The organism is Velocimicrobium porci, assembly GCF_009696045.1.
Taxonomy (GTDB): Bacteria; Bacillota; Clostridia; order Lachnospirales; family Lachnospiraceae; genus Velocimicrobium; species Velocimicrobium porci.
Map to the genome: position 1 here is coordinate 173,014 of NZ_VUMT01000002.1, position 55,296 is coordinate 228,309.

Consider the following 55,296-nt stretch of genomic DNA (forward strand, 5'->3'; position numbering starts at 1 on the left):
TATTGGTGCAGATGATTATCTGACCAAGCCGTTTCGTATCGGTGAACTGCGTGCCCGTATTCAGGCCCATTTACGCCGTGAGCACAGAGAGCATCATAATGTCCTTTGTTTTGATCATATTAAATTTGATTTATCTGCCAAAATCCTTTTTGTTGATGATACCCCGGTTGCATTAACGAAAAGCGAATATGCAATCTGTGAATACCTTGCCCATCACCATGGGCAGGTACTTTCAAAGGAACAAATCTGTGAAGCAGTGTTTGGATTTGACAGTGAAAGTGACAATTCTACAATAGCCACTCACATAAAAAATATACGAATGAAATTTTCCGACTTATCGTTTCAACCAATTACAACAGTATGGGGGTGTGGTTATAGATGGACAGCATAAACCGTAATAAAACAACTTCTTTAAGAAATTCTTTTTTATATTTTTTAACTTCCGTTATCATAGGAATTTTCTTTGCAATAACGATTCCCTATATGCTGTTATCTCTTCTTACGAACATGGGTGTCGTTACTTTGGCAAATTATAGCGAAACCCAGGCAAAAGCGATTGCTCCTATCCTTTCTAATGTACCTGATATTACAACCGTTGAACTTCCTATGAATACAACTTATCTTCTAACCGACAAAAATTTTAAAATTATAGATTCGAATATGACGAAAGAAAGCCAAAAAAATGCGCTTCTCTTTGCAAAAGGCAGACAATACCAGTCAGAAAATAAAACTGCCTTTCTTCTTGTTACCCGTAAAAACGAATTTTGTATCTTAGAATATCATATTGAATCACTCTATACAAACTCATGGATGGAAAAACATGTACCACCTCCTGAAACATGTTGTATCATTCTTTTACTCTTTAATGTTTTATCTGTATGTATTCTGCTAGTAACAAGTTTTTCAAAAAAACTGAGAAAACAGTTAACTCCAATACTTGATGCAATTGAACAAATCAAACAGCAAAATTTAGACTTTACAATTGGAACTTCTAAAATAAAAGAATTTGAAGAAATTTTAGTATCCTTTAATAAAATGAAAGTAAGTTTAAAAGAATCTCTTTTAAAAGAGTGGAAAGCAAACCAAATACAAAGGGAACAAATTGCTTCTTTAGCACATGATATTAAGACACCTTTAACTGTGATACAGGGTAATACAGAGCTGCTGAAAGAGACACCTCTTACTGAAGAACAAACCATATATAGTAATTATATATTAAACAGTTCGATACAAATCGAAACATATATTAAAATTTTAATTGACATTTCTAAGGCTGCTTCCGGATATCAATTACAGCTTGAAGATTTTGTTATCACTGATTTTATAAATCAGCTAAAGCCTCAGATTTCTGCCCTGACTGCTCCAAAGCAGATAAATCTTAAATTGATTCAACAAGCGGAGCAATCCATATTAAAAATTGATTTCTTCCTTTTTCAACGTGCCATTCTGAATGTAATTTCAAATGCCGTTGATTTTACTCCGGAAAATGGAACTATTTTAATTGAAACTCAGACATTACAAAGTGCAGAAGAACATTTCTTAAAAATAAGCATCAGTGATAACGGACCGGGATTTTCCAAAGAAGCATTAGCACATGGTATAGAACAATTTTTCATGGGAGATACAAGCCGCAATTCCAAAACTCATTTTGGAATGGGGCTTTATATTACTGATTGCATTGTGAAACAACATAATGGTCAGATTAAACTAAAAAATTCAGAAACTTTAGGAGGGGGAAAAGTAGAAATTTTTCTTAAGGTATAAAAATGAATGACTATTTTTTTAAGAATTTTTCTTTTCTTAAAAAATCACCGACATTTTCACTTGTGACTTTAGAATAAGGAAGATAAACATATTTATTCTTTTTTAATTTTATGTCTTCCATTCCCTTTCCAGTAACAATTGCCAAAGCTAACTTTGCCATTGCTTCTGCCTGTCCTTCTTTATCGTTATAGACCGTTCCAGACAGTTTGGAATATACGACTGCTTTTAATCCCACATCAGTCCCATCAATTCCAAAAAAGACAGGGTAGGCAGACTCAGTAAAGTTTAACTTTTCATAAGCATCAATTGCCCCAAGCGCCATATCATCATTGTTAGCTAAAACAAGTTCAATTTTATTTTGGTATTGACCAATCATTTGCATCATTCGATTCTGTGCCTGCGCACGATTCCAATTTGCAATCCCATAACACAATTTTTCGAGCTTAATCCCCTTCTTTTTTAAAGTATCAATTGCAGTTTCCGTTCGAATAATTGCGTCTTGATGACCTAGTTCTCCTTCCAATACTACATATTGAATCTTCCCATCTTGATTGCGGTCTATTTTACTATTCTTCTGTATCGCATCAAAAGCTAATTCTCCCTGCATCATACCTGATTGCTTCGCATCTGCACCGACATAATAAAGTTTATCCCACTGCATCATATCTTCTGCTACTGGCTCCCTATTAAAGAAAATAATTGGCACATCATTTTCTCTTGCAAGGTCAATAATTTCAGATGTATCTGCCCTATCTACCAAATTCACACAAAGAACATCGTAATTTGCATGAATCAATTCTTTCACCTGATCATTCTGAGTTCTCTGGGAACCGGACGCATCTTTAACTGTTACCGTTACCTCAGGATTATCACTTTCACCCCCATTAAATTGCTCTTTAAAGCAGGTAAGCAGTTCATTTAGAAATGTATCACTTTGATTATAGTATGCTACTCCAATATGAATTTTATCTGGAGTATTCGCCCGTTTCGCTCCACATGCACACAGAAGCTGCATACTCAGACAAAAAATAATTCCTGCTGCCAAGATTTTTTTTATTTTCATTTATATACCTCTAATCTTCTTCCTATTTTTTAAAATCAATTCTACTGACTCATTGTGAAAAGAATTTCCTGATTTTCTTTTGAAAACAGCTCCTCTCTGCGAATAATATCGTAAGAAACCATTTTGCTCTGCATCTTATAAAAGTAGCATTTCAATCTTTTAGAAATCTCTGTAAGACTCTGATATCCTACGCTAAATTCATCTGGCACTAACAAACATTCCAAAATTCCTATATCCAAATAATGGATTGCTTCCGTAGAATTACCAATTCCATACACGAATGCTCCATGAAAATTATTCGAAGCAGCATATTCTCCAGCGGTTGTTAAACTGTCATCGTCCAAAGCAATCACAATATTCACCTTGGATTGATTTGCCAAAAAATTTTCTTTCTCTTTCCCTGAAAAGTCTGAAACAGACCAACCAACTCTGGCACCTGTCCTTTTTATGCCGTCTTTGAATCCCAGCTCCCGATTACGAGCCGCCTCAGAATGCTCCGATTTTGAAATAATTCCAAGCGTCTTTCCTTCTATATTTCCACTGTAATCTTTTAGCAGTTCTTCTGCCAAAGCAATTCCCATGGCATAATTATCTGCCTGTGTCACAGAAAAAACACAACTATCTTTATTTTCCTCTACATTATTTTCTACAAGCATAATCGGAATCTTCTTTTCCATTTTCTTTAGGAGCTTCTCTATACCAGGGGCAGAAACAGGCTGTACTATGATTGCATCAGCTCCATTATTAAGTTCGTTTTCTATTGTATTTTTTAGTTTTCCTGCCGTAAAATCACCTGCAGTACTAGAAAAAAACACTTCCACTCCCTGATCCTTTGCGGCCATTTTGATTCCATACTTGAGTGCAGACCATTGATTATCGTCAGAATTTTCAATAATTACAGAAATCTTATCAAAATCTTTTCCACTTCTTCCCCGAACCATAACAAAAGACAAGACAATAACCAGTGCCGCCAGAATTACTTCTATTAAAATAAATGATTTTTTACCGTTCTTCATCCTTACTTCCTCTGTATTTTCTTATCGTTCCTTTCTTTCCTGCCAAAAAATATATCCTTTTTCAAGGCTTTTTCGATTATCTTCTGTATATGGCACGGCAGGAATACGAATCGAAACCGTCGTTCCCTCATCCGGCTCACTTTTCACACTAATACCATATTCTTTGCCAAAAAGAATCTGAATGCGGTTGTTTACATTCACAAGTCCGATACCCGATCCATGTTTCGGAACTCTATTACTATCTGTTAAAAGGAAACTAACTTCTTCCTCAGACATTCCGATTCCATTGTCTTCTACTGAAAGAGTAACGATTCCATCCTCTTCTCTTCCGATTACCTTGATTTCTCCGCAATCATCCATGCTACTCACTCCATAATTAATAGCATTTTCCAGTATAGGCTGTAAAATTAATTTTACTGTACAGTACGAATATATAGACGACTCCACATCAAATATTATGGAGAAGGCATTTTTATATCGAACTTTTTGTATATTCATATAGCTTTCTGCATGCTGCAGCTCGTCTTTTATAGTGATAACCGTACGTCCCTTAGATAGACTGATTCGAAAAAGCTTCGCTAATTGCGAAATCATAAATACGGCATCATCGTTTCTCTCTCCCTCAACCATCCATGTAATAGAATCCAATGCATTGTATAAAAAGTGAGGATTAATTTGACTTTGTAATGCGTCCAGTTCACTTTTTCTACGCTCATTTTGCTCTAAAACAATTTTTTTCATAAGAGTATCTATTTGCTCGTAGGAACGTTGTATAGAATATCCAAGATGCCTAATCTCTAGAAAACCTCCAATGTAAATTTCCGGTTTTTCTCCTGCTTCATATTCCATGACAGAATCATTCAATTTTAAAATAGGTCTGGAAATTCGAACCGAAACAACACGATTAATAAATACAAGCATCATAGCCATCAGGAGCATGATCATAGCAATAAAATATCGCATATTAATCATTCCATCTGTAAATGTCGAGTAAGGAATCACCCCAACTAACTTCCAGCCAGTATAGCTAATCGTATTAACAATTACCTTTCGTCGTTCTCCATCAAAAGTTTCATCATAAACACCATCCTTATATTTTGCAGCTACTTCACTATTTTCACTAAAAATTCCATCACTAATCTGCATCTGCCTAAGATGATAAATAATTTTTCCGTTGCTATCACAAAGATAGTAATACTGTCCGTTATTTAAGGTATTGATTTGATTTAGCATTCGTGAAATACCGGAATAGTCCATATCTACAAGCAAAACACCTGTCTTTGATTCTCTATTATCCGTAATCTCAACAACACGGCTTAGCGAAATCACCCAATAATAACGATACGTCCCATCATAAAATAAATTTTGAATATGGGGTGTGGAAAAATACATATTTTCCATTTTATTCATGGCACCTTTATACCATTCCTGCCTAGTTACATCGGGATCTTCTTTCTGTAATGCGACCGGTTCTGCCGCTATTAAGCTTCCATAACTATTGTATATGGCAATACTCCGCAAATTATCTCTATTGGCTTCATATAAAAGGTTCATTCCTTTTTGAATATCCTTGTTTTGACTAGAAAAGTCATTCTCTTTGACCACATTATAATAGACCGCATCGGATATCCGACGCATACTGAGCAAATAATCCTCTAAGTTATCTCCAGTCTGCTCCATTAGTTTTTGTGTACTTTGTATTATTTCCTGCCGTGACAGGGCAGAAAATCTAATGTACATCACAGTTCCAAGAATCAGCATGATAGAAAAAGATATCACGGAAAATGCAAGCATAATCGTAGATTGTATCCCTCTTGGCTTTAATCTCTTCAAACGTCTGAAATATTTATTTTTCACTTTCTGTATGCTCCGTTCTATATTTTGAAGGTGATACTCCAAATCGTCTTTTAAATACATAACTAAAGTAATTTGGATCCGCGTAACCGACATTCTTCGCAATAATGTAACTTTTTTCATTTGTTTCAATCAGCAAACGGGCCGCTCTCTCCATTCGATAGTCTGTTAGGTAACCAATAAACGAATTACCTGTCTCTTTTTTAAAAATAGTAGAAAAATAGGAGTTTGATACATTCAAAGCCTCACAAACACTACTAAGAGAAAGCTCTTCATCAAAATAGTGATTATGAACATAGTCCTCTGCCTTAAATACAAAAGATTTTGCTGAACTACTTCGAACACTAATCAATCGTTCACTAAAAGAAAGACTAATATCAATGAGCCATTTTCGCAGTGCGTCCGAGTCCAAGTCAAGGAGACGAGCATATAAATTCTTAATATTTCCAGAAAATTCTTCATTGTCAATATCATTATTTATAGTAAACCTATATAATGAACTTATTAATTCCATAACATCAATCTGATACTGCTGCAAAGATTTCGTTGGAAAAGATATGTAATCGAAATACCGATTAGCTGCTTCAATGATATCTTCATCAGAATTTAAACGAATGGTTTTAAATAGATTCGATAATTTTATTTCATTCACAGAACTAGATTCACGCATCTCCCGTGGAGCAATTTCTTTCATATTAATTGCCCTGGAAGATCCATAAATGACACGATAGGAAACCGCCTCCCTTGCACTGTTGTAAGATTGTGCTAATTCAATAATATTTTGGCAGACCCGCCCGATTCCTACAGTAACAACAGCTCCGATAATGCGGTGCACATATTTACAAAAACGATCACACTCGTCGGTCAATTTTGACAATCTATTTTCACTTTTAAGTTGTACAATCATAACGGTGTTTTCAAGATAAGAAAAACATTTCGCCTTCCATTTTTCTCCCAAATATTCCTTCGCCTGTTTCTGAACAGAGGTGGATAAAAGCAAAGGATTCATATTTTGCGGTATCTGGCTGGATGATGTGTGGATAACAAGACAGCAGAAAAATGGTCCCAAAAAAGAAATTTGATAATCCGAGAGATACTTTGCCATTTCATCTTCCATAATTTTTCCTTCGATTAGTGTAGAATAAAAATTAGCCTGCAAAAGTGGCAGAGATTCCATATAATATTTTTGCAATATCTCTTTGCTTCGTTTCTCACTTATTTCCTGATCTAGTTTTATTTTCATCTGCGTGAACACATTAGTAAGCTCTAACGCATTAACTGGTTTTAGAATATACTCTTCTGCTTCCAAATGAACAGCCTCTTTCGCATATTCAAATTCATCAAATCCTGTAAAAAAAAGAATCTTAGTGGCAGGAAATTCTGTCTTAATATGATTCGACAGCTCCATACCATCCATATACGGCATTTTGATATCTGTCATAACAACATCCGGCTGAAATTCCTCCACCATCTCAAGGGCCTTTGCACCATTGTTAGCATATCCAATCACCGTAAACCCGATTCCTTCCCAATCAATTTTTCTCATGATAACCCGTATTACATCTTCCTCATCGTCCACCAAAAGTACTGTATATGTATCCATGTCCTTGTCTCCATATATGTGAAATTTGATTCATTTTTACAACTTTGATACCTCCATATTATACCAAATTCACAAATGAATGTAAATATAGTTAGACTGGGCAAACGAAAAAGAGCCAGAATTTCTTCTGACCCTTTTGATAGTAATCCATCCTTATTTTTTCTGAACATACTTTAGGCAGTCAAGTGTTACTGCTACTAAAATGATAATACCTGAAAATACAAACTGAAGATTTGTATCAATACCAAGAATTGTAAGGGAATACGTAAGTGCAGTAAAGATACATACACCAACTACAACACCTGAAATCTTTCCAATACCACCAGTAAAAGATACACCTCCTACTACACAGGCTGCAATTGCGTCCATCTCCCAGCCCTGTCCATAGGCTGCAGAGCCAGATCCAACCATTCTTGCACATTCCAGCCATGAACCAAATCCATAAAGAATACCTGCCAGAACAAATGCTCCTACTGTAACTGTAAAGACAGAAATACCTGAAACGGTTGCTGCTTCCGGATTACCTCCTACTGCATACAAATTTTTACCAAATGTTGTTTTATTCCAAATGAACCATACAATTATAATCGCTGCTAAAGCCCAAAGAATAATTGTAGGGAACCCATTTACTTTTGGAATTACCATATTTGGTATTGCAGGTTCAATTGCACCAAATGACACACCTTTTGTCGCATATGTAACAAGACCAAAGATTACTAACATATTAGCCATTGTGGAAATAAACGGATGCATTTTAAATTTGGCAGTGAAGAAGCCTGCAATTGCTGTAAAGAAGGTGCAAAAAAGTACACACATTACTAATGCCAAAATTACTCTTAGACCAAGTGGCATAGCTGTAAAATCAAATATATGCCCGAAAACACCACCTGTATTAACTCCCTGATGCATAATAATCGTTGCCGTTGTCATACCCATGCCGACCATACGTCCAATCGAAAGGTCCGTACCTGTAAGAAGAATCAATCCCGCAACACCAAGTGCAAAGAACATTCGTGGTGAAGCCTGCTGAAGAATATTTAAAACATTATTATAAGTAAGCAGAGGCGAACCCTTTAATATTGGTGTAATGATGCATAGCATAATAAATATCATAATAATCGCAATATACAAACCATTTTGCAAGAAAAATGCTCTACGATTAAATGTATACTTGTAATTTTCCAGCTTCTGTGCTCTTGTCTCCAAAAAGGTGAATTTTGACATACGAAGCATATCAATGAGATGATATTTATAAGTATACGCAGCATGTCTTCTGTCTTTTATCTGTTGAAGTTCTTTTTCCAACTCCATTTTAGCATCAAAAAGACGATTTTTATAAACATACTTTTCATCCTTTACTTCCTGATGGTCAGAAAGCTTGGAAATAATCTGCTGATGCTCTTTTTCTAACTCTTCCACTCTTTTGCGATAATTTTCTTTTGCAACTACTTTTTCCGCAGCACAACTTTCTTTCACCTTCTGGTAATATTCTTTATCAAAATGTGCTTTTAGATAAGCTTCCGCATCTGAAATTAATTTTTTAATTTCATCCTTATTTTTTGCTTCTACCTCTTTCGCTTTTTCAAGCTCTGCACGTTCTTTCTCTATTCTCTTTTCCTTTTCTTCTTTTGTAATCGTACGATTTTTCTTCACTCCATCAATATGATTTTGTAGAGCGACAACCTTGTCTGTACCATCCACTCTTAGACTGTCAATCTTTTTCTGAATGTTACCGATATAATCCTCAATCGGCTGACGAATCTTTATCTCCTGTTCAGCCGTAAGAATCTTACTGTTTCCATTAGCCATATCCATCAATCTCCCTTATTATAGATATTTTGCACTAAGTCTTAAAAGCTCCTCCTGATTTGTTTCTTTCGTATTAACAATTCCAGAAAGATGTCCATTCGACATAACACCAATGCGATTCGTAATTCCTAGAATCTCCGGCATTTCAGAAGAAACAACAATAATTGTCTTTCCCTGTTTCGCCATTTTAATAATCAACTCATATATTTCGTATTTCGCACCAACATCAATTCCTCTTGTAGGCTCATCCATCATAAATACCTGTGGAGCACGTTCTAACCATTTTCCAAAAATAACTTTTTGTTGGTTACCGCCAGAAAGACTTGAAATTAAATCATCCGGTCCCATACACTTTGTATACATGACTTTAATTTCATTCGCAGTTGCTTTTACCATCTTGGTATCAGAAAGTGCAGGTCCCGATTTATACTGTTTCAGATTAGCAATTGTTGTATTAAATGTCAGGTCGCCCTTCAAGAAAAGTCCATTTGCTTTTCTTTCTTCTGTAATCATAGCAAACCCATGCTCCATAGCTTCCTTCACGCTACTAAAATTCATGAGCTGACCATTAAAATAAACACGTCCTGCTGCTCTCGTACGAACACCAAAAATAGTTTCCAAAAGCTCCGTACGTCCTGCACCAACCAAGCCATATAGTCCAAAAATTTCTCCTTCTCTTACATCAAATGTAATATCCTGTAAATGAGGTTCAAACTTTGTAGACAGATGCTGAATTGACAAAATCACATCCTTTGGCTCATTATCAACTGGTGGAAAACGTTTTTCAAGAGAACGGCCAACCATAGCTGCAATCAGTTCATTCATGTCTGTATCTTTCGAACTTTTTGTCATAACAAGGTTACCGTCACGCAGTACAGATACCTCATCACATATCTCAAAAATTTCATCCATTTTATGAGAAATATAAATTATAGCTATTCCTTGTTTTTTTAACATTCTCATCATTTCAAAGAGTTTATCAACCTCCTGAACAGTCAAAGAAGACGTTGGCTCGTCGAGAACAATTACCTTTGAATTATATGAAATTGCTTTCGCAATTTCACACATTTGTCTTTGTGATACAGACATTTTTCTCATTGGCTGTGTAAGGTCGACAGTCATACCTAACTTTCTAAAAAGCTCAGAAGCTTCCTTTTTCATTCTGCCTTCATCTACTACGCCCATGGCATTGACGGGATAACGTCCAAGAAACAGATTATCAATTACATTTCGTTCCAAACATTGATTCAGCTCTTGGTGGACCATTGCAATACCGTTTTCCAAAGCATCTTTTGGTCCAAGAAAGCTTACTTCTTTTCCTTCAAGGAAAATATTGCCCTCATCTTTTTGATAGGTACCAAAAAGACACTTCATCATTGTTGACTTACCAGCTCCATTTTCCCCCATAAGTCCCATAACAGTTCCACGCTTTACATCTAGATTGATGTGATCAAGAACTCTGTTTCGACCAAAGGATTTGCTCATACCGCGTATTGATAAGACAATATCATCTTTCTTATCTGCCATTGTTTTCACCCCTGTATGTGAATATTAATTCTGTGTTAAATAAACTATTAGGGAGAATTTCTTCTCCCTAATAATCTGCCATCTCTATTTCAATTGATATTATTGACTAAGTATAGATGTGTAGGAAGTTGCATTATCTGTCTTAACCATATTAATTGCAAATGCGTCATACTGACTTGGATTTCCAAGACGATTTGTAATATTGGATTCTGTCTGTCCATCACCACCGATGTACTCAACATCAAGGTTAAGAAGATCGTCGTAGTTCTGAAGAAGTGGCTGATATGTGGAGCTCAAGAAGTTATCAGCAGCGTTGTAAATATCTAACCATACCTTCTTTGTAGCATGTGAACTTTCATCTAACTGTTTTGATACAGGTTCATAAACCTTTGTAGAATCTGTAAAATCTTTATAATTATCAGCTGTTACTGCAACATTCAGTGCATAATAAGAACGTTCATCTTCTCTGTATACATATACATCATCACTTAAAACATTACCTGCTTCGTCTGCTGTACCAATACCTGTATCAATATCAACATCATCAAGAGCGTTACGAAGAACACGAAGTGTCAGATAAGCCTGAACATCTGCATGTTGGCTGATTGTTCCGCCATAGCCTTCTGCAATTGCAGCAACTGCATCACTATTTGCATCGTATCCGAATGTAGGAACCTTGTTATCTTTTGACCATGCATTGAACATAGACATTCCCATTCCATCGTTGTTGGAAGCAACGATATCAATCTGATTACCAAAAGATGAAGACCATGTACCGATTGCATTACCAGCAGTAGCAGCATCCCATGTAGCACCTGCGGAGTTTTTCATTTCCTGAGAAGCAAGTTCTCTTACTACATATTTCTTTCCGCCAACCTCAATTGAGCCATCCTGTACTGTTTTTGATGCTCCATCTGTATTCGTTCCAATTGGATCACTATTGATATCTCCGTCCTTCTCTACACCTGTACCAAGAGCCTTACGAACACCTCTTGTACGGGCAATGGAGTCATTATGTCCGATATCACCAATTGCTAAAACGTAACCAATTATGCCATCCCCATTGCGGTCAATTTTATCAATATTTTTCTCAATATAGTCTTTTACCATTGTACCTTGAAGCTCAGCACCTTGATTTGCATCAAATCCTACATAATAAGTAGCATCATTGAAAGTTAAAGCTGCCTTATCAAGTTCCCCTGTAGAGCTGTTCGATGGCTGACGGTTGAACCATACTAAAGGCTTATCCTTATTTGCAACCTCTTTGCTTTCCGTATCCTTTCCAGTTTCTGCCTCACCTTCCGCTTTTGGTGCATTCCCATCCCCTGACGAAGAAGAACTACCACTAGAACCACATCCGATCATTGAAAATGCAAGCATTGCTGTCATTGCTACTAAAACAATTTTTTTTCTCATATCCGCTTTTCCTCCTTTAGTTTAACACTACTTAGTTACTTTCTTTGTTCATATTGACAGTATATACGATATTACAAGAAGAAAACATGGAATATTTTTTTATTTTGATTAAAATTTTTAAGATTTTATTAGTTAATTTTAATAATATATTTTGTTTTTCTCTTTATCTTTTGAGTAATCTTAAATCAGCATGTCGATTTTCAAACCATTAAATTATATTAAAACAAATTTTTTCAGGATAAAACTGTTCCACAATGAAAAATTTTCCCGTTCTACTTTTTTCCATTCTTGTCCCTAATCATACATACCATATTATTCAAAGCTAATTCTCTGTTACATTCTGACTCACATTTTACAGTAATATTTATTTTTAAAAAAAGAAATGACTAATTTTTTATTTTTCATAAAATTTCTCTTTATATTTTATATACAAAGCCTCCATTAATTATTTTACGTGCATGCCAAGTTGACGAACTACTTCCTGACATATCAAAACCTAACCCTTCAAACATAGAAAAGCTTGCTCCCATAGAAACCTCCGAAGTACTCTCAACTGTGACGATTGCATTTCCATATACTTCAAATCTATTTGGTGCCATCTTAGTCCAACCACTTTGCTTTTCTTTCAGTTTCCATCCACCGCTACTAGCCTCTTTCCAATAAATATTTGTCGCTTTCACTATTTCATGAAAAGAACCACTAAAATACATCAAAATGTCTCCATATAAGCGTGGTTTAATTCCCCTACCACAATCATACTCTTCGTATATTGTTTTATTATAATTAGTGCGCAGTAAATTCGTAATTTCACCAACTGTTCGAAGGATTTCTCCCGTTTTTTTATCCTTGATTGTTACTCTTGTTTCACTTAAGTTTTCTTGTCTTTCAATATCAATTTCATCAGACAAATAAGTTACTTCAACCGAAATATCATTCCAGTTCTTTTCCGTCAATCATTTGGCATAGTTGGTCGTATTTTGGCACACTTTGCATAATAATTCATTTAATTTATATTTTACGCAAAAATAAGAAGCTTGTGCACAGCAATCTTTATTACTGCATACAAGCTTCTTAGTCATAAATTCTTTATGAAGCCTACTTCTTATTTATTTTCTTCTACTTCAATTTTACGAATTTCTTTTGTACGGATTTCCTTGCAAATTGCATTTATAAATTCATCCAGCGTTTTTTGTCCTTCATCGCCTGCAAATCTGCTTCGAACCGATACAAGTCCCTCTTCTTCCTCTTTTTGTCCCACAACTAACATATAAGGAACTTTTGCAAGCCTTGCCTCTCGAATCTTATAACCAATCTTCTCAGAGCGGTTATCCACTGTACAAAGGATATCATTCACCTTCAATTCTGCTTCAATTTTATGAGCATAATCTGCATACTTTTCAGAAATAGGAAGTACACGAACCTGCTCCGGACATAACCATGTTGGGAATTTTCCTGCATATTTTTCGATTAACCAGGCTAATGTTCTTTCATAACATCCCATAGATGTTCTATGAATAATAAATGGACGCTTCTTATCACCATTTTCGTCAATATAATACATATCAAACTGCTCAGCAAGTGCAAAATCCAACTGAATTGTAATCATTGTATCTTCTTTTCCATATACATTTTTTGCCTGAATATCAAGCTTAGGTCCATAGAATGCTGCTTCTCCTTCTGCTTCCACAAATGGAAGATTAAGTTCTGTCAGTAATTCTCTCATTTTTCCCTGTGTTGTTTCCCAATACTTGGCATCACCAATATATTTTTCCTTATTGTTTGGATCCCATTTTGATAAACGATATGTTACATCTTCTTCAAGACCTAATGTTTGCAAACAATAGCGGGCTAACTCTACACACCCTTTAAATTCATCATTTACCTGATCCGGACGCATAATTAAATGTCCTTCGGAAATTGTAAACTGACGAACACGAGTTAAACCATGCATTTCTCCTGAATCTTCATTTCTAAACAATGTTGAAGTTTCACCATAACGAAGTGGTAAATCTCTATAAGAATGTTGAGTTGCTTTATATACATAATATTGGAATGGACATGTCATAGGACGAAGTGCAAATACTTCTTTGTCGTTTTCTTCATCGCCAAGCACAAACATACCATCTTTATAATGATCCCAATGACCGGAAATTTTATATAAATCACTTTTAGCCATAAGAGGAGTTTTTGTTCTCACATAGCCACGACGTTCTTCTTCGTCTTCAATCCATCTTTGCATTGTCTGAATCATTTTTGTACCCTTAGGCATCAATAGAGGAAGTCCCTGACCAATTACATCAACTGTTGTAAATAATTCCATTTCACGACCTAATTTATTATGATCTCTTTTCTTAATTTCTTCTAAATGTTCAAGATACTCATCTAAATCTGCTTTCTTTGTAAATGCAGTACCATAAACACGAGTAAGCATTTTATTCTTTTCACTGCCTCTCCAATAAGCACCTGAAGAAGAAATTAATTTAAAAGCTTTGATACCTTTTGTGCTCATTAAATGAGGACCTGCACACAAGTCTACAAATTCACCCTGACGATAGAACGAAATCTCTTCCCCTTCCGGAAGATCTTCAATTAGTTCTACTTTATAAGGTTCCTCCCTATCCTTCATAAACTGAATTGCTTCTGCACGAGGAAGTGTAAAACGTTCAATGGAAGCACCTTCTTTAATAATTTTTTTCATCTCTGCTTCTATTTTATCTAATGCTTCCCGATCAAAAGAAGGACAATCAAAATCATAATAGAAACCTGTATCAATAGAAGGTCCAATTGCTAATTTTGCTTTTGGGTACAACCTTTTTACAGCTTCTGCTAATACATGGGAAGTTGTATGACGGAAAGCTGCTTTACCAGCTTCATCATTGAATGTTAATATATTTAATTCACAATCTTTATCAACTACATATCTTAAATCTACAACTTCACCATCAATTTCACCGGCAGTAGCCATACGTGCCAAACCTTCACTAATATCTTTTGCAATCTCAAATACTGACATAGCCTTGTCGTATTCTTTACAAGAGCCGTCTTTTAACATAATCTTCATTTTCATTCTCTCCTTTTCTTAAAGAAACAAAGTGGACAAGTCCACCTCAACTCCCTGTATCCCTCACTCATGAGGGACTTGCTCCACTTTGCGTGCCAGATGCGTGTTGCATGCTTTTTGCAACAATCCTCCTTTCGCATCTGTGCACATCCTAGCGGAGCATTTTTGCTTTATAGGAAACGAACTTTCCTATAAAGTAAAAAAAGCCCCTTGCATTACAACTGTAATGCAAGGGACGAATATTCTCGCGGTTCCACCCTTCTTGTTCTGTGCGCCTGCGAATCTTTACTCATCCGATTTCTAAAAAACTTAATAAAAAGTTTCCATACATAAAATACTTTAGAGTAAGTTTCAATGCATACGTCTTACCAAAACCACTTATTGAGATGATAACGGAATCACCGGACCGGATTGGGGTCACTCAGAGGTAGTCTTCAGATTGATTCCCAATAAAGCACTCCCAGCAAATGTGCTTCTCTCTGGATTGTTCCTCAACTTACTCGTCTCGTCAACGTGTTATCTTATTGCTATTCAACATTATAGCACTTCATTTTAAAAAGTCAACAGTCAATTAATCGATTAAATATTTTTTAATTGTAATGCAAGGAGTGATTCAAAACACATATTTCATCGGAACAATTGAATAATAAATTCATAAAGAACTGGCACAAACAATGCCGGAAGCATATTTCCAACTCGAAATTTCTTTCCAAAAGATAAATTAACTCCAACTGCAAAAATTAATATCGCTCCAACAAAGGATAGGCTAGTAATCATTTCTTCTGTTAATAATGGTTTAATTATCCTGGCAAAAATGCTAATTGACCCCTGATAAAGTCCTAATGGAATTGCCGAAAATAAAACTCCAATTCCCAGTGTAGATGCAAAAACCATAACAATTACAAAATCCAACATAGCCTTCGCAAATAAAATGGCAGAATTACCGGCAATTCCATCCTCAATTGCTCCAACAACTGCCATTGCCCCAATACAGACTACAAGAGAAGCGTTAACAAAACCTTCGACAAAACAACTGTCGTCCCGAATCTTGGCAAGCCTCTTAAACCATTCTCCAAGCTGTTCCATCCTCTGTTCCAATCTAAATCCTTCTCCGATTAAAGCCCCTAAGACCAATGATACAATCATGAGCATCACATTTGAGGTATCTAATTTTCCATTCTCAATTACTAACATTCCTTTTAATGCACCCGAAACTCCAATAAACATAGTTGCAATTCCTAAAACCTGCATTAATATATCCTGAAATCTCTGGCTTAGCTTTCCCCGTAAACTAAGTCCTAATATACTTCCCACAACAATCGCTAACACATTTACCACAGTTCCCAATCCACACATATTTCATTATCCTATCCTTTGTATTTTCTCAGTTTACTTTATATGAATTAACTTGTCCAATTTCATTCCGTCTTCTGTAACAACACAATCATATGCAAAGATATGAACTCCCTGTTTATTCGCCCTTTCTAATGCCTTTCCAAACTCCGGCTGTGTCTTATAATTTGCCGAAAAAGAGTCAACTCCCTTCATTTGAATCACAAATATAAGATATGCTTCAAACCCTTCTTTTTTACATTTTATAAGTTCTTCAACATGTTTTATTCCCCGCAAAGTAGGAGCATCCGGAAACAGGGCAAGACCATTTTCCTCTAGTGTCACTCCCTTTACTTCAACAAATATCTTTTTTCCATCGCCTTCAACGTATAAATCAAACCTGGAATTTCCATATGTCTTCTCTGTCCTTATAAACTCTAAATTTTTTACAAATTTACCCCCTTGTATCCATTCATAAACAACTTTGTTCGGAGCCTGCGAATCCATATTAATCCATCTCCCATCTTTTTTTGCCATAACAAGAGAATATCTTGTCTTTCGAGTTGTATTTACCCCATGATCTTCTAGCCGCACTAAAGTTTTTTCCGGAATCAATAATTCCTTACATCTCCCTGTATTCTTCACATGACAGTTTTCTTCCACTCCATCAATTAAAACTTTGGCTATGAAACGATTCGTACGTTCCATAAAAATACCATCTTTTATATTTTGATATAGTTTCATGTCAAATCCTTCCAGTTTTTTTATCCGTGTTCTTTCTCATACAAAAGCAAAAAAAGAAGATACAATTAAAAACTGCACCCTCTTTTTCCTCACTGTTATGAAACCGATGCTACTACCGCCTCTGACTCTGTCGCAAAGACTGTCTTTCCAAATTCTAAAATCAAGTCAGGTGTAAATAAGCATGGCATTACTTTCTTTTTACATTTTGAAAAAATCTTATTTCCACATTCTTCAGGTGTATTTCCCTTGTTGCACTTCGAACAATCCGGCACAACACGAAATACTAATGTCTCAAATGAACAAGGTAACTCTACTAGTCGCCCTTGTTGTTCTAATAATTCATACCTTTCCGCTTTTTTTAATAATTTTGTAATTTCATCAATTGAATATTTTTGTATCATGAGATCACCTTATGCCTTCTAAGCTTTCCCTCATAAGCCAATTTAATCACTCTTTATACGCAATTCATCCTCTTAATTTATATTACTATTATATCATAAAAAGTTAAGAACAGAAAGTTTTATTTTATTAAAAAAATATTGTGAACAGAAAATTTTATATTTGTTCACATTTTGTTAAGAGTCTACACAAACTTTAGTCATAACTTTATTATATACTATCTTTAAAGCAAGTAACTAATGCTAATATAATTTTTTTCATAAACACCCGGTAGGCAGATACGCTTCCGGGTTTTCTCCTATTTCCCCCAATTTTCCCTATTTTTTTCAAAACGCACTTTACATTTGACAGGTTTTTCTATATACTATAAATAAATTCCAAAGGAATTATTTTATTGTATCTCATTAATCAAACAAAGCTAATATAATAGGAGGTTTTATAATGAAATTAAAAAAAGGAAAATTTATATTAACAACAGGTTTACTAGTAAGTAGTTTATCATTAACATCCCCTTTGCATATTCTTGCATTTACACAACCTAGAAATTCTATCTTGCTTAAATTATGATTTTATTTCTGAATTACAAGAAACTGTAAATCATATGCTCTCTCAAAATATAGATGAAAATACTACCGATCTATTTATAATGAATTCTATTCAAGAAAAATATGAGCAACCCCCACCCATATTCATCTTATTTACCAACAGATAAAGGTCTATTAAATGCTGAAGAAAAATCATTATTTGCTAAGCACCCAACAAAAGGATTGTATGCATTGAGCAGTGCAAAAACTTCAATGAATTATACTTCCATGTATTTCAAAACAAATGGATATCAGGACAATAGCGATGCCTTCAGACATTCTTTTTGGCAAGCTCTTGTAGCACATACATATGAAAATTCTTTTGCAAAACAATGGGGAGACGCTCACGAATCAACAAGTATTGGTATTGACAAAAAAATGGATTTATTAAATAATGAAATCGGACGTACCGTTGGTTCTACTACAAATGGTAACCAAGCAATTGAGGGACGTATTGCTCAAAAATTATTATCTATGATTGCAAATGGAAAATTATATCAAATTCAAAACAATAAATTAGTCGCAACTGATTCAACAGGTAGAAAATAGGTGTTTCATTATGAAATTGCAATTCAAAAAAAGATATTTATTAATTTCAATCATATTACTGTGTTTAATCGCTGTATTTTATTTTTACACAAAATTGGATACCGTTACAATCCATATTAAAAATAATACAAGTCAAAGTCTAACGGGATTGACTGTCAATTACACTGGAAGCTCATCAGAATATTCCATTCCTACAATACCTGCTAATAGCAGTTGTACAAAACAGTTAACACTTCCTGCTGATTTTGATGAAGGTCAGATTGAGATGATTGCATATGGTAGAAATTATACCATTCTGGGCTATCTCGAACGTGGGACATTTCATCGCCTGACAGTAAATATAAATACAATTGACAAAAACAAGAAATTAACATTGAAGGTAAAAACTTCTTTCCTTTCCTCCTGTTTTCATATATAATATTGAGATAGGATATATATAGAAAGGAGTTTATCATGAAAAAATTAGGGAAATTTATTTTTGCTTCTCTTTCTGTAGCAGCATTTGCAGGTGGGGCATATTACTTAGTGAAAAATATTATAAATAAAGATTCGAATGATGAGTTTGACGATTTTGAGGATGATTTCGATGATTTTGATTTAGATGAAGAAAATGACTCTGATTCTTCTAAAGAAGAACGGGGTTATGTCACACTTTCTTTTCAGGACGAAGAGGCAAATGATGATTCTGAAGAAATCTGCAATGAAGAAGAAGATCAATCGGACGAAAATTCAAGCACAGAAGAAAATTCCTCTATGGATTCTGATAATTAATAAATTTCGTTATTTTTTATTTAAAGCCAAAAGAGATGTCTGGAACAACCAAACATCTCTTTTTTTATTATTTTTTTAATTCTTATTTTTTAATTTCTTCTGTTTCCATAATGAATTTAACAGTTCCTGTCATATCTTTATCAATACCGGCAAAGGATTTATATTTATTTCCTGCTGCACTGATTGCATCAAGACGGTTTAACATCTTATCTAAGTCATCATTTACAATGTTATATAACTTAGAAATACCATCGCGATCAAATTCAGCCATTCCGTCTTTTAATTCATTGGAACCATCTGCTAATTTATCGATACCATCGATTAATTTATTTTTTCCATCGCTTAGTTTGTTACCACCTGCTGCCAGTTTTGAAGTTGCAGATGTAATTGCACCGGCACCATTTACAAGTGTACTGCTATTCTTGCTTAGTTTTTTACCGCCTGCATCTAACTGTTCTACTGCTGAAGTAAGTTCATTCATTTTACTGTTACTTCCTGTCAAGGAATCTACCCCTGATTTAATCTGACCAAGTCCGCTTTGTAAGGATTTCTGACCTTCCTGTACTTGCCCAATACCATTTTCTACAGCAGTTGCACCTTCTTTTAATTCTCCACCTTTTCCAGTTGTTTTTACTAACTGATCAATTGCAAAATTAGCTAATTTTAGCTGTTTACTTGTTTCAGAACCAGATAACTGTTTTAAAATTTCTGTCTGTGTTGCGATGTTAGTCTGCAATGCCTTCATCTGTTCCTGTACAACAGCCTTCTGTTCTTCTGGTAATTGCTCCAATGTTGATTCTAATGTTTTTAAAAGTACTGTATCTGCTTCAATTGATTTCTGCATTGCTGTTGCAGATTGAGTTAATGCACTAGATATATTTCCCATTCCAGCCTGTATCTGGCTTAATGCTCCATGAACAGTATCAATACCTGAATTTACAGAACCCATACCGTCCTTTAATTTACCTGTATTACTTACTAATTTATCAGCACCGGATTTTGCACTGGTGATACCGCCTGCTAATGTAGAAAATTTAGATGGAAGTTGTTTTACAGCTCCAGCCAGTTTAGAAATTCCACCAGACAATGTATTCGCACCATTTGTATAATCCTTTACTCCATTTTCCAATGTACCTGCACCTGTATTTAACTGACCGATACCATTATTTAAAGTATCAATACCATCAGAAAATTCACCTGTTTTCGATTTTAATGTGCCTACTCCATCTGCTAAATCTTCTGTCCCATCAACTAATTTCTTGGATGCATCTTTTAAATCATCCATAGAGTCTTTTAATTTATTAACAGCGTCGATATCATTTGAGTCAAAATCGTTGAACAATTCTGATGTTGCAATTGTAAATGTTGGTCCCATTTCAAAATCTGTTACATCTGCTGTAATTGTAAAAGAAGATGGAATATCAATATCGTCTTTCATCTTATCAGATAAATCAAGGCTCTCTTCTAAACCAGGAAGAGCAAGGCCTACTACCATTGTACGGTCTGCATCTGACATAATCTTACCATTATCAATATCTACATTAGCAAAATTCTCAACTGGTAAAATCGCACCTGTAATCATCGCAAATGGCACATTTACCTTTTCTTTCTTTCCGTCTACTTTAACTGTTTTTTGCACATTATTTGTATAATTAAATGTCATCTCAAGCTTTCCGCTTTTTCCAAGAAGTTCATCCGGTTCAATTTCTTTTCCATCTAATTTATAAGTAATCTCCATTGTTACAGGAAGCTCTTTATTAATTTTACCTTGATAGTAAATATCTTTGTTATCAGCATCCCATACTAAACTGTCGCCATTCTGTTTGAATGTTTCATCTCCTTTAATATTAGAAATATCTTCCAATTCAGAAACATCTTTTAAAGAACTCATAACACCAACATTTTTAATCCAGTCTGTAACTGTAATATCAGAAGCTTTTCCTGTAGCATCTAAATTTACATATACACTTTCCTGTTTCGATATTTTTGTATCTTCATTTGTAGTTTTCTTAGAATCTTTTTTTGCTTCCTTAGCTGTCGCAAGCATAGCTACCTCTGGTAATGTCTGTCCTGCAACCAATGCCATACTTAATCCAACTACTGCTGCTTTTTTTGCTACTCTATTCTTATTCATGTGCGATTCCTCCGTTAACTATATTTTTTTCTTTCTTAGGTCCAAATCCAATACTTGTTTTACAAATGATTGGGTCAAATATCATAAACATTGCAGGTAGTACACAAAGTACTACTACTGTACTAATTATAGCACCTCTAGACAACAACGTACAGAGTGAACTAATCATATCAATTTTAGAATATAAACCTACACCAAAAGTTGCTGCGAAGAAACTTGCTCCACTAATCAAAATGGAACGCATGGAACTCTCATGTGCAAGCATAATTGCTTCTTTTTTCGAAGCTCCTTTTCCTCTTTCCTTTTGATATTTACTTGTCATCAAAATAGCATAATCTACTGTTGCACCTAACTGAATTGTACCAATTACAATACTTGCCACGAATGGAAGTGTGATTCCTGAATAATATGGAATTGCCATATTAACGCAAATTGCAAATTCAATAACACTTACTAAAATAACAGGTAATGAAATCGACTTAAATACAATTAAAATAATGACAAAAATTGCTGCTATAGAAGCTATGTTAACATTCTTCAAATCCACATCTGTTACATCTGCCAAGTCTTTCGTAAGTGGTGCTTCACCGATTACCATACTATCCTTGCTATATTTTTTTACAATTTTATTAATAGAAGCAATCTGCTCATTTACTTCATCCGTTGCTGTTTTATAATCCGAGCAGACAAACTCAACTTCATAGTTATCACTCTTTAGCATTTCGCTTAAGTCACTTGGTATCATAGAATCAGGAATTCCAGGTCCAATTACAGAACTCATTCCTAATGCCCATTTCACACCTTTTACTTCTTCGATTTCGCTTAACATCGCATTTTTTTCTTTTGAAGTCAATCCATTCTTTAAAAGAACCATATGCACGTTATTCATATTAAAATCTTTTTCCAGTTTCTTATTTGCTACCGCACTTGGCAATGTCTGAGGTAAAGATTTATCAATATTATAATATACTTCTACATTATTATTACCATAAACTGCCGGGAATAATATAATTGCAAATAAAACTAATGCAATAATATAATGCTTTGTAATAAAATCGGAAACTTTACTTAAATCCGGTACAAATGCTTTATGTGATGTCTTTTCAATTATTTTGTCAAATACAAGGATGTAAGCCGGTAAAATAGTTACAGTGGCAATAACACCAATTACAACACCTTTTGACATTACAATACCAATATCTTTTCCTAATGCAAATGTCATAAAGCAAAGTGCTGCAAACCCTGCTACTGTAGTAACCGAACTTCCTGCTACTGACTTAAATGTATTTGATATTGCATGAGCCATCGCTCTTACTTTATCATTTTCAAACCGTTCCTTATTTTCTTCATAGCTGTTTAATAAGAAAATAGAATAATCCATTGTAACACCAAGTTGCAATACAGCTGTCAATGCTTGTGTGATGTATGAAATTTCTCCTAAAAATATATTCGAACCTAAGTTATAAATAATGGATAATCCGATACACCATAGGAAGATAAATGGTACTGCAAAAGAGTCCATTGCAATACATAAAACTAACAGAGATAATAAACCGGCAATTACAACATAAATTGGCATTTCCTGCATCGAAAGGTTTTTAATATCTGTTACAATACCAGACATACCACTGATAAAGCATTGTTTATTTACCATCTTTCTTAATTCAGTAATTGCTTTCATAGTATCATCTGCAGATGTTGTATCATCAAATAATGCTACCATCATTGTAGAATCGCCATTGTTAAATGCATCTTTAATTTTCGCTGGAAGCATCTGCATTGGAATACTAATATCAGCAAAACTGTCATACCATAAAACATCTTTTACATGTTCTACTTCTTCCATCTGTTCTTTCAGTGCCTGAACATCTTTCAGTTCCATATCTTCTACAATAACCATGGAAAAGGCACCCATTCCAAATTCATCTACTAAAATATCCTGACCCGATACTGTTTCTAATGTATCCGGAAGATAACTAAGCAAATCATAATTTACTCTTGTGTTTACGAATCCAAATAAAGATGGAATCAGTAATAAAAAACTCAGTATAACTATGATTACTTTATGTTTGGCTATTAATCTACCAAATTTAACCATAATTTCCTCCTTCTACCCGATGTGGGTAATTTACATTTCTTTTTTTCTTTCTCTAACAACCATTCTATATGACTAACGGTCATTTTCTAAGCTCAAGTAATGTTATACACCAGAACTGACCATTAGTCAATATTTTTTTTCAAAAAAAATGTTAAGATTTTATAATTTATATAAACTGTTTACAAACTGCTAAAAAAAAATATTGACTTTTGGTCATTTTTATATTTATAATAGCACATAGAGGATATACTATAATCGTACACCAATATAATAAGAGGTGACAAATGAAAATGAATAAACTAGAACACAATAAGCAGTTAAAAAAGGAAGCTCTTTTTAATACCGCCTTTGAACTGTTTATGACGAAGGGGATAAATAAGACTACAATCTCAGATATTGTACAAAAAGCCGGTGTTGCAAAAGGTACCTTCTATTTATACTTTTCAGATAAATATGATGTACGCAACAAACTTGTGTCAAAAAAAGCCGGAGAGCTTTTTACAAAAGGATACAAAGAATTGAAAGCAACTCAAATTACAGGAACAGAAGATAGCGTAATCTATATTATTGATTATATTATCAATGAGTTACAGCAAGATAAAGCTCTAGTAACTTTTATCGCAAAAAATTTGAGCTGGGGTATCTTCCGCGCTGCCTTAAATACTCCAATTGCAGCAGAAGAAAACGGCTTGAATTTTTATGATAGTTTTACGAATCTAATCGAAGAAAATGGCGATCATTTTGATAATCCTGAAATTATGCTTTTTACTATCGTAGAATTAGTTGGAGGCACCTGCCATAATTGTATCTTATACCACGAACCCCTTACAATGGATGAATACAAGCCTTTTCTCTATGATACCATTCATGGCATTTTCCAACAACATCGAAAAGGTATGTCATCTCAATCACAGTAAAAATGACTAATAATTAGTACCATCTGTTATGTCAAGCAGAATAAACTTAAGGGAACCTGTCTATTTTTTGCAGATTCCCTTTTTTTACTGTTTATTAAATCAGTTCTCTATGCTTTTAAAATTTTGATTCACAGTATATAACCCCTGATAAATTCCTTTTTGTTTCATCAACTGCTCATGTGTGCCTCTCTCTTTAATTCCATCTTCCGTCAACACAATAATATCTTTAGCATTACGAATTGTCGTCAAACGATGAGCAATTACAAAGGTTGTTCTGTTTTTTGCAAGACGTTCCAACGACTCCTGAACTACCTTTTCACTTTCGTTATCCAGTGCAGACGTTGCTTCATCAAAAATTAAAATCGGTGGATTTTTCAAAAATACTCGCGCAATACTCAGTCGCTGTTTCTGACCTCCTGACAACTTGACTCCTCGTTGACCAATATCCGTATCATATCCATTCGGAAGTTCCATAATAAATTCATGTGCATTTGCATTTTTAGCAGCCTCAATGATTTCTTCTCTTGTTGCATCCATTTTTCCATATCTTATATTATCCAATATAGTGCCTGTAAATAGATAAACATCCTGCTGAACAACACCTATATTACTTCTCAAAGATTTAAGCTTAATATCCTTTATATCCATTCCATCAATATAAATATGCCCCTCTGATGTTTCATAAAATCTTGGTATCAGACTACACATAGTTGTCTTTCCTACGCCAGATGAACCAACTAATGCAACATAAGCACCAGCATTCACATGAAGATTAATGTTTCGGAATACCTCACTGTTGGCATCATTGTATTTAAAAGATACATTCTCAAATGTAATATCGCCTTTTACATTTTTTAATTCAACCGCATCTTTTTTATCTACAATGTCCGGCTCAATCTCCAGTATATCCATAAATCGTTCAAAACCTGTAATTCCATTTTGAAATTGTTCTGTAAAATTAATCAGTTTCTGTACCGGCTCAATCAGATTTGATACATATAATAGAAATGTAACTAAATCAGACAATGAAATCTTACCATCTGAAATAAAAAAACCTCCTCCAATTACAACTGCAAAATTAATCATATTTATAAAAAAACCCAATCCGGAATGAAAAGTTGCCATATTTTTATAGCTGTTTCTCTTGCTGCTTAAAAATCCATCATTTCCTTCTTTAAATTTTTCCATCTCCAATTCTTCATTTGCAAATGATTTAACAACACGAATCCCAGAAAGATTATCTTCGATATTTGCATTAATATCTGCAATTTTTTCCCTATTTTTCTTAAATGCCCGATGCATCCTTTTTCTAATAACCATTGCAAAAACAAACATAATTGGCAAAAACAGAAAAACCAGTAGCGTAAGCCTTACATTAATTCTCATTAAAATAACAAATGCTCCGACAAACTTAATAATAGAAATTACTAAATCTTCCGGCCCATGGTGACAAAGTTCCGTTATATCAAATAAGTCATTTGTAATTCTCGACATAAGCTGCCCGGTTTTCTGATTATCATAAAAATTAAAAGAAAGTTTCTGATAATGAGAAAATAATTCCGTTCTCATATCATATTCCATCATTGCACCCATTACATGTCCTTTATATGTAACAAAATAATTGCAAAAAAATTGAAGAATAAAAATTGCCAACAAAAAAAATGCAGCTTTTATCAGCTCCATCGGTATCTGTTCCCTACTATAATTTACCAACAAATCATTTGTAATAAAGCGGACAATTAATGGATAAACTAAAGCAACACCGGCTATAATAAAGGCGCAAAGCATATCCAGCATAAATAGTCCCAGATATGGTTTGTAAAAAGATAAAAATTTCTTTGTTCTTTGATTCACGTAACAATCTCCCTTCTTCTGAAAAGCAAAAGCAGTATAAACCACTGATGCAATTCGCCCAATTGTTATATACTGCTCTGTCTATTCGAAATAAATTAAAATGTGCACATAACAGATCGCTCACCATCTCTAAATTTAAAATATACATTAATAATATTATCGAGATAATTTCTTTGCCATAGAATATAAATATGGATCTAACTCTTTCTTCATAGCCAATGCTTCCTGGATATCAAAATCAACAAACTCTCCATTTTTATAAGCAATCACGCGATTTGTCTTACCTCTTATAAGCAAGTCAACTGCTTTTGCACCCATTGTAGAAGCATATACCCTATCTTTACAAGTTGGATTGCCTCCACGTTGAATATGTCCGATAATCGTAGCTCTTGCTTCAACACCGGTTGCTGCTTCAATTCTTTGAGCCAAACCATAAGAATCACCAATACCTTCCGCATTGACAATAATATGGTGTTTTTTACCTACTTTTCGTTTTTCTAATACACTGTCAATAATACGCTGTTCATTGCCATCATAATGCTCAACGGTCAAAATTTCTTCTGCACCATTCGCAATACCACACCATAAAGCTATGTAACCCGCTTCTCTTCCCATTACCTCAATAATACTGCAACGTTCATGGGATGTAGATGTGTCACGTACTTTATCAATTGCTTCCATCGCAGTGTTAACAGCAGTGTCAAAACCAATTGTATAATCGGTACAGGCAATATCTAAATCAATTGTTCCCGGAATACCTATTGTATTAATTCCGTTTTCAGCCAGACGACTTGCCCCTTGGAAGGAACCATCACCGCCAATTACTACTAAACCATCAATTCCATTTTTTTTGCAAATATCTGCTGCTTTTTTCTGCACTTCCGGTTCTTTAAACATTGGACAACGTGCTGTATATAAAATAGTACCGCCACGATTTATAATATCAGAAACGCTTTTTGCATCCATGTCAATAATCTCTTCATCTAAAAGACCTGCATAGCCTCTCATAATACCTTTTACTTTAAGACCATTTGCCAGAGCTGTACGAACAACCGCTCTAATAGTCGCATTCATTCCTGGTGCATCACCACCACTTGTTAAAACACCGATTGTCTTTACTTGACTCATAGAAAAACCTCCATACTAATATTGTTAATATTTTAACCTTTTTTGTATATTTTTTCAATACTCTTTTCTGTGACCTTGATGTTTTCAGACTTAAATTTTTCGGAAAGTTTCGCTACTAATTCTTTATCTGCTTTAATATTTTTACTTTTTGGCATTCGTTTTATCGCTTTTTCACATTCTAAATAGATACAAACAACATCATCCCCGTCAGAATCGCTTAAAATCTCGTCTAATGTTTGTTCATTTTCTACAAATTCCTGTTTATTCGCAAACTTTATCCATAATTCTCTCGGTATTGATGAAAACGGAATAATTTTCTGACAAATAACTTTTCCGCCACGGTCTTCTTCCACTGCAACCTTTCCTTGAATGAATACTTTTTCATCTTCCACTAATAATGATTTATTTTTTTCATAATCTTTTGGGAAAATAATAACTTCTACTGTCCCTAGCAAATCTTCAATTGTAATAAATGCCATCACACTGTTATTTCTGGTTGTCTTAACTATTTTTCCAGAAATCATGCCTCCAATGACAACATTTTCACCATCTCTTACCTTAACAGTTCCCGTTTCTTCATCTAGTGCAAAGTCACTTGTCGGATTCGTAATATTTTTCTGCCACATTGTTTCATACTCTTCCAGTGGATGACCACTGATATAAATTCCCAGTACCTCTTTTTCATAAGCCAGAAGCTGTTCCTTTTCATATTCCCCGATTTCTGGAAAATTCACCTCATACTCTTTCTTTTCCTCCGGAGAAATAAAATCAAAAAATGACATCTGACCAGTTAGGTTATTCTTTCTCTCTTGATTTACCCCATCAATAACCTGTGCATAAACAGCCATTTTCTGCTTTCTTGTTCCCGGAAGACTATCCATAGCACCTGACTTAATGAAATTTTCGATTGTTCTTTTATTTACTTCTTTTCCAGAAAGACGGCTTGCAAAGTCTTTCAATGAGGTATATACTCCACCCGTTTCTCTTTCTGCCACAATTGCGTCAATAACCGGTTTTCCAAGCCCCTTTATCGATGACATACCATAACGGATATTTCCTCCAGATACCGAAAAATCACCCTCTCCTTCGTTAATATCTGGAGGTAAAATCTCGATCCCGAGTTGACGGCAATGAAGTGTATATTCAGAAACCTTTGGAATATTTCCTAATACAGACGTCATAAGTGCAGCCATGAATTCCACCGGATAATAACATTTTAAATAAGCGGTCTGATAAGAAACAATTGCATAGGCAGCGGCATGCGATTTGTTAAACGCATATTTTGCAAAATCAATCATTTCATCATAAATATGATTTGCAACCTGTTCGTTAATACCGTTTGCAATACATCCTTTTACATTTTCTTCTTCATTTCCGTATACAAAGTTCTGACGCTCTTTTTCCATCACAGAAGCTTTCTTTTTTGACATCGCACGGCGCACCAAATCACTTCGACCGTAGCTATAACCTGCCAAATCTCTTACAATTTGCATTACCTGTTCCTGATACACAATACATCCGTAAGTCGGTGCAAGAATTGGCTCTAATTCGGGACACTCATAAGTAATGCTGCTCTGATTATTTTTCCCCTTGATATATCTTGGAATAAAATCCATCGGACCAGGTCTATATAAAGAGATACCGGCGATAATATCCTCCAGATTTTCTGGCTTCAATTCTTTCATAAAGCTCTTCATACCAGCACTTTCAAGCTGAAACACACCTTCTGTTTTCCCGCTTCCAATCATTTCAAATACTTTTTTATCATCGTAATCAATCGTATCAATATCAATATAACCGGCTCCGTATTTCTTGTTAACCATATTAACTGCATTCTGGATTACAGTAAGGGTACGAAGACCAAGAAAATCCATTTTTAAAAGACCTAGTTCCTCCAATGTAGTCATCGTAAACTGTGTTGTAATTGTATCGTCAGATGCTCTTGACAATGGAACGTACTCATCAACTGCTTCTTTACTAATTACAACACCTGCCGCATGCATCGATGTATGTCTTGGAAGTCCTTCTAATCGCAATGACATATCAATTAAATACTTCGCCTGCTCATCATTGTTATAAAGCTCACTAAGCTCCCGATTTGCTTTCAACGCCTTGCTAATTGTAATTCCAAGCTCATTTGGAATCATTTTGGCAATTGTATCCACATAAGCATATGGAAGATCCAACACTCTTCCTACATCTCGAATTACAGCTTTTGCTGCCATAGTTCCAAATGTTACAATTTGAACCACGCGGTCTTTCCCATACTTTCGGACTACATAATCAATGACTTCCTGCCTTCGCTCATAGCAAAAGTCAATATCAATATCTGGCATTGTAAGACGCTCCGGATTTAAAAACCGCTCAAACAAAAGATTATATTTAATCGGATCAATGTTTGTGATTCCCAAACTATATGCAACAATACTGCCTGCTGCCGAGCCTCGTCCCGGTCCGACCGGAATACCATTATCTTTGGCATATTTAATAAAATCACCAACAATTAAAAAGTAATCTACAAATCCCATGCTATGAATCGTATCCAATTCATACTGCAAACGTTCCTTTAGATTTTCCCATTTATCCGGATACCTTACTTTTAATCCGTCATAGCACAGCTTCTGCAAATATTCCCATGCAGTAAATCCCACCGGAACATCAAATTTAGGAAGCTTATATTCTCCAAATGTAATTTCCACATTACAACGTTCTGCAATCTTGTGGGTATTTTCTAATGCCTCGAGGGCATATGGAAATACTTCTGCCATTTCCTCCGGCGACTTCAAGTAATACTGACCTCCATCGTATCTCATACGATTCTCATCTGTTACTTTTTTCTGTGTCTGGATACAAAGCAGAATATCATGTGGTTCTGCATCCTCTGCCATAATATAATGAACATCATTCGTAGCAACCAGTGGAATCCCCGTTTCGGTGCTCATTCTTAGCAATCCCTGATTTACTGTCTGCTGATCCGCTATTCCATGGTCCTGAAGCTCCAGAAAAAAATTATTTTCCCCAAATATAGATTGAAGCCGTACCGCTTCTTTCTTTGCCTCTTCATAAAATCCCCTTCTAAGGTTTGTCGCAACAACTCCTGCCAGACAAGCACTCAAAGCAATAATTCCTTCATGGTATTTTTCAAGTACTTCATAATCAACACGCGGTTTATAATAAAAGCCCTCTGTAAAACCCTTGGAAACAATTTTCATAAGATTGGAATAACCTTTATTATTCTCAGCAAGTAAGACTAAATGATTATATCGATTCTCTGCACTTCCTCCGTTTTCTCTGTCAAACCTCGAATTAGGTGCCACATATACCTCACATCCGAGAATCGGTTTAATTCCTGCATCATGAGCCGCCCGGTAGAAATCAATAACTCCGTACATGACACCATGATCTGTGATTGCAAGACTATCCATTCCAAGCTCTTTCGCTCGAACTGCAATCTCGCTAATCTTACTAGATCCATCCAGCAAACTATATTCTGTATGGACATGTAAATGTGTAAAATTCATATTTCTTCACTTCACCTCGTATCTGTATTTCTAAATAAAGAATGGAGTGAAGAGCAACTGTCTATCACTCATTCACTCCTACTCAATATATTTTGAAATAGTTTTATTCTATTGTTGACTTTCACTTGAAAGATATTTTTCAATATTTTGAATTGCTGCTTCTTCATCTTTACCATTAGCAGATACAATAATTTCTTCCCCTGCCGGAAGACCTAAACTCATCATCCCCATGATACTTTTTGCATTTACCTTTTTCTCTTCACATTCTATGTAAATGCTACTATCGTACTGGCTTGCCACTTGAACTAATATTGCTACCGGTCTTGCCTCCAACCCTGTTGGAATGTTAATTGTCATTTTTTTTGTTACCATTGTTATCTCTCCTTTTCTTCCCTTAGACGGTCAGCGATTTCACTTAATTTTCTTAATCGGTGATTTACACCGGACTTACCGATTGGCGGATTAAGAAGTGTACCTAATTCTTTTAGTGAAGCTTCCGGTTGTTCGAGTCTTATCTTTGCAATTTCTTCCAACCCTTCCGAAAGTTCACCAAAGCCAATTGTATCTTTTATATACTGTATATCCTCTATTTGCTTTGTTGCCGCTGTAACTGTTTTATTAATATTAGCAGTTTCACAGTTTACCTGACGATTAATTGAATTTCTCATTTCCTTCAGAATCCGGACATTTTCCAATTCCATCAATGCCACATGAGCTTCCATAATATTTAAAAGATCAACAATCTGCGAACCCTCTTTTACATAGACAACATAATATTTTTTCCTCAAAACAATCTTTGCATCAATTCCAAAAAAATGTATAATCTCCTGAAGCTGACTCGCTTTTGCCTTTGTTGATGTTACAATTTCGAAATGATATGTTTTTGCCGGGTCACTCATCGATCCATATGCAAGAAATGCTCCTCGAATAAATGCCCGTTTACAGCAGCTACTCTGGACAACCAAATTAGTTGTAATTGATAACTCTTCTCTAATCTCTCCATTTATGTCAATTAACTTCGTAGCCTTTAAGATTAGTAATGCAGCCTCTGAATCCTTTATTAATACAGTATATATTTTACTCTTTTTTAAATTCACATTTTTCCGTATCGAAATTTCAGCCGATACCTGAAATGATTTCTTTATTAAAATAAAGTATTTTCTTGCAACTGTCAAGTTTTCTGTGTGAATTTTTATAAAGTACTCATTTCTTTCATTTATTATAATATTCCCACAAAGACTAATTATAGCAGCAATTTCAGCAATTTGACAATGCCTCGCTGTACTAATCTGCTTTGATAATTCTTCCTTTACCTTCTTTGAAAACGACATATAACTTCCTCTATCTTTATTTTTCAATATCTCTGTGTTCTAATTTGATTCCATACTCTAATTTATCAAGTCGTTTTGCTATTGATCTTGCCAATGTTACAGACCGGTGTTTTCCACCGGTACAACCAATCCCAATTACAAGCTGGTTCTTTCCCTCTATAATATAATTCGGAACCAAAAACGTAAGCATGTCTTCCAATTTATCTAAAAAACATCCTGCCTCTTTTGACGACATTACATAATCAAAAACATCCTTATCATTTCCAGTCTTATACTTCAATTCAGGAATATAGTAAGGATTTGGCAAAAAACGAACATCAAAAACAAGGTCTGCATCAACAGGGATACCATACTTAAAACCAAACGATACTACCGTAATAATAAAATTACTATATTGTTTTCCCTCTAAGAAGATTTTATCCATCTCTGATTTCAAATCACGAATCAACAGATGACTCGTATCTATAATATAATCTGCTCTCTTCTTTAAAAACTCAATTTTTTTACGTTCCAGATCAATTCCTCTATCCACTCTTCCGACGCCTGAAAGTGGATGTGTCCTTCTCGTTTCTTTAAAACGTTTCACTAATACTTCTGTGCTGGCATCTAAAAATAATATTTTATAATTCGAATATTTTTTATCTAAATGCTCTAGTTCTTTCTCTAAAATACTCAGCGAAGTTCCACTTCTTGAATCTATCCCGAGTGCAATGTTCTCAACGGTATCATCTTCTTCCATCCATCCTGCAATCTTTGTTATAAACGGAATTGGAAGATTGTCAATACAAAAGTAACCTATATCCTCCAGCATTTTTAAAGCCTGACTTTTCCCTGCTCCTGACATTCCTGTCACAATAACAAATCCCATAATTTCCGCCTTCCTCTCAAGTTAAAACTCACCTATCATCCGAACTTCTGGCTCTAAGTGAACACCAAATTGCTCAAATACTCTCCTTTGTACTTCCTCTATCAACATAAGAACCTCTTTTGCAGTACCATTATCCACATTGACAACAAAGCCACAATGTTTTTCAGACACCATAATACCACCTATGCGATATCCCCTCAAACCGGCATCCATGATTAATTTACCTGCAAAATATCCTTCCGGTCGCTTAAATGTGCTTCCTGCACTTGGATAATTTAAAGGCTGCTTCTCTCTTCTTCTTTGATTCAAATCTGCAATTGTATCTAACACAGCTTTCTTCTCTGACTGCTCAAACTGAAAACTGGCAGCCAATACAATATAACTTTTCTGTTGAATTATACTTGTACGATACCCTAAATTTAATTCCTCTTTTGACAAAACAAATATATTTCCTTCTTCATCAATAACTTCTGCTGATACAATACAATCCTTAATTTCTCCACCATAAGCACCCGCATTCATTGTAACAGCCCCACCGAGTGTTCCCGGTATTCCACCGGCAAACTCAAAACCCGTATATCCTTTTTCTGCAATCTGAATTGCAAGTTTTGATAACATAACTCCGGTTTCTGCTGTTACAACTCTATTCTCTGAAAAGGTAACCTGACTTAAATTTTTTCCAATCTGTATAATAAGTCCTCTGAACCCCTTATCGCCAACTAACAAATTACTTCCATTACCTAAAATATAATAAGGCATTTTTTCTCTTCGACATAAAAGAAGAAGCTCTCTAACTTCTTCTTTTGATTCCGGTTCTACAAAATAATCTGCAGGACCACCGATTCGAAATGTCGTGTGAAGCTTCATTTCTTCCTTAAGCTTTACATTATTTGATATTTTTTTTAATTCTAATATAAATTCCTGATTCAAAGTAAGCCCTTTCTTTCTCATTTTTAGCTATTTTATGCTTGTACTTTTTATTCTATTCCTTTTAAAAAGTTCTATGTCAAACTAAATTTTAGTCTAAAATCAATTTCGCACTTCCATAAATACCTGCATCATTCCCTAAGGTTGCAAGGCAAAATGTTTTATTTTTAAGTGCCATCATAACGTATTTATCATAATACCGCTCAATCGTTTTAATCAGAATATCCCCTGCTCTTGATACACCTCCGCCAATGACAAATGCTTCCGGGTCAACAACCTGTGCTACCGTACCGAGTGCAAGACCTAAATAATACCCCAGATTTTCAACCATTTCCTTTGCAAATTCATCGCCTGCTTTTGCCGCATCAAAAATCATCTTCGCAGACAAATGCTCTGCCTTTTTCAAAACCGTATCTTTATCCGTATGTTCCAACGCCTTCTTTGTTTCTCTGACAATACCGGTTGCAGAAGCATATTGTTCAAGACAGCCTCTCTTATCACAATTACAAACTACTGTTTCGGATGGATTGACAGTAACATGTCCAATCTCACCAGCAGCTCCATTACTGCCTGTAAGAATCTTTCCATCTGCAATGATTCCTCCACCGACTCCGGTGCCCAGTGTTACCATAACAATACTTTTGTATCCTTCGCCGCCGCCTTTCCACATTTCTCCCAAGGCAGCAACATTTGCATCATTGGCAACCTTAATATTCTCAATTCCTGTCAGCTCTTTCATTTTATCAGCGACTTCAACATTTTCCCAACCCAAATTTACACATTGAATTACCTTTTTTTCATTTACAACAGGTCCTGGAACACCAATTCCAATTCCAATTATCTCTTCCATTCCAAGTTTCATCTCAGAAACAGTATGTTGAATTGATAATGCAACATCTTCCAAAATATGGATTCCACTCTCCTCTTTACGAGTTGGAATCTCCCATTTTTTTTGAATAATTCCTTCTGTTGTAAAAATTCCAATTTTTACAGACGTACCCCCTATATCAACACCAACACAAACCCTACTCATTTTTGTTCTCCTTTCCCTATTTATTCATTAAATTATTAGTTACACGGTTATATAGTTCCCTCGCAGCATTATATCCCATCTTTTTCTGTCTATAATTAACCGCTGCAGATTCCACAATAATTGCCAGATTTCTCCCAGGACGTATCGGAATTGAATGGCATACAACCCTGTTTCCTAAAAATTCCGTATACTTTTCTTCCAGCCCTAAACGGTCATATTCTTCATCTTTATTCCACTCTTCCAGTTTAATAACTAAGTCAATACATTGTGTATCCTTTACACTCTCAACACCAAAAAGTGTCTTTACATCAATAATTCCGATTCCCCGCAATTCAATAAAATGTCTTGTAATATCCGGTGCTGTACCAATTAAAGTATCATCACTTACTTTTTTTATCTCTACGACGTCATCGGTAACAAGACGATGCCCTCTCTTAATCAGTTCCAGTGCAGCTTCAGACTTACCGATACCGCTCTCTCCCATAATCAGGACACCTTCGCCAAAGACATCTACAAGTACTCCATGAATGGATATTCTAGGAGCCAACTCTACATTCAGCCATCGGATTACTTCTGCCATAAAAGAAGAAGTTGTTTTTTCTGCACGAAAAACAGGAATTTTCTTTTCATTTGCAATTTTAATAATTTCTTTGTCAGGTTCCAAATTTCTACAATATACAATACACGGAACTCTTTCGTTCATAATCTGTTCTACTCTTGCAACCTTCTCTGCCTGTTCCATCTGTTGCATATAAGTATACTCTACATTTCCAATTACCTGAATTCGGTTCGAATCAAAATGATTAAAGAAACCTGCCAACTGAAGTGCCGGACGATTTACATCCGACTGAGTAATCGCAATTTCTTCAATTTTTACTTCAGGTGTACAATTAATAAGCTGCAGTTTATCAACTAATTTTTGTAATTCTACGGTATACATAAAACTCCTCCTAACTGCACATGTTTTTTCTCTTATCTTATCATAAATAAATCAATATCTGCAAATTTTTTAGTGAAAAAAACGATACACAGAAATAGCAGCCTTTTCATTCATCGAAGGAACTTCTTTTATCTCTTCCACTGTTGCCTCCCGAATCCGTTCCAAAGACTTAAAATACTTCATAAGTGCCTTGCGTCTTGTTGCACCAATTCCCTCAATTTCATCTAAAATCGAGTGAACCTGGTTTTTACCACGAAGGGAACGATGATATTCAATTGCAAAACGATGGGTTTCATCCTGTATTCTTGTTACCAGCCTGAAACCTTCACTATGGCGGTCAATTGGAAGTTCCTTATTTTCAAAATAAATTCCTCTCGTCCGATGATTATCATCTTTTACCATACCACATACAGGTATTTGGATATTCAGCTCCTCTAAAACAGAAATTGCAATATTTACCTGACCTTTTCCACCGTCCATCAACAACAAATCCGGAAAACGGCTAAATTTTCCAAGCATTGGATCCTGGTTCTTCTCAAGTAATTCTTTTCTCTCTTCGATTCCATGAACAAATCTTCTCGTTAAAACCTCTCTCATACTGCCATAATCATCTGCCCCTTTGATTGTCTTAATCCGGAACTTACGATAGTCATTTTTCTTTGGTTTTCCATCTTCAAATACGACCATTGAACCAACCGATTCGAAACCATTAATATTTGATATATCAAACGATTCCATTCGAGAAATAGATGGAAGTCCAAGCAGGTTCTGTAGCTCCCGGACTGCTCCAATTGTTCTTGCCTCTTCCCGTTTTATTTTTTCTGAATCCTGCTGCAAAATTAAAGACGCATTTTTACAAGCCAATTCAACCAGCCGTTCCTTCTGACCTTTTTTAGGTACACGGAAATATACTTTCTGACCTCTTTTTTCCGAAAGCCATTCTGCTAATACTACCTCTTCCTCAATCTCTGAGGGAAGTACAATCTGTTTCGGTATATATGGTGTTCCTGCATAAAACTGTTTTATAAAGGCTGTCAGAATCTCAGCATGGCTATCATGTTCAACCTCGTTAAAATGAAAATGCTCACGCCCAATTAATTTCCCTCCACGGATAAAAAACACTTGTATTACCGCTTCCTCTGCCGCCTTCGCAAAGCCGATAATATCCTTATCATCCTGCTCTTGGCTTGTTATTTTCTGCTTCTGAGCAATTTGCTTTACACTATTTAATAAATCCCGATACTCTGCTGCTACTTCAAATTCGTATTTTTCAGAAGCCTCATACATTTTTTCTTCCAACATCTTTAAAACATTACTATAATTACCATTTAAAAATTCCAGTGCATTAGAAAAAGACTCTCTGTACGTTTCTTTGGAAATATATCCCTGACAGGGAGCCTTACATTGCTTAATATGATAATTAAGACATGGCCGCTCCTTGCCAATATCTCTTGGCAAGTTGCGATTACATGTCCTGATATGATAAATTTTTTGCATGAGCAGAAGTGTATCCTTAATTGCACCCGCACTTGTATAAGGTCCAAAATATTTCGCCTTGTCTTTTTTCATTTCCCTTGCAAATAATAATCTTGGATATTCCTCATGTATGGTTGCTTTGATATAAGGATAACTCTTATCGTCCATTAACATCGTATTATACTTAGGACGATATTCTTTTATTAAATTACACTCTAATACAAGAGCTTCCAGCTCGGAGTCTGTTATAATATATTCAAAACGATGAATATGTTCAATCATTCGTGCAATTTTAGGCGTAACATTTCTACTTGGCTGAAAGTACTGACGCACACGGTTTTTTAAACTTACTGCCTTTCCAACGTAAATAATTGTATCTTTTTCATCATGCATAAGATATACACCTGGTTTTGCAGGTAATTTCTTTAATTCTTCTTCTATATTAAACATCGAATCCTCCTTGCCGGAATGCTGTCTTCTTATTTTCCGGCTTTCAATGCAGCCCCAATAAATCCTTTAAATAATGGATGAGGGCGATTTGGTCTGGATTTAAATTCAGGATGAGCCTGAGTAGCTATAAACCAAGGATGCTCCGGTAATTCTATCATCTCAACAATTCTTCCATCTGGAGATAATCCGGAAAGTTTCATGCCAGACTTAATCAGTTCCTCTCTGTAATAATTGTTTACTTCATATCGATGTCTATGTCTTTCCTCAATATTTTCTGTTCCATATACTTCATATGCTTTGCTATCTTTAGCCAATACGCAAGGATATGCCCCTAAACGTAATGTTCCTCCTATATCTTCAATACCATCTTGTTCTGGCATTAAATGAATGACAGGATGAGTTGTAGATGGATCAAGCTCTGCACTGTGAGCATCTTTATATCCTATTACATTTCTTGCAAATTCAACGATTGCAAGCTGCATACCAAGACATAATCCTAAGAAAGGAATCTTATGTTCTCTTGCATATTTGATTGCAACAATTTTTCCTTCAATTCCACGATGTCCAAATCCACCTGGAACTAAAATTCCGCTTACGTCAGAAAGAAGCTCATCTGCATTCTCATTTGTCAAAGTTTCAGAAGGAATCCATTTTATATTTACTTTCGCATTATGGGCAACTGCTCCATGCTTTAATGCTTCCACTACACTGATATAAGCATCATGAAGTGCTGTATATTTACCAACTAAAGCAACTGTTGTTTCTTTTTCCGGATTCTTTAAAGCATGTACCATTTCTTCCCATTCTTTTAAATCAGGTTCCGGACAATCCAGATTAAGACACTTACAAGCTACATCAGCTAAATGTTCTTTTTCCATAGCAAGTGGTGCTTCATATAATGTTTCCACATCGAGATTTTGTAACACATGGTCACTTGGAACATTACAGAATAAAGCAATTTTATCTTTGATACCATCTTCCATTGGAATCTCAGTACGACATACAATAATATCCGGCTGAATCCCCATTCCCTGTAATTCCTTTACACTGGCTTGTGTAGGTTTTGTTTTCATTTCACCGGAAGCTTTAATATATGGTAATAATGTGACGTGAATTAAAATTGCATTTTCTCTTCCGATATCATGCTGAAATTGACGAATTGATTCTAAAAATGGCTGACTTTCAATATCACCAACAGTTCCACCAACCTCGATAATTGCAATCTTTGTATCATCGCATCCGTCATTGCGATAAAAACGTTCTTTAATTTCATTTGTAATATGAGGAATTACCTGCACGGTTCCTCCACCAAAGTCTCCTCTTCTTTCTTTTGACAATACAGACCAATATACTTTTCCGGTCGTAACATTTGACTGTTTTGTCAGACTCTCATCGATGAAACGTTCATAATGCCCAAGGTCTAAGTCTGTCTCCGCACCATCATCAGTTACAAATACTTCACCATGCTGAATAGGATTCATAGTTCCCGGATCAATATTGATATATGGGTCGAATTTTTGCATAGTTACACTATACCCACGCATTTTCAAAAGTCTTCCCAACGATGCAGCGGTAATTCCCTTTCCCAAACCTGAAACTACTCCGCCTGTGACGAATACATATTTGACAGCCATACTAAAAATATCCTCCTTTTATAAGTATTACTACTAAAATTAATCATAAATATCCATTAAATAATAATTATAAAGCATCTACCGGCAAAAATCCAGCACTATTTTTTATTATGTCAAAAACAAACAAATCTATAGCCACAAACGATATTGTTTTATTAAAAAAATGTAAACCTCTTGATTTTAAAAACCGTTTAAATTAAAATGAGTAGGAAGTAGAGCTAAAAAGGAGGTTAGGTATGGATAATAATTTTAATAAAGGTAATCAAAATAAAAACGGAAATAAAAAAAATAACAACAGATCAGGCATTATCATTTCTTTAATTGCAGCACTTTGTATGTTTGCTATGTTTACTGTAATGACAAATCAGCTCAAAGAAAGTTCACATAAAGAAATCACCTACAATAAATTTTTAAAAATGCTGGATAATGGTGAGGTTAAGTCCGTTGAATTAAAATCAAATCAGATTGATATTACTCCAATATCACAAGACACCGGATACTATAAAATATCTTATTATACCGGATATGCAGAGTCAATTGATGCTCTTTCCAAACGTCTTTTAGACGCAGGTGTAGAAATTAAACCGGAAGTACAAGATACCGGCACTAGTATTTTAGATTTCTTCTTAGTTTATATTTTTCCACTGTTACTTGTGTGGGTAATCATCTGGTTCGGTTTCCGCATGATTACAAAGAATAGCGGTGGCATGATGGGCGTAGGTAAAAGTACGGCTAAGATGTACGTTCAAAAAGAAACTGGTGTAACATTTAAAGATGTTGCGGGCCAAGAGGAAGCAAAAGAATCCATGTATGAACTGGTAGATTTTCTTCACAGTCCGGGCAAATATACCAAAATCGGCGCAAAGCTTCCTAAGGGAGCTCTTTTAGTCGGACCTCCCGGAACAGGAAAAACACTGCTTGCTAAAGCAGTTGCTGGAGAAGCACAGGTTCCATTTTTCTCTTTATCAGGTTCTGACTTTGTAGAGATGTTCGTTGGTGTTGGTGCTTCACGTGTCCGTGACTTATTTAAACAGGCTCAGCAAATGGCTCCTTGTATTATTTTTATCGATGAAATTGATGCTATTGGTAAGAGCCGTGACAGTCGTTACGGTGGAGGCAATGATGAACGTGAACAGACACTAAATCAGCTGCTTGCAGAAATGGATGGATTCGATACTTCAAAAGGTCTTGTCATTCTAGGTGCAACAAACCGTCCGGAAGTACTTGATAAAGCCCTTCTCCGTCCCGGTCGTTTTGACAGAAGAATCATTGTTGAAAAACCGGATTTAAAGGGTCGTGTTGATATTTTAAAAGTTCATGCAAAAGATGTTATGATGGATGATACCGTTGACCTTGATGCAATTGCTCTTGCAACTTCGGGTGCAGTTGGTTCTGACCTTGCTAACATGATTAATGAAGCTGCCATCATGGCTGTTAAAGATAATCGAAATGCGGTCTCTCAGGCTGATTTATTCGAAGCTGTCGAAGTTGTCATCGCCGGTAAAGAAAAAAAAGACCGAATTTTAAGTCCGGAAGAAAAGAAAATTGTTGCATACCATGAAATTGGTCACGCATTAATCGCTGCTCTTCAAAAGGATGCAGAACCTGTCCAGAAAATTACAATCGTTCCCAGAACAATGGGTTCTCTCGGTTATGTAATGCAGGTTCCTGAAGAAGAAAAATATTTGATGAGTAAGAAAGAGTTAATTGCCGACATCATTACTTTCTGTGGTGGTCGTGCTGCTGAACAGATTGTATTTGATTCTGTTACAACTGGTGCTTCAAACGATATTGAAAAAGCAACGAAAATGGCCCGTGCAATGGTAACTCAATATGGTATGTCCGATAAATTTGGACTAATTGGCTTGGAATCAATTGAAAATCAATACTTAGATGGGCGTGCTGTCCTAAACTGTGGTGATGACACTGCTGCCCAAATTGATAAGGAAGTAATGCGTATTCTAAAAGAATGTTACGAAAAAGCAGAAAGTATGTTAAGTGAAAATCGTGACGTTATGGATAAACTTGCTGCTTTTCTCGTTGAAAAAGAAACAATTACCGGTAAAGAATTCATGAAAATTCTTCATGAAGTAAAGGGAATCCCGGAAAATGATAATGATGAAAATAATGAAAATGAACAGAGCGAAAAATAAGTCTGCTTTTTAGCAGGCTTATTTTTTTACAGCAACGCTAACTTTTTATTTGTTCTTTTCATACAAATATGATAACATAAAAAGGCAGTTTTTTACTGTAAAAAATGATTGGAGGATTTTATGGAGAACTTATCACAAAAAAACAAACTATTAATCGGATTAACTTTATTTTCCATGTTTTTTGGGGCCGGAAACTTAATTTTTCCACCATTTTTAGGTGCACAGGCCGGAACTCATGTTTGGACCGCTTTTATCGGTTTTGCAATCAGTGCAATTGGCTTCCCAATATTAGGAGTAATATCTGTTGCCAAATCTCAAGGATTAAGCAACCTTGCAAACCGGGTCCACCCATATTTTTCTTCTTTTTTTACATTGTTAATATACCTTTCAATTGGACCTTGTCTTGCAATTCCCCGTACCGCAAGCACTTCCTTTGAAATGGCAGTAACTCCTTTTTTCGGGAATGACCTTCCTTTTTACATACCACTCCTTTATTCTGTTATTTTCTTTTTTATTGCCTTGCTCCTTGCATGGAAACCTGAAAATTTAACAGATAAATTAGGAAAAATAACAACCCCTTGTCTGCTTACTTTAATTTTAATTATTGTAATAGGATGTCTTCTAAAACCAATTGGAGGCTATGGAAATGTTCAGGGTGTTTACCAAAACCGCTCTATTGCACAAGGCTTTTTAGATGGTTATCAAACAATGGATACCATTGCAGCCCTTAATTTTGGAATTATTATTTCCATGAATATCAAAACAATGGGAGTAAAAAAAGAACAGACATTAATCAAAGAAACTATGTATTCCGGTGTTATTGCAGGAATTCTTCTGTTAATTGTATATGGCGGTTTGGCACATGTCGGCGCAATATCAGGCGGAGCTTTCGAACATTCTACTAATGGTGCACAAACATTAACTAATATGGTATCTTATCTTTTTGGTGATTTAGGAACCCTGATTCTTGCACTTATATTTGTACTTGCCTGCATGAATACCTGCGTTGGATTATTTTGCTGTTGTAGCGAATATTTCCACACAATACTTCCGAAAATCTCCTATCACGCATGGGTATGTTTTTTCGCACTTATTAGTACAATTATATCAAATGCAGGTTTAAATAAGATACTGGAATTTTCCGTTCCCGTTCTGAATACTATTTACCCAATTGCAATTGTTTTAATCATTCTTTCTTTTTTACCAAATTGGTTTCAAAAAAGAAAAATTATATACAAAATTACAATTGGATTTACTACATTTGTAAGTATTATTAATGTATTAGAACAAAAAGATATTATTATTCCTACTCTTACACCACTTATTACCCGACTGCCATTTTATCAGGCAGGATTTGCATGGCTTTTGCCGGCAATCACCGGAATAGTCGTTGGAATACTTTTAGATTTTCTTATTTCAGTCAATATCCAGAAAACAAAATAAATTTAAAATAAGCTTCTAACTAAAATAATCATGAGGATATACATTTAATTCCTCATGATTATTTTTTAAGTAACACTTTTCTAATTATAATAAATTTTATGCTTCTTTTAAGAATGCCACATATCCTTTTTTCGCCTCATATACGTCAACTTTACTTGTTATTTCCCAAGGTGCATGCATATTCAATACAGCAACACCGCTATCAATAACCTCCATACCGTATTGAGCCAATATGTAGGCGATTGTACCACCGCCACCTTGGTCTACTTTTCCAAGCTCAGCAGTCTGGAATACTACACCATTATTTTCCATAATCGAACGAATCTGACCAACATACTCTGCATTAGCATCATTAGAGCCGGACTTACCTCTTGCTCCGGTATATTTATTAAATACAATTCCTTTACCAAAGAATGCAGAGTTTCTCTTGTCAAATGCAGATGCAAATAATGGATCAAATGCTGCACTTACGTCTGAAGAAAGCATTTTACTGTCAGCAAGACATCTTCTCAATTTAAGATCTGAATACTCTTCAACTGCTGCCATAATCTCTGCAATTGTGTTTTCAAAGAAACGAGAATGCATACCCGTTGCACCAACACTTCCAATTTCCTCTTTATCAACCAATACACAGCAGGTAGTCTTCTCCACTTGTTCTACCTCTAACATTGCAACAAGAGAAGTATACGCACATACTCTGTCATCCTGACCATATGCCATTATCATACTGGAATCAATTCCTGATTCTCTTGCCTTACCAGCTGGAACAACTTCCAATTCAGCAGATACAAAGTCCGCTTCTTCCATTTGATATTTCTCTTTCAACAATTTAAGTATATTTGCTTTAACAGAGTCTTTTTCCTCTCCTTTTAAAGGCTTGCTTCCAAATAAGATGTCCATTGCTTCGCCTTCAATTACTTTATTTGCTTTCTTATCTAACTGATCTCCGGCAAGATGTACAAGAAGGTCTGTTATGCAAAGAACAGGATCTGTTTCCTCTTCCCCAATCACAACATTCACAGCCGTACCATCTTTTTTTACAACAACTCCATGAATTGCCAATGGAATTGTAACCCATTGGTATTTTTTAATTCCACCATAATAATGTGTATCTAAATATGCAAAACCTTCTTCTTCATATAAAGGATTTTGTTTAATATCCAGTCTAGGAGAATCGATATGTGCACCTAAAATGTTCATTCCTTCTTCCATTGGCTTTGTACCAATATTTACACAGATAATTGATTTATTCATTCCTACGGCATACACTTTATCCCCTGCTTTTAAGGCCTTCTTCTGACTTAAAATTTCTTTTAAGTCAACATAACCTGCTTCCTTTGCAATTCGAACTGATTCATTTACACATTCTCTTTCTGTCTTTCCCTTATCCAAGAAATCTCTATAACTCTTATTCAAGCTTTCCAATTCTTTTAATTCTGCTTCATTATAACGATTCCATCCAATAGTTCCAAGTTCCATTTGTCATTCTCCCTTCACTTTTCTTTCTTCATTAATGAACCTAGCATGGTTAAAGCCCCACCAATAAAAATACACCAATCTGACAAGTTAAAAATCACTCGATTCCAAGGCTTCTTTTGAATAATAAAATAATCTACTACATATCCTCTCTTAATCCTATCATACAAATTACTCAATGCCCCTCCTGTAATGACAGACAGCCCCAGCTTATATATCCGGTGGCTGTCTTTAACAAAACTTTGTCCCAATAAGGTTAGCACACCACCAAATGCAATGCAAGAAGTAATTAATACTCCCTGCGGATTTTCCTGTTTCCAGTTGAAAACAGCACCTCTATTATGATGCTTTGTGAGAAGCACGGTTCCGTTTAAAATCTCTTCTCTTTTCCCTTCTTCTTTTTCTTTTTCAATGTATTGCTTAATCTTTTCATCACCGATAAAAATTCCTGCAATTGCAAGTAAACATTTCATTATGACACCTCCCATTCCTCTTTTCGTTTTTGAAACGCTTTCGCCTGCTCATAATTTCCCAGCTTCTCGTAGCAAAATGCAAGCCTCTCTAATGCCCAATCTCCTCCACAATGAATATTTAATATACTAGAAGATTCATAAGCTGCATTATAATACCATAAAACGGCTTCTAAATAGTCTTCTTCCGATACATAAAATTCACCTAATTCATAACATATTTCAGAAGAGGGATTACTTGCTACTTCTTTTAATGTATTTTTAAAAAACTCTTTTTCCCGACCTAATAACCGATATGCTCTTGCTAGCACGCAGGCAGCTTCTTTTACCTCATCTAACGAACGGCTCTCGTCTATCATTGTTTTTTCAAAAATAGGTATAGCAGAAACAAAATCTTCATATTCTCCAGCAATAAATAATTCCTTTGCATACATTGTATGAAGCTTTTTCGAAATTCGCAGTCCTTTCCGCTCCATTTTAAAAAAAATAGAAAAATCCCTTCCGGCATGACTGTCAAGCGGTTTATGCTCAATTCGAATATCACTGTCATAAATAATCGGCTCTAACCGCACTGCCTCATGAAGAGGCTCTTCCCATATAAAAGTTCGAAGCCGTTTATAAAGCTTTGGTCTATATTCTTCATCAAAATTGTAAGTTGTTCCATATTCTAATTGATTGCAATAAAGCATTTGAACAATTTCAATCTCAGGAAGCAAAATCTCCTTTAACTGTATAAAACGTTCTCTATTCTTATCATCAATGACTTCGTCTGCATCTGCAACATAAATATAATCCATTGTCGCTTTCGAAAAGGAATAATTCCTTGCAGCAGAAAAATCATCACTCCACTCATAATCATATACTTTATCTGTATATAAGTGGGCAATCTCTTTCGTTTTATCCGTCGAACCGGTGTCTACAATAATGATTTCATCCATAATGTCAGAAAGGCTGTCTAAACATCGTTTCAAAACCTTCTCTTCGTTTTTCACAATCATACATAAACTGATTGTAATCATTTGTTTTCTCCTTATTTGAACATTTTTTCGTGACAATATTGTAAAATATCTTTCCTTGTTACAATACCTATAAATACATTATCATCATCGATAACAGGAACGAAGTTCTGCTTCATAGCCGTAGTAATTAAATCAGTTATATCTGCATTAATGCTAACCGGTTCATTGATTGTTCTTCGTTTCATATCTTTCACACGCATATGTTCAATATCATTAAGACTCATCTCTCGTTGTTCTAAAAACATCCATAGAAAGTCCCCTTCTGTAGCCGTTCCTATATATTTTCCCTCCGCATTAATAATAGGTATTGCTGTATATCCATAATGTTTCATTTTCTCCAAAGCCTGCCGGATGTAACATGTGTCGTCAATATATGCTACCTCACTTTTTGGAGTTAGAAAAAATAGTATGTTCATGACTTTTACTCCTTGTGTTCTTTTTCTAAATTATCAAAAAATATAACTTGCTTCCCAAAATTTAGATTTTCTCAACATCTTTATTTTAATCCATTCTAACTTAATTGACAACAATCTAAATATTAAAATTAATGTACATAAAATTAAATTTTTTCTTTTTCTTAATAAGTTCGACAAACAGAACAAAGTGAACAAGTCCACCTCAACTCCCTGTATCCCTCACTTATGAGGGACTTGCTCCACTTTGCGTGCCAGATGCGTGTTGCATGCTTTTTGCAACAATACTCCTTTCGCATCTGTGCACATCCTCGCGGAGCGTTTTTGCTTTATAGGAGACAAAGTTTTCTATAAAGCAAAAAAGGCTTCAGAATTTATTTCTGAAGCCTTCCACTTTTAATGCGGATGAAGGGACTCGAACCCCCACGGTCTCCCACTAGATCCTAAGTCTAGCGCGTCTGCCAGTTCCGCCACATCCGCATAAAAAAATGAGACATCGGGGATTCGAACCCCGGACAACTTGATTAAAAGTCAAGTGCTCTACCGACTGAGCTAATATCCCATAAACTGGGCTAGCTGGATTCGAACCAGCGAATGCAGGAGTCAAAGTCCTGTGCCTTACCGCTTGGCGATAGCCCAATAAAAAGTTTTATATTTAGACATAAATATAAAGGTGGATAGAGGGACTCGAACCCTCGGCCTCCAGAGCCACAATCTGGCGCGCTAGCCAACTGCGCCATACCCACCATGTTTTTCACCTAAAGATGCTTAAAACATATTTATCAACTTTACTTTTGACAAGTAAAAACGTGCCAGAAGGGATTCGAACCCCCGACACACGGCTTAGAAGGCCGTTGCTCTATCCAACTGAGCTACTAGCACGTATTTCGTCAATCAGCAAATGCTGTTGGCGAAGCGGGTGATGGGAATCGAACCCACGTATCTAGCTTGGAAGGCTAGTGTTCTACCATTGAACTACACCCGCACAATATGAAATTGTAAGTCGGGGTGACAGGATTCGAACCTGCGACCTCTTGATCCCAAATCAAGCGCTCTAGCCAAGCTGAGCCACACCCCGTTATTAACGGTTTTTTGTTTTGCGTTTATGTTTTTGTTTTTTTCTTTATCGCCTCAACGCAAGATATATTATATGCGATGAAGAACTAAATGTCAACACTTTTTTGAAACTTTTTTTGATTTTTTTTTACAAGACGTGCAAACCCTTGATTTTACTGGGTTTTTTAAATGATTTTTTTTTGATTTTTTTTCGTTTTTTCTAGTTTTTTTTCCAAATTTGAAAATTTTTTTTGATTTTTTTCTTTTATTTTTTTCTTTCGGAGAGTTCATTTCAATCTAAAGTTTATTGCCAAAAAATTTGTCCACTTTTTTGTTTTATATTTTTTTTATATTTTTTATTTTTATTTTATTTCTTGAATAAACAAAGTGGAGCGTTTTTACTTTATAGGAGACGAACTTTCCTATAAAGTAAAAAACTGTCATAAACGGAGCTCTTTAACAAAAAATATTTTCATCAAAAAACTTCCGTTTATAACAGCCTGGTTATTTTACTTTAAATAATTCAATGTAAAGTGAGCAACGCCTGTCCGGTCTAAATCCATAATCATATACGTTGGTATATGCCCTTCTTGTCTGGGTTTCGAAATACTTCCCGGATTTAAAGCTATAATATCGTCGTCATTCTCAATCAAGGGCATATGCGTATGTCCAAACATAACAATATCTGCACCTTTTTCTTTTGCCCATTCTTTAATCATATCTGTCCCGCAATATACCTGTTGCCGATGTCCATGTGTCAATAAGACACGATATGAACCTATCGTTATCATCTTTTCCCGCTCAATATCTGTAAAGTAATCATTATTGCCGGATACGAGCTCATAAGGCCATTCTGCAACCGCTTCAATGTAATCCTCACTGCCCTCCAAATCTCCCAAATGAATCAGCATATCAATTGGTGACACCTGTTCAAGCACTCTGTCTAAATTTGTATTTTTTCCATGCGAATCGCTTACAATCAAAACTTTCATTTATTATAGACCTCTTTTCTCTTCCAAACGTTCTCGCATTTTTCTCAGTGCTTTTCCTCTATGACTAATTTCATTTTTCTGCTCTAGTGTTAGTTGGGCTATCGTACAACCAAACTCTGGTAAATAAAAAATCGGATCATATCCAAAGCCATTCTCTCCTTTTTCCTCATACCCAATCCTTCCTTCAATAGTTCCTTCCGTAGTAATAACCTCTCCATTTGGAAACACACACGCTATCACAGAAACGAATCGTGCTGTTCGCTGCTCATCTTTAGCCTCTCTTAACAAATGCATAATGTGATGATTCTTAACTGTATACGGCGTATTTTCTCCCATATAACGAGCAGAATACACCCCTGGCGCTTTATCGAGATAATCTACCTCCAATCCGGAATCATCCGCCATAACCATTTCATTTGTTGCCTCCATGATTGTCTTCGCCTTAATAATTGCATTTTCTTCAAATGTAGTTCCATTTTCTTCGATCTCAATATCTAAATGCAAATCATTTAATGATACAATATCATATCCAAGATCACCCAAAATCATCCTGATTTCTTTCATCTTGCCTTCATTTCCAGTTGCAAATATTAATCGCCTATTCTCCATAATTCATTCCTTTCTTTGTAGTTTCCAATTGCTCACAAGCTTTCATAATACCATTATAAATGCCTGTCGCTGTTTTTTTTCTATTTTTTTCATATTTTAAAAACTTCATGTCCGTCGAATTACTCATAAAACCTACTTCAATTAAAGCAACCGGCACCTTAGAATTTGCTACAATATAAATATCGTTTCCATTCACCGTTCCTCTATTTTTTGTTTTTACTATTTTTATCAACTCGTCCAAACATAACTTTGCAAGCTTGTCTGACTTCAATGCTAAATTCTTTTGATGCTTTGTCGAATATAATACTTCACTGCCCTTTGCACTTGTATAATCACTAGAATTGCAATGGACACTAATAAATAAATCTGCTTTCAAATCATTTGCAAGATCAAGACGTGGATTCAGATAAACCTTTTCATCTGAAAGCCTTGTGTAATAGACTTTAATGTTCTTTTCTTTATCCAAAAGTTCTTTTAAATAAAGTACAATGCTTAAATTAATATCTTTTTCATAATATTCCATATCATCTGTATATGTACCAATATCGTTACCACCATGCCCAGCGTCAACAACTATTATCTTATCATACACACTTCGAGGTTCTTGCAACGTAATATACACATTTTCTTCATCTTCATATACCTGCTGGATATAAATATTATTCAGTTTTATATCTACAACCGCAGTATATAAAAAAGTATCCGGGTCATATTCATAGGAAATAAGAACATCCTCAAAGGCTTCCTCTAACGTTCCCTCACAAGATAAACTTTTCTTTGTAATCCACTTTTCTTCCAATCCTACCATACGAACCCGAACTTGACGTGTCATATATAAATCTTCCCAGGCAATCTTTAATGTATCTTCGGAAGGCTTTGCAAGTTTAATATAAGAATGACCTACTATCTTATCTACATCTGCAGACTCAATTTTTCTTATTTGGTTTTTTTCTTCTAATTGCTTTTCCTGCCGTTTTAACTCTTCCGTTGAAACAGACTCTAAAGACTTACGATATAAATTGGAATCTTCACTTACTTCAGCAAGAGACTCATTTGCATATATTGTTATATTATTATATTGTGTTAAAACAACGGAAAATAAAACTACCATTAACATAGCTGACATGCTTTTCATTGCTAACACTTTTAATGTCTTTTCATCCATCTGCCAAATGACCTCCTACAACTGCAAAAATTATACTACATCTTTCTCATTTTCGCAATATTTTCGTAAAATAACCATTATTTCTGTGTTTTTTTCGGAGGTTTCGGTCCCATGTACTGATAAAAGTAGGTCTTCATCATACCGTTATAAATTTTACGATTTTTATCTGCTTTTCTTCCAATATAACGCTGAGCATCTTCAAAACCAGTAATTATAAAATAAGACCAAGTATCTAATTTCCCAAATGTTTCCCCAATTTCCTTATAAAGTGTTGGCATCGCCGCTTTTTCATCGATACGCTCTCCATAAGGTGGATTTGTAATAATAAAACCATATTTTTTAGGATTACTCAAATCCTGCATTGGTCTTTGTTGGAAATGAATATGAGAGTCCACACCTGCAAGTTTGGCGTTCTCTCTCGCCGCTCTGACCATACTTCCATCAATATCATAGCCCTGTATATTCATCTCAACATCTTCACGTATATTGTCATTTGCTTCCGTAATTGCTTCATACCATGCCTTCTTCGCCACCAAATGAGTCCAGCCTTCACTTATAAAATCACGATTCATTCCAGGAGCTATATTCGCACCAATCATAGCTGCTTCTATTGGAATAGTCCCACACCCACAGAATGGATCAACTAAAATTCTATCCTCTCTCCAAGGTGTCAACATAATTAATGCAGCCGCCAAAGTTTCTGTAATCGGAGCTTTACTCGTCAGTAAACGATATCCTCTTTTGTGTAAAGAATCACCTGAAGTATCGATTCCAACTGTAACCTCATCCTTCATGATAGTCACTCGAATTGGAAATGACTCTCCTGTTTCATCAAACCATGTTTTATTATATTTTTCCTTTAAACGTTCTACTATTGCCTTTTTCATAATAGACTGTATATCAGAAGGACTAAATAATTTACTTTTTATAGATGTCGCCTTTGCAACCCAAAACTTTCCATCGACCGGAATATAATTTTCCCATGGAAGTGCTTTTGTAGCTTCAAACAACTCATCAAATGTTGTAGCTTTAAATTTTCCTATCTTTAACAAAACTCGCTCTGTAGTACGCAAAAATATATTTGCACGACAAATAGTATTTTCATCGCCTAAAAATGTTACTTTTCCATCCTCAACAGAACTTATTTCATATCCTAAATCTTTTATTTCTCTTTTTAATACAGCTTCCAGTCCGAAATGACATGGCGCTATAAATTCCATTTGACTCATGTATTTTCTCCTTTTCGTTCTCATCATTTTCATTATGACCGATTTCTTAAATATCGTCAACGAATATTTTACTATCATCCATAGATATTCACTCACCATCCATAAAATTTTTACTTCCATCCATCAACAATTTACTTCTGGCACCATGAATCCCACCATATAATGTCTTAACATTTATTCCCTCTTTTTCTAGCTGACGCGCTGCAAGCAGACTTATATTTCCCCTCTCACAATATAAAATAATATTTTTATATCCATTCAGCCTTCTAATTTTTTGTTCAAGTGCCTCATAAGGAATGTTAATCGCTCCTAATATATGTTCTTTTTCAAAGACTTCTTTTTTCCTCAAATCTATAATTAAAGTCCCATTCTTCCCCATATATCCAATCATTTCATTTGGAGATATTGTTTCGAATGCCATAAAATCACCTTTTTCTATTATTCTATTCTTGTTTTTTTCACTATGTGCACTTTTGTATCTAATTTGTAAAAAAGACATTACCCTATAACAAAAAATGTTATAAAATAATGTCTTTTTCTACTCTTATAGAACCATTTCTTTAATTTTTATACTTCTAAATAATTAGTTTTTAGAAGTGTTCTGGGATGAGTTTTTTGAACTATTCTGGGATGAATTCTTGGAAGAATTCTGATAATCATTTTGAGATGAATTCTTAGAAGAATTGCTGCTATAGTTTTGGCTTCCTGTTGTGTTACTTGTTTTGTTTTGATATTCATTATTAGAATTTTTAGCCATAATAATTTTCCTCCTTAAAAGTCTTATTTAAGCTACAAAATTATTATGTACTTTTTCTCCCTTTTTATACTTTAAAAATAATCTTTTTTCTTTCTAAAACTTTTCTAGTAATTTTTTTGTATTTTTACTTGCATTTCTAATACAAATGTATTATAATCGGTCTTGTGTCTGTAGCTCACCCCTTAAGGGCTATGACACGACCCCTTATTAATTATTTATACTCCCCTCATAGAAAATACCACTAGATAACTAGTGGCATTTTCTCTTTTTTTATATATTTTATTTTTCACAATATATACATCTTGATTACTGCTGAAATAAACTTATAATAAGTCGTACAATAAAAATAATTGCTAAAATCGGTAATACTACCGTAACTAATAAATTAATACTAATTGCAGCAATGGCAAAAACAACAACTAATACTAAACATACAATAACAATAGCAATAAGCTTTTGATACCACTTCATAGAATCCCAACTGTAATATTTTGTGTAGCTGTTCCCTTTTGATGAACCAGATTGAGAAGAATCTCTCTCATTACTTCCATGATCATAAACTTCTTCGTCATATCCATTTCCTGAATAATATCCAGTATATCCCGACGATCCTTGTGAGGCTGTATAAGCATCTATAATAGTTCTTGCTATTAAGCGTGGGTCACCCAGTTCATTAAGCTTATCTTTTTCATTCCCCGAACTAATATACTCTTCATAGTATCTTATATTAGATTCAATTTCATAATCAGGTATTTCTCCAGCAAGATGTTGCCTTAATGTCACTAAAAAATCTTGTTTATTCATCTAATTCTCCATTTACAATCAAGTCTGATTAACCGTTTTATTTCTTTTGGTTTCCCTACATCATAACCTTTCTGCAATTTCAACTTACATTTACTATATTGATGTATCTACATTTTCGCCACACATATATATACACTAATAAACTCTTCATTTTCAAAAGTAAGTGGCACTTTCAATGCCTGTACATCTGCCTGTAACGATAAGCGATTACCCAGCATCGACAACGGTGGCGTAATGTCAATCAATATTCCCATATTTGAAAATAATGTAGCTGTATTACCCATAATCATATTTGATAATTCACCTAACGCAGATCTTGACAATTCATCTAATTCTGCAACTTCCATTCCACCCATCATACGGCTGGCAATTTCTTTTGCATGATCAGCAGTCATTGCAAGAAGAACCTGACCTTTCATCTCACCAGTTACTCCGACCTGAATTAAAAAAGTTGTATTCTCAAACTTTAACGAGCTGACTTCAGGAGTCCCAATGCCCAGCCTCATCTGCACCATACTTTCAAAAATAGAAAGGCCAGATTGCAAAAACGGATTAACATATTTTACATCAACTCCTTGCTTCATACATCTACCTCTCTTTCTTAGTCTGCACTTTTTACTTTATAAAATTCATGTTATAAATTATTATATACTTTTTCAAATTAAAGTCAATAAATTCAATTTGCTAATTTCTAAAAGAACAAAGTGGACAAGTCCACCTCAACTCCCTGTATCCCTCACTTATGAGGAACTTGCTCCACTTTGCGTGCCAGATGCATGTTGCATGCTTTTTGCAACAATACTCCTTTCGCATCTGTGCACATCCTCGCGGAGCGTTTTTGCTTTATAGGAGACGAAGTTTCCTATAAAGCAATAAAAGCACCTAGTAAACTAGATGCTTTACCGTGCGTAAGAGGATTCGAACCCCCGACACCTTGGTCCGTAGCCAAGTGCTCTATCCAGCTGAGCTATACGCACATATTATTTTTTTCAATGCCGGCGACCGGAATCGAACCGGTACGGGAGTATAAGTCCCGCAGGATTTTAAGTCCTGTGCGTCTGCCAGTTCCGCCACGCCGGCATTAATGGGACCAACAGGGCTCGAACCTGTGACCCCCTGCTTGTAAGGCAGGTGCTCTCCCAGCTGAGCTATGATCCCATGGGATATAAAATTAAAATAGAATATGTATCATTCTAAACGACCCAGATGGGACTCGAACCCACGACCTCCGCCGTGACAGGGCGGCGCTCTAACCAACTGAGCCACTAGGCCATATTCTTTTAATAACAGCCGACGATCGGACTCGAACCGATAACCTGCTGATTACAAATCAGCTGCTCTGCCAATTGAGCCACGTCGGCAAAGAACTCTTTCGCTCTTCTGAACTACAAAGTCCTTTCAAATGGACCTTCGGGGACTCGAACCCAGGACCGATCGGTTATGAGCCGATTGCTCTAACCAACTGAGCTAAAGGTCCATACACAAAGTAGTTGATTCTAAATGACTCCAAGGGGATTTGAACCCCTGTTACCGCCGTGAAAGGGCGGTGTCTTAACCGCTTGACCATGGAGCCTCGATAAATATTTTAACACATTCAGTTAAACTTGTCAACCTTTTTTTAACTCCCCGAGTAGGGCTCGAACCTACAACCCCACGGTTAACAGCCGTGTGCTCTACCATTGAGCTATCGAGGAATATTATGCCTCGCATAATTACTCGAAGGCTAAACTAATTGATACCTTCAAAACTACACACTGAATTCCATCCTTCTTTTACCTGGTCTTGCAACCTCTTTCCTTGGTCAAGCCCTCGACCGATTAGTAACAGTCAGCTCCACATGTTACCATGCTTCCACCTCTGCCCTATCAACCTGATCGTCTCTCAGGGGTCTTACTAGCTTACGCTAT

46 protein-coding genes, 15 tRNA genes and 1 rRNA gene (1 of these 62 only partly in view) are annotated in these 55,296 nt (G+C 35.3%); 9 read left to right on the forward strand and 53 right to left on the reverse strand.

Features of this window, described 5'->3' with window-relative positions; genetic code table 11:
• Positions 1-391 carry the 3' portion of a response regulator transcription factor gene (locus FYJ58_RS02370; RefSeq protein ID WP_154516703.1) on the forward strand. 272 nt of this gene lie to the left of the window's left edge, so the window shows 391 of its 663 coding nt (coding positions 273-663); the start codon falls outside the window, past its left edge; the stop codon is at positions 389-391.
• Positions 379-1,764 carry a sensor histidine kinase gene (locus FYJ58_RS02375; RefSeq protein WP_154516705.1) on the forward strand — a complete coding sequence of 462 codons (1,386 nt, stop codon included), beginning with the start codon at positions 379-381 and terminating at the stop codon, positions 1,762-1,764. Before FYJ58_RS02370 ends, FYJ58_RS02375 begins: the two co-directional genes overlap by 13 nt.
• A 10-nt stretch (positions 1,765-1,774) precedes the next feature.
• On the opposite strand, the gene FYJ58_RS02380 is transcribed toward FYJ58_RS02375, so the two are convergent.
• From FYJ58_RS02380 to FYJ58_RS02435, 12 genes are all read right to left on the reverse strand, one after another.
• Complete coding sequence (locus FYJ58_RS02380; RefSeq protein ID WP_154516708.1) at positions 1,775-2,827, reverse strand: galactose ABC transporter substrate-binding protein; 1,053 nt, start codon at positions 2,825-2,827, stop codon at positions 1,775-1,777.
• 41 nt (positions 2,828-2,868) lie between these two features.
• Positions 2,869-3,843, reverse strand: coding sequence for a sugar ABC transporter substrate-binding protein (locus FYJ58_RS02385; RefSeq protein WP_154516711.1), 975 nt, complete (start codon positions 3,841-3,843; stop codon positions 2,869-2,871).
• A 21-nt stretch (positions 3,844-3,864) separates the two neighbouring features.
• Positions 3,865-5,700 (reverse strand): sensor histidine kinase, encoded by a 1,836-nt coding sequence (locus FYJ58_RS02390; protein WP_328597777.1) that lies wholly within the window; start codon positions 5,698-5,700, stop codon positions 3,865-3,867.
• On the reverse strand, positions 5,690-7,300 hold the full coding sequence (locus FYJ58_RS02395) for a response regulator (RefSeq protein WP_154516714.1): 1,611 nt from the start codon (positions 7,298-7,300) through the stop codon (positions 5,690-5,692). Before FYJ58_RS02395 ends, FYJ58_RS02390 begins: the two co-directional genes overlap by 11 nt.
• Positions 7,301-7,453: 153 nt before the next feature.
• Positions 7,454-9,109 (reverse strand): ABC transporter permease subunit, encoded by a 1,656-nt coding sequence (locus tag FYJ58_RS02400; protein ID WP_154516717.1) that lies wholly within the window; start codon positions 9,107-9,109, stop codon positions 7,454-7,456.
• An 18-nt stretch (positions 9,110-9,127) separates the two neighbouring features.
• A complete protein-coding gene (locus FYJ58_RS02405) occupies positions 9,128-10,636 on the reverse strand; it encodes a sugar ABC transporter ATP-binding protein (RefSeq protein WP_154516720.1) in 1,509 nt (502 codons plus the stop codon).
• Between the two features lie 99 nt (positions 10,637-10,735).
• A complete protein-coding gene (locus tag FYJ58_RS02410; RefSeq protein WP_154516722.1) occupies positions 10,736-12,052 on the reverse strand; it encodes a substrate-binding domain-containing protein in 1,317 nt (438 codons plus the stop codon).
• A 416-nt stretch (positions 12,053-12,468) separates the two neighbouring features.
• Positions 12,469-13,005, reverse strand: a complete 537-nt coding sequence (locus FYJ58_RS02415) for a hypothetical protein (protein WP_154516725.1) — start codon at positions 13,003-13,005, stop codon at positions 12,469-12,471.
• A 149-nt stretch (positions 13,006-13,154) separates the two neighbouring features.
• Entirely contained in the window at positions 13,155-15,113 is a 1,959-nt protein-coding gene (thrS, locus tag FYJ58_RS02420; protein ID WP_154516728.1) for a threonine--tRNA ligase, read from the reverse strand.
• 627 nt (positions 15,114-15,740) lie between these two features.
• The gene (locus FYJ58_RS02425; protein WP_205839131.1) at positions 15,741-16,469 is read right to left on the reverse strand and encodes a DUF554 domain-containing protein; all 729 of its coding nucleotides are present in this window, start codon (positions 16,467-16,469) and stop codon (positions 15,741-15,743) included.
• A 33-nt stretch (positions 16,470-16,502) separates the two neighbouring features.
• A complete protein-coding gene (gene sfsA / locus FYJ58_RS02430) occupies positions 16,503-17,189 on the reverse strand; it encodes a DNA/RNA nuclease SfsA (protein WP_154516731.1) in 687 nt (228 codons plus the stop codon).
• A gap of 95 nt (positions 17,190-17,284) precedes the next feature.
• On the reverse strand, positions 17,285-17,590 hold the full coding sequence (locus FYJ58_RS02435; RefSeq protein WP_154516734.1) for a hypothetical protein: 306 nt from the start codon (positions 17,588-17,590) through the stop codon (positions 17,285-17,287).
• 439 nt (positions 17,591-18,029) lie between these two features.
• On the opposite strand from FYJ58_RS02435, the gene FYJ58_RS15015 reads away from it, so the two are divergent.
• From FYJ58_RS15015 to FYJ58_RS02450, 4 genes are all read left to right on the forward strand, one after another.
• Complete coding sequence (locus tag FYJ58_RS15015) at positions 18,030-18,155, forward strand: hypothetical protein (protein WP_268892655.1); 126 nt, start codon at positions 18,030-18,032, stop codon at positions 18,153-18,155.
• Positions 18,156-18,256: 101 nt separating this feature from the next.
• The gene (locus tag FYJ58_RS02440; protein ID WP_154516737.1) at positions 18,257-18,721 is read left to right on the forward strand and encodes a DUF6973 domain-containing protein; all 465 of its coding nucleotides are present in this window, start codon (positions 18,257-18,259) and stop codon (positions 18,719-18,721) included.
• A 10-nt stretch (positions 18,722-18,731) separates the two neighbouring features.
• Positions 18,732-19,139 (forward strand): hypothetical protein, encoded by a 408-nt coding sequence (locus FYJ58_RS02445; RefSeq protein WP_154516739.1) that lies wholly within the window; start codon positions 18,732-18,734, stop codon positions 19,137-19,139.
• 35 nt (positions 19,140-19,174) lie between these two features.
• A complete protein-coding gene (locus FYJ58_RS02450; protein WP_154516742.1) occupies positions 19,175-19,492 on the forward strand; it encodes a hypothetical protein in 318 nt (105 codons plus the stop codon).
• Between the two features lie 82 nt (positions 19,493-19,574).
• Here FYJ58_RS02450 and FYJ58_RS02455 read toward each other — a convergent pair whose 3' ends face one another.
• Together FYJ58_RS02455 and FYJ58_RS02460 are read right to left on the reverse strand one after the other, a co-directional pair.
• Positions 19,575-21,626 carry a methyl-accepting chemotaxis protein gene (locus FYJ58_RS02455; RefSeq protein ID WP_154516745.1) on the reverse strand — a complete coding sequence of 684 codons (2,052 nt, stop codon included), beginning with the start codon at positions 21,624-21,626 and terminating at the stop codon, positions 19,575-19,577.
• A complete protein-coding gene (locus tag FYJ58_RS02460) occupies positions 21,619-23,724 on the reverse strand; it encodes an efflux RND transporter permease subunit (protein WP_154516748.1) in 2,106 nt (701 codons plus the stop codon). The genes FYJ58_RS02455 and FYJ58_RS02460 overlap by 8 nt, the downstream gene beginning before the upstream one ends.
• 284 nt (positions 23,725-24,008) lie before the next feature.
• Here FYJ58_RS02460 and FYJ58_RS02465 point away from each other — a divergent pair, with 284 nt between their 5' ends.
• Entirely contained in the window at positions 24,009-24,641 is a 633-nt protein-coding gene (locus tag FYJ58_RS02465; RefSeq protein ID WP_328597778.1) for a TetR/AcrR family transcriptional regulator, read from the forward strand.
• Positions 24,642-24,740: 99 nt separating this feature from the next.
• On the opposite strand, the gene FYJ58_RS02470 is transcribed toward FYJ58_RS02465, so the two are convergent.
• From FYJ58_RS02470 to FYJ58_RS02520, 11 genes are all read right to left on the reverse strand, one after another.
• A complete protein-coding gene (locus FYJ58_RS02470) occupies positions 24,741-26,495 on the reverse strand; it encodes an ABC transporter ATP-binding protein (RefSeq protein WP_328597779.1) in 1,755 nt (584 codons plus the stop codon).
• Positions 26,496-26,651: 156 nt separating this feature from the next.
• Positions 26,652-27,623 (reverse strand): 6-phosphofructokinase, encoded by a 972-nt coding sequence (gene pfkA / locus FYJ58_RS02475; RefSeq protein ID WP_154516750.1) that lies wholly within the window; start codon positions 27,621-27,623, stop codon positions 26,652-26,654.
• 32 nt (positions 27,624-27,655) lie between these two features.
• Positions 27,656-31,144: a DNA polymerase III subunit alpha gene (locus tag FYJ58_RS02480; protein ID WP_154516753.1), complete on the reverse strand. Its 3,489-nt coding sequence runs from the start codon at positions 31,142-31,144 to the stop codon at positions 27,656-27,658.
• Between the two features lie 108 nt (positions 31,145-31,252).
• Positions 31,253-31,516: an HPr family phosphocarrier protein gene (locus FYJ58_RS02485; RefSeq protein ID WP_154516754.1), complete on the reverse strand. Its 264-nt coding sequence runs from the start codon at positions 31,514-31,516 to the stop codon at positions 31,253-31,255.
• Between the two features lie 2 nt (positions 31,517-31,518).
• Positions 31,519-32,475, reverse strand: a complete 957-nt coding sequence (gene whiA / locus FYJ58_RS02490) for a DNA-binding protein WhiA (protein ID WP_154516757.1) — start codon at positions 32,473-32,475, stop codon at positions 31,519-31,521.
• Positions 32,476-32,491: 16 nt separating this feature from the next.
• Positions 32,492-33,343, reverse strand: a complete 852-nt coding sequence (gene rapZ / locus FYJ58_RS02495; RefSeq protein WP_154516760.1) for an RNase adapter RapZ — start codon at positions 33,341-33,343, stop codon at positions 32,492-32,494.
• Positions 33,344-33,364: 21 nt separating this feature from the next.
• Positions 33,365-34,294, reverse strand: a complete 930-nt coding sequence (murB, locus tag FYJ58_RS02500) for a UDP-N-acetylmuramate dehydrogenase (protein ID WP_154516763.1) — start codon at positions 34,292-34,294, stop codon at positions 33,365-33,367.
• 67 nt (positions 34,295-34,361) lie between these two features.
• Positions 34,362-35,303 carry an ROK family glucokinase gene (locus tag FYJ58_RS02505; RefSeq protein ID WP_154516766.1) on the reverse strand — a complete coding sequence of 314 codons (942 nt, stop codon included), beginning with the start codon at positions 35,301-35,303 and terminating at the stop codon, positions 34,362-34,364.
• A 16-nt stretch (positions 35,304-35,319) separates the two neighbouring features.
• A complete protein-coding gene (gene hprK / locus FYJ58_RS02510) occupies positions 35,320-36,243 on the reverse strand; it encodes an HPr(Ser) kinase/phosphatase (protein ID WP_154516769.1) in 924 nt (307 codons plus the stop codon).
• A gap of 69 nt (positions 36,244-36,312) precedes the next feature.
• Complete coding sequence (gene uvrC, locus FYJ58_RS02515; RefSeq protein ID WP_154516772.1) at positions 36,313-38,169, reverse strand: excinuclease ABC subunit UvrC; 1,857 nt, start codon at positions 38,167-38,169, stop codon at positions 36,313-36,315.
• Between the two features lie 29 nt (positions 38,170-38,198).
• The gene (locus FYJ58_RS02520) at positions 38,199-39,803 is read right to left on the reverse strand and encodes a CTP synthase (RefSeq protein ID WP_154516775.1); all 1,605 of its coding nucleotides are present in this window, start codon (positions 39,801-39,803) and stop codon (positions 38,199-38,201) included.
• Positions 39,804-40,039: 236 nt separating this feature from the next.
• Here FYJ58_RS02520 and ftsH point away from each other — a divergent pair, with 236 nt between their 5' ends.
• Positions 40,040-41,956, forward strand: a complete 1,917-nt coding sequence (gene ftsH, locus FYJ58_RS02525) for an ATP-dependent zinc metalloprotease FtsH (RefSeq protein ID WP_154516778.1) — start codon at positions 40,040-40,042, stop codon at positions 41,954-41,956.
• Between the two features lie 120 nt (positions 41,957-42,076).
• Complete coding sequence (gene brnQ, locus FYJ58_RS02530; RefSeq protein WP_154516781.1) at positions 42,077-43,399, forward strand: branched-chain amino acid transport system II carrier protein; 1,323 nt, start codon at positions 42,077-42,079, stop codon at positions 43,397-43,399.
• Positions 43,400-43,495: 96 nt separating this feature from the next.
• On the opposite strand, the gene FYJ58_RS02535 is transcribed toward brnQ, so the two are convergent.
• The 28 genes from FYJ58_RS02535 to FYJ58_RS02665 all read right to left on the reverse strand — a co-directional run.
• Positions 43,496-44,878: an aminopeptidase gene (locus FYJ58_RS02535; RefSeq protein ID WP_154516783.1), complete on the reverse strand. Its 1,383-nt coding sequence runs from the start codon at positions 44,876-44,878 to the stop codon at positions 43,496-43,498.
• Between the two features lie 14 nt (positions 44,879-44,892).
• The gene (locus tag FYJ58_RS02540; RefSeq protein ID WP_205839132.1) at positions 44,893-45,348 is read right to left on the reverse strand and encodes a signal peptidase II; all 456 of its coding nucleotides are present in this window, start codon (positions 45,346-45,348) and stop codon (positions 44,893-44,895) included.
• Positions 45,348-46,364 (reverse strand): tetratricopeptide repeat-containing glycosyltransferase family 2 protein, encoded by a 1,017-nt coding sequence (locus FYJ58_RS02545; RefSeq protein ID WP_154516789.1) that lies wholly within the window; start codon positions 46,362-46,364, stop codon positions 45,348-45,350. The genes FYJ58_RS02540 and FYJ58_RS02545 overlap by 1 nt, the downstream gene beginning before the upstream one ends.
• Before the next feature lie 11 nt (positions 46,365-46,375).
• The gene (locus tag FYJ58_RS02550) at positions 46,376-46,780 is read right to left on the reverse strand and encodes a CBS domain-containing protein (RefSeq protein WP_154516792.1); all 405 of its coding nucleotides are present in this window, start codon (positions 46,778-46,780) and stop codon (positions 46,376-46,378) included.
• 397 nt (positions 46,781-47,177) lie between these two features.
• Positions 47,178-47,257, reverse strand: a tRNA-Leu gene (locus tag FYJ58_RS02555).
• A gap of 9 nt (positions 47,258-47,266) precedes the next feature.
• Positions 47,267-47,339 (reverse strand) — tRNA-Lys (locus FYJ58_RS02560).
• 5 nt (positions 47,340-47,344) lie between these two features.
• Positions 47,345-47,416, reverse strand: a tRNA-Gln gene (locus FYJ58_RS02565).
• 33 nt (positions 47,417-47,449) lie between these two features.
• Positions 47,450-47,523, reverse strand: a tRNA-His gene (locus FYJ58_RS02570).
• 62 nt (positions 47,524-47,585) lie between these two features.
• Positions 47,586-47,659, reverse strand: a tRNA-Arg gene (locus FYJ58_RS02575).
• 32 nt (positions 47,660-47,691) lie between these two features.
• Positions 47,692-47,762: transfer RNA gene (locus FYJ58_RS02580), tRNA-Gly, on the reverse strand.
• A gap of 18 nt (positions 47,763-47,780) precedes the next feature.
• Positions 47,781-47,855 (reverse strand) — tRNA-Pro (locus tag FYJ58_RS02585).
• 487 nt (positions 47,856-48,342) lie between these two features.
• Positions 48,343-48,825, reverse strand: coding sequence for a metallophosphoesterase (locus FYJ58_RS02590; RefSeq protein WP_154516795.1), 483 nt, complete (start codon positions 48,823-48,825; stop codon positions 48,343-48,345).
• A 3-nt stretch (positions 48,826-48,828) separates the two neighbouring features.
• Positions 48,829-49,434: an XTP/dITP diphosphatase gene (locus FYJ58_RS02595; RefSeq protein ID WP_154516798.1), complete on the reverse strand. Its 606-nt coding sequence runs from the start codon at positions 49,432-49,434 to the stop codon at positions 48,829-48,831.
• Positions 49,424-50,599 carry an N-acetylmuramoyl-L-alanine amidase family protein gene (locus tag FYJ58_RS02600; protein WP_154516801.1) on the reverse strand — a complete coding sequence of 392 codons (1,176 nt, stop codon included), beginning with the start codon at positions 50,597-50,599 and terminating at the stop codon, positions 49,424-49,426. Before FYJ58_RS02600 ends, FYJ58_RS02595 begins: the two co-directional genes overlap by 11 nt.
• Positions 50,600-50,676: 77 nt before the next feature.
• A complete protein-coding gene (locus tag FYJ58_RS02605) occupies positions 50,677-51,828 on the reverse strand; it encodes a THUMP domain-containing class I SAM-dependent RNA methyltransferase (protein WP_154516803.1) in 1,152 nt (383 codons plus the stop codon).
• An 88-nt stretch (positions 51,829-51,916) separates the two neighbouring features.
• Positions 51,917-52,249, reverse strand: coding sequence for a rhodanese-like domain-containing protein (locus tag FYJ58_RS02610; RefSeq protein WP_205839133.1), 333 nt, complete (start codon positions 52,247-52,249; stop codon positions 51,917-51,919).
• A 162-nt stretch (positions 52,250-52,411) separates the two neighbouring features.
• The gene (locus FYJ58_RS14690) at positions 52,412-52,585 is read right to left on the reverse strand and encodes a hypothetical protein (RefSeq protein WP_205839134.1); all 174 of its coding nucleotides are present in this window, start codon (positions 52,583-52,585) and stop codon (positions 52,412-52,414) included.
• A gap of 306 nt (positions 52,586-52,891) precedes the next feature.
• On the reverse strand, positions 52,892-53,389 hold the full coding sequence (locus tag FYJ58_RS02615; protein WP_154516809.1) for a DUF1700 domain-containing protein: 498 nt from the start codon (positions 53,387-53,389) through the stop codon (positions 52,892-52,894).
• A gap of 107 nt (positions 53,390-53,496) precedes the next feature.
• The gene (locus tag FYJ58_RS02620; protein WP_154516812.1) at positions 53,497-53,973 is read right to left on the reverse strand and encodes a chemotaxis protein CheX; all 477 of its coding nucleotides are present in this window, start codon (positions 53,971-53,973) and stop codon (positions 53,497-53,499) included.
• A gap of 319 nt (positions 53,974-54,292) precedes the next feature.
• Positions 54,293-54,366: transfer RNA gene (locus FYJ58_RS02625), tRNA-Arg, on the reverse strand.
• A 16-nt stretch (positions 54,367-54,382) separates the two neighbouring features.
• A tRNA-Leu gene (locus FYJ58_RS02630) sits at positions 54,383-54,469 on the reverse strand.
• Positions 54,470-54,474: 5 nt separating this feature from the next.
• Positions 54,475-54,547 (reverse strand) — tRNA-Val (locus FYJ58_RS02635).
• Positions 54,548-54,587: 40 nt separating this feature from the next.
• Positions 54,588-54,661 (reverse strand) — tRNA-Asp (locus FYJ58_RS02640).
• Positions 54,662-54,677: 16 nt separating this feature from the next.
• Positions 54,678-54,750, reverse strand: a tRNA-Thr gene (locus FYJ58_RS02645).
• 42 nt (positions 54,751-54,792) lie between these two features.
• Positions 54,793-54,866 (reverse strand) — tRNA-Ile (locus tag FYJ58_RS02650).
• A gap of 24 nt (positions 54,867-54,890) precedes the next feature.
• A tRNA-Glu gene (locus tag FYJ58_RS02655) sits at positions 54,891-54,962 on the reverse strand.
• A gap of 49 nt (positions 54,963-55,011) precedes the next feature.
• Positions 55,012-55,083: transfer RNA gene (locus FYJ58_RS02660), tRNA-Asn, on the reverse strand.
• Between the two features lie 103 nt (positions 55,084-55,186).
• Positions 55,187-55,296: ribosomal RNA gene (locus tag FYJ58_RS02665) — 23S ribosomal RNA — on the reverse strand; the annotation flags it as partial.

Coding starts and splice junctions, on each gene's coding strand:
- FYJ58_RS02375 (WP_154516705.1), top strand. CDS start 379: ATGGACAGCATAAACCGTAATAAAACAACTTCTTTAAGAAATTCTTTT.
- FYJ58_RS02380 (WP_154516708.1), bottom strand. CDS start 2,827: ATGAAAATAAAAAAAATCTTGGCAGCAGGAATTATTTTTTGTCTGAGT.
- FYJ58_RS02385 (WP_154516711.1), bottom strand. CDS start 3,843: ATGAAGAACGGTAAAAAATCATTTATTTTAATAGAAGTAATTCTGGCG.
- FYJ58_RS02395 (WP_154516714.1), bottom strand. CDS start 7,300: ATGGATACATATACAGTACTTTTGGTGGACGATGAGGAAGATGTAATA.
- FYJ58_RS02400 (WP_154516717.1), bottom strand. CDS start 9,109: ATGGCTAATGGAAACAGTAAGATTCTTACGGCTGAACAGGAGATAAAG.
- FYJ58_RS02405 (WP_154516720.1), bottom strand. CDS start 10,636: ATGGCAGATAAGAAAGATGATATTGTCTTATCAATACGCGGTATGAGC.
- FYJ58_RS02410 (WP_154516722.1), bottom strand. CDS start 12,052: ATGAGAAAAAAAATTGTTTTAGTAGCAATGACAGCAATGCTTGCATTT.
- thrS (WP_154516728.1), bottom strand. CDS start 15,113: ATGAAGATTATGTTAAAAGACGGCTCTTGTAAAGAATACGACAAGGCT.
- FYJ58_RS02425 (WP_205839131.1), bottom strand. CDS start 16,469: ATGTGTGGATTGGGAACTGTGGTAAATGTGTTAGCGATTGTTGTGGGA.
- sfsA (WP_154516731.1), bottom strand. CDS start 17,189: ATGAAACTATATCAAAATATAAAAGATGGTATTTTTATGGAACGTACG.
- FYJ58_RS02435 (WP_154516734.1), bottom strand. CDS start 17,590: ATGATACAAAAATATTCAATTGATGAAATTACAAAATTATTAAAAAAA.
- FYJ58_RS15015 (WP_268892655.1), top strand. CDS start 18,030: ATGAAATTAAAAAAAGGAAAATTTATATTAACAACAGGTTTACTAGTA.
- FYJ58_RS02440 (WP_154516737.1), top strand. CDS start 18,257: ATGAGCAACCCCCACCCATATTCATCTTATTTACCAACAGATAAAGGT.
- FYJ58_RS02445 (WP_154516739.1), top strand. CDS start 18,732: ATGAAATTGCAATTCAAAAAAAGATATTTATTAATTTCAATCATATTA.
- FYJ58_RS02450 (WP_154516742.1), top strand. CDS start 19,175: ATGAAAAAATTAGGGAAATTTATTTTTGCTTCTCTTTCTGTAGCAGCA.
- FYJ58_RS02455 (WP_154516745.1), bottom strand. CDS start 21,626: ATGAATAAGAATAGAGTAGCAAAAAAAGCAGCAGTAGTTGGATTAAGT.
- FYJ58_RS02460 (WP_154516748.1), bottom strand. CDS start 23,724: ATGGTTAAATTTGGTAGATTAATAGCCAAACATAAAGTAATCATAGTT.
- FYJ58_RS02465 (WP_328597778.1), top strand. CDS start 24,009: ATGAAAATGAATAAACTAGAACACAATAAGCAGTTAAAAAAGGAAGCT.
- pfkA (WP_154516750.1), bottom strand. CDS start 27,623: ATGAGTCAAGTAAAGACAATCGGTGTTTTAACAAGTGGTGGTGATGCA.
- FYJ58_RS02480 (WP_154516753.1), bottom strand. CDS start 31,144: ATGAATTTTACACATTTACATGTCCATACAGAATATAGTTTGCTGGAT.
- FYJ58_RS02485 (WP_154516754.1), bottom strand. CDS start 31,516: ATGGTAACAAAAAAAATGACAATTAACATTCCAACAGGGTTGGAGGCA.
- whiA (WP_154516757.1), bottom strand. CDS start 32,475: ATGTCGTTTTCAAAGAAGGTAAAGGAAGAATTATCAAAGCAGATTAGT.
- rapZ (WP_154516760.1), bottom strand. CDS start 33,343: ATGGGATTTGTTATTGTGACAGGAATGTCAGGAGCAGGGAAAAGTCAG.
- murB (WP_154516763.1), bottom strand. CDS start 34,294: ATGAGAAAGAAAGGGCTTACTTTGAATCAGGAATTTATATTAGAATTA.
- FYJ58_RS02505 (WP_154516766.1), bottom strand. CDS start 35,303: ATGAGTAGGGTTTGTGTTGGTGTTGATATAGGGGGTACGTCTGTAAAA.
- hprK (WP_154516769.1), bottom strand. CDS start 36,243: ATGTATACCGTAGAATTACAAAAATTAGTTGATAAACTGCAGCTTATT.
- uvrC (WP_154516772.1), bottom strand. CDS start 38,169: ATGTTTAATATAGAAGAAGAATTAAAGAAATTACCTGCAAAACCAGGT.
- FYJ58_RS02520 (WP_154516775.1), bottom strand. CDS start 39,803: ATGGCTGTCAAATATGTATTCGTCACAGGCGGAGTAGTTTCAGGTTTG.
- ftsH (WP_154516778.1), top strand. CDS start 40,040: ATGGATAATAATTTTAATAAAGGTAATCAAAATAAAAACGGAAATAAA.
- brnQ (WP_154516781.1), top strand. CDS start 42,077: ATGGAGAACTTATCACAAAAAAACAAACTATTAATCGGATTAACTTTA.
- FYJ58_RS02535 (WP_154516783.1), bottom strand. CDS start 44,878: ATGGAACTTGGAACTATTGGATGGAATCGTTATAATGAAGCAGAATTA.
- FYJ58_RS02540 (WP_205839132.1), bottom strand. CDS start 45,348: ATGAAATGTTTACTTGCAATTGCAGGAATTTTTATCGGTGATGAAAAG.
- FYJ58_RS02545 (WP_154516789.1), bottom strand. CDS start 46,364: ATGATTACAATCAGTTTATGTATGATTGTGAAAAACGAAGAGAAGGTT.
- FYJ58_RS02550 (WP_154516792.1), bottom strand. CDS start 46,780: ATGAACATACTATTTTTTCTAACTCCAAAAAGTGAGGTAGCATATATT.
- FYJ58_RS02590 (WP_154516795.1), bottom strand. CDS start 48,825: ATGAAAGTTTTGATTGTAAGCGATTCGCATGGAAAAAATACAAATTTA.
- FYJ58_RS02595 (WP_154516798.1), bottom strand. CDS start 49,434: ATGGAGAATAGGCGATTAATATTTGCAACTGGAAATGAAGGCAAGATG.
- FYJ58_RS02600 (WP_154516801.1), bottom strand. CDS start 50,599: ATGGATGAAAAGACATTAAAAGTGTTAGCAATGAAAAGCATGTCAGCT.
- FYJ58_RS02605 (WP_154516803.1), bottom strand. CDS start 51,828: ATGAGTCAAATGGAATTTATAGCGCCATGTCATTTCGGACTGGAAGCT.
- FYJ58_RS02610 (WP_205839133.1), bottom strand. CDS start 52,249: ATGGCATTCGAAACAATATCTCCAAATGAAATGATTGGATATATGGGG.
- FYJ58_RS14690 (WP_205839134.1), bottom strand. CDS start 52,585: ATGGCTAAAAATTCTAATAATGAATATCAAAACAAAACAAGTAACACA.
- FYJ58_RS02615 (WP_154516809.1), bottom strand. CDS start 53,389: ATGAATAAACAAGATTTTTTAGTGACATTAAGGCAACATCTTGCTGGA.
- FYJ58_RS02620 (WP_154516812.1), bottom strand. CDS start 53,973: ATGAAGCAAGGAGTTGATGTAAAATATGTTAATCCGTTTTTGCAATCT.